Source organism: Streptomyces sp. NPDC059787 (assembly GCF_042732315.1).
Taxonomy (GTDB): Bacteria; Actinomycetota; Actinomycetes; order Streptomycetales; family Streptomycetaceae; genus Streptomyces; species Streptomyces atrovirens.
This window is the reverse complement of record NZ_JBHWHX010000006.1, coordinates 113,625-171,295: the sequence shown is the minus strand read 5'-3', so window position 1 is coordinate 171,295 and position 57,671 is coordinate 113,625. Positions and strand designations below refer to the sequence as shown.

At 73.1% G+C, this 57,671-nt stretch carries 47 protein-coding genes, 1 pseudogene and 1 riboswitch (2 of these 49 cut by a window edge); of the genes and pseudogenes, 30 read left to right on the top strand and 18 right to left on the bottom strand.

Annotated features, from left to right (window positions below; all coding sequences use genetic code 11):
• Together ACFV5H_RS08180 and ACFV5H_RS08175 are read left to right on the top strand one after the other, a co-directional pair.
• Window positions 1–178, top strand: partial view of a carbohydrate ABC transporter permease gene (locus ACFV5H_RS08180; RefSeq protein WP_385193486.1) — the end only. It extends 653 nt beyond the left edge of the window; only the last 178 of its 831 coding nucleotides appear in the window; its start codon lies off the left edge, out of view; its stop codon occupies window positions 176–178.
• A gap of 9 nt (window positions 179–187) precedes the next feature.
• Window positions 188–1,678: a glycoside hydrolase family 3 protein gene (locus ACFV5H_RS08175; RefSeq protein WP_385193483.1), complete on the top strand. Its 1,491-nt coding sequence runs from the start codon at window positions 188–190 to the stop codon at window positions 1,676–1,678.
• A gap of 31 nt (window positions 1,679–1,709) precedes the next feature.
• On the opposite strand, the gene ACFV5H_RS08170 is transcribed toward ACFV5H_RS08175, so the two are convergent.
• Entirely contained in the window at window positions 1,710–2,300 is a 591-nt protein-coding gene (locus tag ACFV5H_RS08170) for a YdeI family protein (protein ID WP_385193480.1), read from the bottom strand.
• Between the two features lie 97 nt (window positions 2,301–2,397).
• Window positions 2,398–2,708 (bottom strand): annotated as a pseudogene (locus ACFV5H_RS08165) (FAD-binding oxidoreductase); the annotation flags it as partial.
• A gap of 335 nt (window positions 2,709–3,043) precedes the next feature.
• On the opposite strand from ACFV5H_RS08165, the gene ACFV5H_RS08160 reads away from it, so the two are divergent.
• From ACFV5H_RS08160 to argF, 14 genes are all read left to right on the top strand, one after another.
• Window positions 3,044–3,439: a cell division protein SepF gene (locus tag ACFV5H_RS08160; protein WP_385056097.1), complete on the top strand. Its 396-nt coding sequence runs from the start codon at window positions 3,044–3,046 to the stop codon at window positions 3,437–3,439.
• A 274-nt stretch (window positions 3,440–3,713) separates the two neighbouring features.
• Window positions 3,714–4,985, top strand: a complete 1,272-nt coding sequence (locus tag ACFV5H_RS08155) for an ATP-binding protein (protein ID WP_385056100.1) — start codon at window positions 3,714–3,716, stop codon at window positions 4,983–4,985.
• Window positions 4,978–5,325, top strand: a complete 348-nt coding sequence (locus ACFV5H_RS08150; RefSeq protein ID WP_385193477.1) for a nucleotide pyrophosphohydrolase — start codon at window positions 4,978–4,980, stop codon at window positions 5,323–5,325. Before ACFV5H_RS08155 ends, ACFV5H_RS08150 begins: the two co-directional genes overlap by 8 nt.
• 149 nt (window positions 5,326–5,474) lie before the next feature.
• Window positions 5,475–5,945, top strand: a complete 471-nt coding sequence (locus ACFV5H_RS08145) for a DUF6099 family protein (protein ID WP_385056105.1) — start codon at window positions 5,475–5,477, stop codon at window positions 5,943–5,945.
• A 375-nt stretch (window positions 5,946–6,320) separates the two neighbouring features.
• Window positions 6,321–7,244, top strand: coding sequence for an LLM class F420-dependent oxidoreductase (locus ACFV5H_RS08140; protein ID WP_385193474.1), 924 nt, complete (start codon window positions 6,321–6,323; stop codon window positions 7,242–7,244).
• 165 nt (window positions 7,245–7,409) lie between these two features.
• On the top strand, window positions 7,410–8,873 hold the full coding sequence (locus tag ACFV5H_RS08135) for a 3' terminal RNA ribose 2'-O-methyltransferase Hen1 (RefSeq protein WP_385193471.1): 1,464 nt from the start codon (window positions 7,410–7,412) through the stop codon (window positions 8,871–8,873).
• Window positions 8,870–11,428 (top strand): polynucleotide kinase-phosphatase, encoded by a 2,559-nt coding sequence (locus ACFV5H_RS08130; RefSeq protein WP_385056112.1) that lies wholly within the window; start codon window positions 8,870–8,872, stop codon window positions 11,426–11,428. The genes ACFV5H_RS08135 and ACFV5H_RS08130 overlap by 4 nt, the downstream gene beginning before the upstream one ends.
• A gap of 204 nt (window positions 11,429–11,632) precedes the next feature.
• Window positions 11,633–13,117, top strand: a complete 1,485-nt coding sequence (locus tag ACFV5H_RS08125; protein WP_385056113.1) for a hypothetical protein — start codon at window positions 11,633–11,635, stop codon at window positions 13,115–13,117.
• Entirely contained in the window at window positions 13,117–14,151 is a 1,035-nt protein-coding gene (locus ACFV5H_RS08120; protein ID WP_385056116.1) for an AAA family ATPase, read from the top strand. The genes ACFV5H_RS08125 and ACFV5H_RS08120 overlap by 1 nt, the downstream gene beginning before the upstream one ends.
• A complete protein-coding gene (gene fxsT, locus ACFV5H_RS08115) occupies window positions 14,151–18,422 on the top strand; it encodes an FxSxx-COOH system tetratricopeptide repeat protein (RefSeq protein ID WP_385056118.1) in 4,272 nt (1,423 codons plus the stop codon). Before ACFV5H_RS08120 ends, fxsT begins: the two co-directional genes overlap by 1 nt.
• A 175-nt stretch (window positions 18,423–18,597) precedes the next feature.
• A complete protein-coding gene (locus tag ACFV5H_RS08110; protein ID WP_385056121.1) occupies window positions 18,598–18,822 on the top strand; it encodes a hypothetical protein in 225 nt (74 codons plus the stop codon).
• Between the two features lie 61 nt (window positions 18,823–18,883).
• Window positions 18,884–20,551, top strand: coding sequence for an HEXXH motif domain-containing protein (locus ACFV5H_RS08105; RefSeq protein ID WP_385193468.1), 1,668 nt, complete (start codon window positions 18,884–18,886; stop codon window positions 20,549–20,551).
• A gap of 30 nt (window positions 20,552–20,581) precedes the next feature.
• Window positions 20,582–21,817, top strand: a complete 1,236-nt coding sequence (locus tag ACFV5H_RS08100; RefSeq protein ID WP_385056126.1) for an arginine deiminase — start codon at window positions 20,582–20,584, stop codon at window positions 21,815–21,817.
• A gap of 59 nt (window positions 21,818–21,876) precedes the next feature.
• Window positions 21,877–22,884 carry an ornithine carbamoyltransferase gene (gene argF / locus ACFV5H_RS08095; protein ID WP_385056128.1) on the top strand — a complete coding sequence of 336 codons (1,008 nt, stop codon included), beginning with the start codon at window positions 21,877–21,879 and terminating at the stop codon, window positions 22,882–22,884.
• 15 nt (window positions 22,885–22,899) lie between these two features.
• Here argF and ACFV5H_RS08090 read toward each other — a convergent pair whose 3' ends face one another.
• Window positions 22,900–23,346: an ATP-binding protein gene (locus ACFV5H_RS08090; RefSeq protein ID WP_385193465.1), complete on the bottom strand. Its 447-nt coding sequence runs from the start codon at window positions 23,344–23,346 to the stop codon at window positions 22,900–22,902.
• A 197-nt stretch (window positions 23,347–23,543) separates the two neighbouring features.
• Here ACFV5H_RS08090 and ACFV5H_RS08085 point away from each other — a divergent pair, with 197 nt between their 5' ends.
• Both ACFV5H_RS08085 and ACFV5H_RS08080 read left to right on the top strand, forming a co-directional pair.
• Window positions 23,544–24,371: an enoyl-CoA hydratase family protein gene (locus ACFV5H_RS08085; protein WP_385193462.1), complete on the top strand. Its 828-nt coding sequence runs from the start codon at window positions 23,544–23,546 to the stop codon at window positions 24,369–24,371.
• A 4-nt stretch (window positions 24,372–24,375) separates the two neighbouring features.
• Entirely contained in the window at window positions 24,376–26,757 is a 2,382-nt protein-coding gene (locus ACFV5H_RS08080) for a bifunctional salicylyl-CoA 5-hydroxylase/oxidoreductase (RefSeq protein WP_385193459.1), read from the top strand.
• Here the strand turns inward: ACFV5H_RS08080 and cysC are convergent.
• From cysC to ACFV5H_RS08065, 3 genes are all read right to left on the bottom strand, one after another.
• Window positions 26,726–27,319 (bottom strand): adenylyl-sulfate kinase, encoded by a 594-nt coding sequence (gene cysC, locus ACFV5H_RS08075; protein WP_385193456.1) that lies wholly within the window; start codon window positions 27,317–27,319, stop codon window positions 26,726–26,728. The genes ACFV5H_RS08080 and cysC overlap by 32 nt on opposite strands.
• A gap of 111 nt (window positions 27,320–27,430) precedes the next feature.
• Window positions 27,431–28,252 (bottom strand): PaaX family transcriptional regulator C-terminal domain-containing protein, encoded by an 822-nt coding sequence (locus ACFV5H_RS08070; RefSeq protein ID WP_385056143.1) that lies wholly within the window; start codon window positions 28,250–28,252, stop codon window positions 27,431–27,433.
• A gap of 35 nt (window positions 28,253–28,287) precedes the next feature.
• The gene (locus tag ACFV5H_RS08065; protein ID WP_385193453.1) at window positions 28,288–29,898 is read right to left on the bottom strand and encodes an AMP-binding protein; all 1,611 of its coding nucleotides are present in this window, start codon (window positions 29,896–29,898) and stop codon (window positions 28,288–28,290) included.
• Between the two features lie 117 nt (window positions 29,899–30,015).
• Between ACFV5H_RS08065 and ACFV5H_RS08060 the strand changes: the two genes are divergently transcribed.
• On the top strand, window positions 30,016–31,323 hold the full coding sequence (locus ACFV5H_RS08060) for an acyl-CoA dehydrogenase family protein (RefSeq protein ID WP_385193450.1): 1,308 nt from the start codon (window positions 30,016–30,018) through the stop codon (window positions 31,321–31,323).
• Window positions 31,320–31,718 (top strand): RidA family protein, encoded by a 399-nt coding sequence (locus tag ACFV5H_RS08055; RefSeq protein ID WP_385193447.1) that lies wholly within the window; start codon window positions 31,320–31,322, stop codon window positions 31,716–31,718. Before ACFV5H_RS08060 ends, ACFV5H_RS08055 begins: the two co-directional genes overlap by 4 nt.
• A gap of 37 nt (window positions 31,719–31,755) precedes the next feature.
• Here the strand turns inward: ACFV5H_RS08055 and ACFV5H_RS08050 are convergent, their stop codons facing one another.
• Window positions 31,756–31,950, bottom strand: coding sequence for a DUF5999 family protein (locus ACFV5H_RS08050; protein ID WP_385193444.1), 195 nt, complete (start codon window positions 31,948–31,950; stop codon window positions 31,756–31,758).
• Between the two features lie 234 nt (window positions 31,951–32,184).
• Here ACFV5H_RS08050 and ACFV5H_RS08045 point away from each other — a divergent pair, with 234 nt between their 5' ends.
• On the top strand, window positions 32,185–32,628 hold the full coding sequence (locus ACFV5H_RS08045) for a DUF6299 family protein (protein ID WP_385056155.1): 444 nt from the start codon (window positions 32,185–32,187) through the stop codon (window positions 32,626–32,628).
• A 15-nt stretch (window positions 32,629–32,643) separates the two neighbouring features.
• Here the strand turns inward: ACFV5H_RS08045 and ACFV5H_RS08040 are convergent, their stop codons facing one another.
• Complete coding sequence (locus tag ACFV5H_RS08040) at window positions 32,644–33,702, bottom strand: PucR family transcriptional regulator (protein WP_385056158.1); 1,059 nt, start codon at window positions 33,700–33,702, stop codon at window positions 32,644–32,646.
• 375 nt (window positions 33,703–34,077) lie between these two features.
• On the opposite strand from ACFV5H_RS08040, the gene ACFV5H_RS08035 reads away from it, so the two are divergent.
• From ACFV5H_RS08035 to ACFV5H_RS08025, 3 genes are all read left to right on the top strand, one after another.
• The gene (locus ACFV5H_RS08035; protein WP_385056161.1) at window positions 34,078–36,123 is read left to right on the top strand and encodes an SPFH domain-containing protein; all 2,046 of its coding nucleotides are present in this window, start codon (window positions 34,078–34,080) and stop codon (window positions 36,121–36,123) included.
• 240 nt (window positions 36,124–36,363) lie between these two features.
• Window positions 36,364–41,652, top strand: coding sequence for a DNA repair ATPase (locus tag ACFV5H_RS08030; protein WP_385193441.1), 5,289 nt, complete (start codon window positions 36,364–36,366; stop codon window positions 41,650–41,652).
• 120 nt (window positions 41,653–41,772) lie between these two features.
• Window positions 41,773–42,003 carry an e9imm peptide gene (locus tag ACFV5H_RS08025; RefSeq protein ID WP_385052993.1) on the top strand — a complete coding sequence of 77 codons (231 nt, stop codon included), beginning with the start codon at window positions 41,773–41,775 and terminating at the stop codon, window positions 42,001–42,003.
• A 290-nt stretch (window positions 42,004–42,293) separates the two neighbouring features.
• Here ACFV5H_RS08025 and ACFV5H_RS08020 read toward each other — a convergent pair whose 3' ends face one another.
• The 6 genes from ACFV5H_RS08020 to ACFV5H_RS07995 all read right to left on the bottom strand — a co-directional run bounded on the left by ACFV5H_RS08020 (window position 42,294) and on the right by ACFV5H_RS07995 (window position 46,413).
• Entirely contained in the window at window positions 42,294–42,863 is a 570-nt protein-coding gene (locus tag ACFV5H_RS08020) for a Fic/DOC family protein (protein ID WP_385193438.1), read from the bottom strand.
• Window positions 42,860–43,210: a type II toxin-antitoxin system Phd/YefM family antitoxin gene (locus ACFV5H_RS08015; protein WP_385052987.1), complete on the bottom strand. Its 351-nt coding sequence runs from the start codon at window positions 43,208–43,210 to the stop codon at window positions 42,860–42,862. The genes ACFV5H_RS08020 and ACFV5H_RS08015 overlap by 4 nt, the downstream gene beginning before the upstream one ends.
• A gap of 490 nt (window positions 43,211–43,700) precedes the next feature.
• Complete coding sequence (locus ACFV5H_RS08010; protein ID WP_385052984.1) at window positions 43,701–44,564, bottom strand: energy-coupling factor ABC transporter ATP-binding protein; 864 nt, start codon at window positions 44,562–44,564, stop codon at window positions 43,701–43,703.
• On the bottom strand, window positions 44,561–45,310 hold the full coding sequence (gene cbiQ, locus ACFV5H_RS08005; RefSeq protein WP_385052981.1) for a cobalt ECF transporter T component CbiQ: 750 nt from the start codon (window positions 45,308–45,310) through the stop codon (window positions 44,561–44,563). The genes ACFV5H_RS08010 and cbiQ overlap by 4 nt, the downstream gene beginning before the upstream one ends.
• A 6-nt stretch (window positions 45,311–45,316) precedes the next feature.
• On the bottom strand, window positions 45,317–45,697 hold the full coding sequence (locus ACFV5H_RS08000; RefSeq protein WP_385193435.1) for an energy-coupling factor ABC transporter substrate-binding protein: 381 nt from the start codon (window positions 45,695–45,697) through the stop codon (window positions 45,317–45,319).
• Window positions 45,694–46,413, bottom strand: a complete 720-nt coding sequence (locus ACFV5H_RS07995) for an energy-coupling factor ABC transporter permease (protein ID WP_385052975.1) — start codon at window positions 46,411–46,413, stop codon at window positions 45,694–45,696. The genes ACFV5H_RS08000 and ACFV5H_RS07995 overlap by 4 nt, the downstream gene beginning before the upstream one ends.
• A 29-nt stretch (window positions 46,414–46,442) precedes the next feature.
• A riboswitch (cobalamin riboswitch) is annotated at window positions 46,443–46,626 on the bottom strand.
• Window positions 46,627–46,828: 202 nt separating this feature from the next.
• Between ACFV5H_RS07995 and ACFV5H_RS07990 the strand changes: the two genes are divergently transcribed.
• From ACFV5H_RS07990 to ACFV5H_RS07965, 6 genes are read left to right on the top strand one after another with little or no spacing between them, the layout of a single operon-like run.
• The gene (locus ACFV5H_RS07990; RefSeq protein WP_385193432.1) at window positions 46,829–48,418 is read left to right on the top strand and encodes an ABC transporter substrate-binding protein; all 1,590 of its coding nucleotides are present in this window, start codon (window positions 46,829–46,831) and stop codon (window positions 48,416–48,418) included.
• A 20-nt stretch (window positions 48,419–48,438) separates the two neighbouring features.
• Window positions 48,439–49,407 (top strand): ABC transporter permease, encoded by a 969-nt coding sequence (locus ACFV5H_RS07985; RefSeq protein WP_385053002.1) that lies wholly within the window; start codon window positions 48,439–48,441, stop codon window positions 49,405–49,407.
• A 50-nt stretch (window positions 49,408–49,457) separates the two neighbouring features.
• The gene (locus ACFV5H_RS07980; protein WP_385052969.1) at window positions 49,458–50,345 is read left to right on the top strand and encodes an ABC transporter permease; all 888 of its coding nucleotides are present in this window, start codon (window positions 49,458–49,460) and stop codon (window positions 50,343–50,345) included.
• Window positions 50,346–50,383: 38 nt separating this feature from the next.
• The gene (locus ACFV5H_RS07975) at window positions 50,384–51,415 is read left to right on the top strand and encodes an ABC transporter ATP-binding protein (protein WP_385053000.1); all 1,032 of its coding nucleotides are present in this window, start codon (window positions 50,384–50,386) and stop codon (window positions 51,413–51,415) included.
• Window positions 51,408–52,115, top strand: coding sequence for an ABC transporter ATP-binding protein (locus ACFV5H_RS07970; protein WP_385193430.1), 708 nt, complete (start codon window positions 51,408–51,410; stop codon window positions 52,113–52,115). The genes ACFV5H_RS07975 and ACFV5H_RS07970 overlap by 8 nt, the downstream gene beginning before the upstream one ends.
• A 10-nt stretch (window positions 52,116–52,125) precedes the next feature.
• Entirely contained in the window at window positions 52,126–52,452 is a 327-nt protein-coding gene (locus ACFV5H_RS07965) for a hypothetical protein (protein ID WP_385052963.1), read from the top strand.
• Between the two features lie 75 nt (window positions 52,453–52,527).
• On the opposite strand, the gene ACFV5H_RS07960 is transcribed toward ACFV5H_RS07965, so the two are convergent.
• From ACFV5H_RS07960 to ACFV5H_RS07945, 4 genes are all read right to left on the bottom strand, one after another.
• On the bottom strand, window positions 52,528–53,208 hold the full coding sequence (locus ACFV5H_RS07960; RefSeq protein ID WP_385052960.1) for a response regulator: 681 nt from the start codon (window positions 53,206–53,208) through the stop codon (window positions 52,528–52,530).
• Window positions 53,205–54,392 (bottom strand): sensor histidine kinase, encoded by a 1,188-nt coding sequence (locus ACFV5H_RS07955; RefSeq protein WP_385193427.1) that lies wholly within the window; start codon window positions 54,390–54,392, stop codon window positions 53,205–53,207. The genes ACFV5H_RS07960 and ACFV5H_RS07955 overlap by 4 nt, the downstream gene beginning before the upstream one ends.
• 99 nt (window positions 54,393–54,491) lie before the next feature.
• On the bottom strand, window positions 54,492–56,708 hold the full coding sequence (locus ACFV5H_RS07950) for an MMPL family transporter (RefSeq protein ID WP_385193424.1): 2,217 nt from the start codon (window positions 56,706–56,708) through the stop codon (window positions 54,492–54,494).
• A gap of 163 nt (window positions 56,709–56,871) precedes the next feature.
• Window positions 56,872–57,671: the 3' portion of a hypothetical protein gene (locus ACFV5H_RS07945; RefSeq protein WP_385193602.1), read on the bottom strand. 199 nt of this gene lie beyond the right edge of the window; 800 of the gene's 999 nt are visible here — the last part of the coding sequence; its start codon lies beyond the right edge, outside the window; the stop codon is at window positions 56,872–56,874.

Genomic DNA, 57,671 nt, shown 5'->3' with positions numbered 1-57,671 from the left:
GGAGGCCGAGGCGCAGACCCTGCCCCTGTGGCTGTCCAGCTTCCAGACCGTCTTCGGCGACGACTGGGGCGCGACCATGGCCGCCTCCTCCCTGTTCGCCATCCCGATCCTGATCCTCTTCGTCTACCTGCAGCGCAGGGCCGTCAGCGGCCTCACCGCGGGCGCCGTGAAGGGATAACGCCACCCGATGACGACATTCACCACCGGCACCGACACCCTCACCCGGGACGCGCTGGCCGTACTGCAGCCGGGCTTCGCCGGCACCACCGCGCCCGACTGGGTGCGCCGGCGACTGGCCGAGGGCCTCGCCTCCGTCGCCCTCTTCGGCCGCAACGTCACCACCGCCGAGCAGGTCACCGCCCTCACCGCGCAGCTGCGCGCCGAACGGGACGACCTGCTGGTCGCCATCGACGAGGAGAGCGGCGACGTCACCCGCCTGGAGGTCCGCACCGGCTCCTCCTTCCCCGGCAACCACGCACTCGGCGCCGTCGACGACACCGGTCTGACCCGGGGCGTCGCCCGCGAACTGGGCCGCCGGCTCGCCGAGTGCGGGGTCAACTTCAACTGGGCGCCGTCCGCCGACGTCAACGCCAACCCCGACAACCCGGTGATCGGCGTGCGTTCCTTCGGCGGCGACACCGCCCTGGTCGCCCGGCACACCGCCGCCTACGTCGAGGGCCTGCAGTCCACCGGCGTCGCCGCCTGCACCAAGCACTTCCCCGGCCACGGCGACACCAGCGTCGACTCCCACCACGCGATCCCGCACATCGACCTCGACGCCACCACGCTCCACGAACGGGAACTCCAGCCGTTCCGGGCGGCCATCGCGGCCGGCACCCGCGCCGTCATGAGCGCCCACATCCGCGTCCCGGTCCTCGACCCGGACCGCCCGGCCACGCTCTCCCGCCGCATCCTCACCGACCTGCTGCGCGGCGAACTCGGCTACGACGGCCTGATCGTCACCGACGGCATGGAGATGCGCGCCATCTCCGGCACCTACGGCCTGGAGCACGGGGTCGTCCTCGCCATCGCCGCCGGCGCCGACGCGATCTGCGTGGGCGGCGGGCTGTGCGACGAGGGCACCGTGCAGAGCCTCCAGGACGCGCTGATCGCCGCCGTACGCTCCGGCGAACTCCCCGAGGAGCGGCTCGCCGACGCCGCCGCCCGGGTGCGCGCCCTGGCCGACTGGACCGCGGGCGTACGACGCTCCCCGGCCGCGGCCGTCGCACCCGAGCCGGAGATCGGCCTCACGGCGGCCCGCCGCGCGGTCACCGTCACCCGCGCCGGCGGCCCCGCCCCGGTCACCGGACCGGTGTACGTGGCCACCTTCAACCCGGCCCCGAACATCGCCGTGGGCGACGAGACGCCGTGGGGCGTCGGCGCGGAGCTGGAACGGCTGCTGCCGGGCACCACCACCGGCGGCTTCACCGGCCCCGACGCCGGCGAGCAGGCGCTGAAGGCGGCGGCCGGCCGGCGCGTCGTCGCCGTGGTCCGCGACGAGCACCGGCACCCGTGGATGCGCACGGCCCTGGACACCCTGCTCGCCGCCGACCCGTCCACCGTGGTCGTGGAGATGGGCGTACCGCAGTCGCCGCCGCGCGGCGCGGCGCACATCGCCACCCACGGCGCGGCCCGCGTCTGCGGTGTGGCGGCGGCGGAGGCGGTGACGGCGGGCTGACCCGTCGGCACGGGTACGTCCACGGGTGTGTCTACGGGTGGATCTTCCGCCCCTCGGCGAGCATGGCGACGAACTTCTCGATCCGGGCCGCCCGGGTCCGGGGCCGCTTGGCCTCCTCGATGCGGTGGAGGATCGTGTACCGGTTGCGGCTGTCGAGGGTGCCGAAGAAGTCACCGGCTCCGGGTGCCGCGTCCAGCGCGGCCCGCAGGTCGTCGGGGACGGTCGCCGTGCTCTGGCTCGCGTACGCGGCCTCCCAGCGGCCGTCCGCCCGCGCCCGCTCCACCTCGCGCAGCCCGGACGGCCGCATACGCCCCTGCTCGATGAGATCGAGGGCCTTCTGCCGGTTGACCGCCGACCAGCGGCTGCGCGCCCGCCGCGGGGTGAACCGCTGGAGCCAGTGGGTGTCGTCCAGCCCCTTCTTGTGCCCGTCGATCCAGCCGTAGCACAGCGCCGACTCCAGGGCGGTCGCGTAGTCGACCCCGGTGATCCCGGACCCCTTCTTCGGAATCCTCAGCCACACACCGTCGACGTCCCCCTGATGCTCCTCAAGCCACGCCTCCCAGTCCTCCTGCGTCTCGAAGCCACGCACCTGTCCCACGCCACCGTCCCCATCACCAGCCATACGCCCATGCAACCGGCCCGGGCGGCGCGGGTCAACGAGAGCCCGCCCCCACCGCCCCTTCCCGTTCCCGTCCCCGGGGGCGCTGCCCCCGGAACCCCCGCTCCCCGAACATCCGGGGCAGCAGCTCGCCCCGGCTCTGCCCGTCCCCGTGCTCCCGGAGAACGAACCGCCGAACTCCGCGATCAGATCGGCCGCCCGCTCCATGAACCTCCGGTACGTCGCCACCCCTTCCGCGCTGTACGGGTCGAACGGGATCCGCGTGTGCACACAGCCGTGCCCGAAGTGCCCGTACAGGCTGGGCCCGGTGTCACCGAGGTAGCCGAAGTCGCCGTACGTGTCCCGCAGCACCCGCAGTCGCCGGTACACCGCCGCCCCGCGACAGCACGGGCGCACCGTGCTCCCGGGCCACCGCCACCGCCTCCACGGCCGCGTCGACACTGCGCGGGACGACCACGCCGATCGGCGTCTGCCGGAAGTCGGACGCGTCCGTCGAGTACGCCGTCCGGCTCCCCGCGTCGAACCGGACCTCCCCGTCGACCCGCTCCGTGAGCGCCGCGGCGAGCGCCTCTACGTCGACTTCCCCCTCATCGCCCTCGGCGGCGCGCCGAGTACCCGTGGGCGCCCGGGGCAAGCGTCACTGTGCGCACGCCCCGCGATGGCGGAGCGTGTCGTTATTGGGCCGAACGGGTGACCATGAGTAAGAATTGCCCGATGCAGACAGTCAGCGCGACAGGGGACGGAGCATGCCGGTGAACAGCCACGATGTCACCGACGAACAGTGGGAGGGGCTCGCCCAGGTCGTTCCGCTGCGGGGCCGCGACGCGTGGCCGTCCGCGGTGGGCCACCGCGCGCTGCCCGAGGCCCCGACGGAGGCGCGCCGCCGCTTCGTCGTCCTGCGCGTGAACGTGTTCGCGGACGCCCGCGATGTGGCCGAGACACTGATGTCCGGGATACCGGTCCTGCTCGACCTGACCGGCGCGGAGACCGAGACCGCCAAACGGGTCCTGGACTTCAGCACGGGCGTCGTCTTCGGCCTGGCCAGCGGCATGCACCGGGTCGACCGCAACGTCTTCCTCCTGACCCCGTCCGGCACGGAGGTCACGGGACTGATGGAGGGCGTGGGGGTTCCGGGGGCGTGAGCCCCCGCTCCCGCGGGCAGCCGTGCCGCCACCCCGCCGTTTCCGCGGGCAGTCGTGCCGCCATCCCGCTGTTTCCGCGGCAGTTGCGTCGCCATCCCGCCGTTTCCGCGGGCAGTCGTGCCGCTGGGGCGGCACGGGTGGGCGCGACGGCACCCCGTAAGCGCCGGGCCGCGCGACCAACCCCCGGCCGGCACCGGGACGCGCGTCGCCCGATCGTGGGAAGGCCCACCGAGCGGAACGGTTCGCCACGCACCGGCCCCCATAGCGTCCGCACATGACCCCACCTTCCCTGCCCCGCCCGGACATGAGCTCGTCGCCCGCCCCTTCGGGCCCGGCCGCACCGGATCTGCCGGCCGCGCGGCCCGCCGGAGCCGACGATCGCCCGCGGTCCCTGGCGGACGGACGGGCCGGCGGCACCGTGGGCCACCCCGACCGGCCGCGCGTCACCGAGCTGCTGCTGTCCGCCTTCGCCGGACACCGCGGCGTGGCGCTCCCGCTGGGGGCGCTCACCCTGCTCGCCGGGCCCAGCGGAAGCGGCAAGACCAGCGCGCTGCGGGCGTACGAGGCGCTCGCCCGGCTCGGCGGCGGGGCCGAGCTGGGGGAGACGTTCCCGGAACCCGGCGCCTGCGTGCCGGAGCGGGCCCGCGCCGACGCCCAGCGCCGCCGCGGCTTCCGCATCGGCTGCACGGCCGACGGCCCCGAGGGACCGGTCCGGCTGGAGGTCGCCGTACAGGCCGAACCCGGGTTGCGGATCGTGGGGGAGCGGCTGACGGCGAACGGGGTGGTCCTCCTGGAGACCGCCCTGCGCGACCCCGGCCGGCGCACCGTACAGGCCGCCTGGCACACGGCCGGGGCGGCCCCGGTGACCCGCGCCCCGCTGCCGGACGACCGGCTCGGCACCGCACTGCTGCCGCTGCGCGTCTCCGGCAAGACCTTCGGACAGCGCAGGGTGCTCGCCGCCGCCGAGCAGATGGTGGTCGCCCTGCGGTCCGTCTTCCCCTGCGATCCCCGCCCCGAACGGATGCGGGACCCCGTCCCGACCGGCACCGGGCGGCTGCTCGGCGGCTGCGACAACCTCGCCGACGTCCTGTGGCGCACCCGCGCCGAGTGCGGACGCCGGCACGCCCTCCTCGTGGAGGCGGTGCGCGCCGGATGCGCCGGGCCGGTCACCGACCTGCTCGCCGAGCCGTACGACACCGGCCGCCTGGTCCGCGCCCTCCTCGACCGGGGCGACGGCACCCGTACGGATCTGCGCCGCCTCGGCGACGGCGAGCTGCGGTACGCCGCCCTCGCCCTGGTGCTGCTCACCGGCCCCGGTGTGCTGGAGGTCGACGCGCCCGGCGAGGTCCCGGCCGCGCTCCAGACCCTCACGGTCCTCGCCGACGGGCTGGACCGGGCGCTCGATCCGGGGCAGCGGGGCGAGCTGCTGCGCCTGGCGGCGCGGATGTGCGAGCGCGGGCACATCCGGCTGGCCGGCGCGGTGAGCGACGCCTCCTGGGTGGCGGGGGTGAGCGGGGTGACGGTGGTACACCTGGACCGTGACTGATCCGTACGACCTCGCGGGGCTCCGGCACCGGCTCGCCGAGTTCGCCGCCGCCCGGAACTGGCAGCCGTACCACACCCCGAAGAACCTCGCCGCCGCGCTCAGCGTGGAGGCGTCCGAACTCCTGGAGATCTTCCAGTGGTTGACGCCCGAGGAGTCCGCCCGCGTCATGGACGACCCGGACACCGCGCACCGGGTGAACGACGAGGTCGCCGATGTCCTCGCGTACCTGCTCCAGTTCTGCGAGGTGCTGGGTGTCGATCCGCTGGCCGCGCTGGCGGCGAAGATCGACCGCAACGAGCGCAGGTTCCCGAAAGGAGAGCCGTCCGGTCACTCTCCGTAAGTAAAAAGTGAGCCCTGTTCGATTCGTTGTCCGCAGATTTCGGTCTTCCTCTGGCTTTTTGTCTCACGTGCCCTCACTCTGGGTAGTGAACAAGGGAGTTCAACGGATGCGGACGCGTGGGCAGCGCGTCGGACAGACGGGGGCAGCGCATGGACGCTGTGCGGCTCATCGTGACAAGCAGGCGCGCCCTGGCCGCGGGCGGCGGCGTACGGGAGTTGCTGACCGAGGTGTGGCAGGCGCAGGCCCTGGCGCAGGCGGCGGGGAGCCGCCTCGCCGTCGTCGGCCCGCCCGAACTGCGGGGCGAAGCGCTGGGGTTGGTCGAACTGGCGGGCCGCGGCTGCGGAGTGCTGGGCACGCCGGAACTCGGCCCGGGCGAACTGCGCGCGGCCCAGCTCACCGAGCTGGGCGAGCCCCGCCCGGTCCTGATGCACCTCGGCGGCCTGCTCGGCGAGGTCGGCATCGCCCTGGTGGGCCTCGCCTGCTCCGCGGACGACGAGGCGACGTACTGGCAGTGCATGGAGGCCATCGACGCGGCGGACGAGTCCCGCGACCGCGTCCAGGAAATGCTCCGCAAACTGACATCCCGCGACGAGGCCCTACCGGAACGGGAGGCCGGCTGACACACGCCCCCGCTCCCGCGGGCGGTCGTGCGGCTGGGCGGCTCGGGAGGCCGGCTGGCACACGCCCCCGCTCCCGCGGGCGGTCGTGCCGCAGGGGCGGCTCGGGAGGCCGGCTGACACACGCCCCCGCTCCCGCGGGCGGTCGTGCCGCAGGGGCGGCTCGGGAGGCCGGCTGACACACGCCCCCGCTCCCGCGGGCGGTCGTGCGGCTGGGCGGCTCGGGAGGCCGGCTGACACACGCCCCCGCTCCCGCGGGCGGTCGTGCCGCTGGGGCGGCACGGGTGGGCGCGACGGCGCCCCGCAAACGCCGGGCTGCGAGAACACCCCCCGGCCCGCACCGCCGCAGGGCACCTCGCAAGCGTGCAGGATGGAGCCATGGATCTTCGCATCTTCACCGAGCCCCAGCAGGGCGCCACCTACGACACCCTCCTCACCGTGGCCAAGGCCACGGAAGCCCTCGGCTTCGACGCCTTCTTCCGCTCGGACCACTACCTCAGCATGGGCTCCGCCGACGGCCTGCCCGGCCCCACCGACGCCTGGATCACCCTCGCCGGCCTCGCCCGCGAGACCAGCCGCATCCGGCTCGGCACCCTGATGACCGCCGGCACCTTCCGCCTCCCCGGCGTGCTCGCCATCCAGGTCGCCCAGGTCGACCAGATGTCCGGCGGCCGTGTCGAACTCGGCCTGGGCGCGGGCTGGTTCGAGGAGGAGCACAAGGCGTACGGCATCCCCTTCCCGAAGGAGAAGTTCGCCCGCCTCGAAGAGCAGCTGGAGATCGTCACCGGCCTGTGGGCCACCGAGACCGGCCGGACCTTCGACCACCACGGCACCTACTACGACCTCACCAAGTCCCCCGCGCTCCCCAAGCCGGCCCAGCCCAGGGTGCCGGTCCTCATCGGCGGCCACGGCGCGACCCGCACCCCGCGCCTGGCGGCCCGGTTCGCGGATGAGTTCAACATGCCCTTCGCCGGCATCGAGGACACCGTGCGCCAGTTCGACCGGGTCCGCGACGCCGCCCGGGAGGCCGGCCGCGACCCGGGCGACCTCGTCTACTCCAACGCCCTCGTCGTCTGCGTCGGCAAGGACGACCAGGAGGTCGCCCGCCGCGCCGCCGCGATCGGCCGCGAGGTCGACGAACTCAGGACCAACGGCCTGGCGGGCTCCCCGGCCGAGGTCGTCGACAAGATCGGCCGCTACGCCGAGACCGGCTCCAGCCGCATCTACCTCCAGGTCCTCGACCTGCACGACCTCGACCACCTGGAACTGATCTCCGCCCAGGTCCAGTCCCAGCTGTCGTAGACACGAGCTCCACGAGAACCGGGGCCGTCCGTACGGAACGGGCGGCCCCGCCGCATCCGCCCGTAAATTCCCGGAGCATCCCCGACTGTTCCCGGTACGTTGGCACCGTACGCCCGAACCCGGCGTGTATCCCCAGCTCAGAAGGTTTCCCGAGGTGTAACCACCGTGTTCCTGACGATCAGTACCACCGGCTCCGCCGAGCGCCCGGCGACCGACCTCGGTTTCCTGCTGCACAAGCATCCCGAGAAGGCGCAGGCGTTCTCCACGTCCTACGGCACGGCCCACGTCCTCTACCCCGAGGCGGACGCCGAGCGCTGCACGGCGGCGCTGCTGCTGGAGGTGGACGCGGTGGCACTGGTCCGGCGCGGCAAGGGCAAGGGCCGTGGCGGCGCTCCCGACGCGGCACTCGCGCAGTACGTCAACGACCGCCCGTACGCGGCGTCCTCCCTGCTCGCCGTCGCGCTGAGCGGTGTCTTCTCCAGCGCCATGCGCGGTGTGTGCGCCGCCCGCCCGGAGCTGCCCGCGCAGCCGCGCCCCCTGCGCGTCGAGGTGCCCGCGCTGCCCGCCCGCGGCGGCCCCGGACTCGTCCGCCGGCTCTTCGAGCCGCTCGGCTGGACGGTCACCGCCGAGCCCGTGGCCCTGGACGCCGAGTTCCCCGAGTGGGGCGACTCGCGGTACGTGCGCCTGGTCCTGGAGGCGGACACGCTGACCCTCGCCGAGGCCCTGCGCCACCTCTACGTCCTGCTCCCCGTCCTCGACGACGCCAAGCACTACTGGGTCGCCTCCGACGAGGTCGACAAGCTGCTGCGGGCCGGTGAGGGCTGGCTGCCCGCGCACCCGGAGCAGAAGCTGATCACCAGCCGCTACCTCTCCCGCCGCTGGTCGCTGACCCGGCAGGCGATGGAGCGCCTCGAGCTGGTCCGGCTGGCCGAGGCGGACGACAGCGACGTCGAGGAGATCGACAACGCCGTGGCGGCGGAGACCGAGTCCGAGGAGAAGCCGACCCCGCTCGCCGTGCAGCGGCGGGAGGCGATCCTCGCCGCGCTCCGCGCCTGTGGCGCCGCCCGGGTGCTCGACCTCGGCTGCGGCCAGGGCCAGCTCGTACAGGCACTGCTCAAGGACCCGTCCTTCACCGAGATCGTCGGCGTCGACGTGTCGATGCGGGCGCTCACCATCGCCTCCCGACGGCTCAAACTGGACCGCATGGGGGAGCGGCAGGCGGCGCGCGTCCAGCTCTTCCAGGGGTCGCTGGCCTACACCGACAAGCGGCTGGGGGGCTACGACGCCGCCGTGCTCAGCGAGGTGATCGAGCACCTCGACCTGCCCCGGCTGCCCGCCCTGGAGTACGCGGTGTTCGGTGCCGCCCGCCCCCGTACGGTCCTCGTGACCACCCCCAACGTCGAGTACAACGTGCGCTGGGAGACCCTCCCGGCCGGCCATGTCCGGCACGGCGACCACCGCTTCGAGTGGACCCGTGAGGAGTTCCGCGCCTGGGCGCGGACAGTCGCCGAACGGCACGGCTACGGCGTCGAGTTCGTGCCCGTGGGCCCGGACGACCCCGAGGTCGGACCGCCCACCCAGATGGCCGTGTTCACGGCCGGCACTGTGAAGGAGGCGAAGGCCGCATGACCACCACCACCGGGACCCCGCAGCCGCGAGGCCGCACCCTGCCCGTCACCGACCTCTCCCTCGTGGTGCTCGTCGGCGCCTCCGGTTCGGGCAAGTCGACCTTCGCGCGCCGCCACTTCAAGCCGACCGAGGTCATCTCCTCCGACTTCTGCCGTGGTCTGGTCGCCGACGACGAGAACGACCAGAGCGCGTCGCGCGACGCCTTCGACGTGCTGCACTACATCGCCGGCAAGCGGCTGGCCGCCGGCCGCCGCACCGTCGTCGACGCGACCAATGTGCAGCAGGACGGCCGGCGGCAGTTGATCGAGCTGGCCAAGCGGTACGACGTCCTGCCGATCGCCATCGTGCTCGACGTGCCCGAGCAGGTGTGCGCCGAGCGCAACGCGGCCCGCACCGACCGCGCCGACATGCCCCGCCGGGTCATCCAGCGCCACACCCGCGAACTCCGACGGTCCCTGCGGCACCTGGAGCGCGAGGGGTTCCGCAAGGTACATGTGCTGCGCGGTGCGGAGGAGGTCGAGCACGCCGCCGTCGTCACCGAGAAGCGGTTCAACGACCTCACCCACCTCACCGGCCCCTTCGACATCGTCGGCGACATCCACGGCTGCTCCACCGAACTGGAGGCGCTGCTGGGCAAGCTGGGTTACGCCGACGGCGTGCACCCCGAGGGCCGTACCGCCGTCTTCGTCGGCGACCTCGTCGACCGCGGCCCGGACAGCCCCGCCGTACTGCGCCGCGTGATGGCCATGGTGAAGGCGGGCAGCGCGCTGTGCGTGCCCGGCAACCACGAGAACAAGTTCGGCCGGTACCTCAAGGGCCGCAAGGTCCAGCACACCCACGGACTCGCCGAGACCATCGAACAGATGGACGAGCAGAGCGAGGAGTTCCGCGCCGAGGTGCGGGAGTTCATCGACGGACTGGTCAGCCACTACGTCCTCGACGGCGGCCGGCTGGTGGTCTGCCACGCCGGTCTGCCGGAGAAGTACCACGGCCGCACCTCCGGCCGGGTCCGCAGCCACGCCCTCTACGGCGACACCACCGGCGAGACCGACGAGTTCGGCCTGCCCGTGCGCTACCCGTGGGCGGAGGACTACCGCGGCCGGGCCGCCGTCGTCTACGGCCACACCCCCGTCCCGGAGGCGACCTGGCTCAACAACACCATCTGCCTGGACACCGGCGCCGTCTTCGGCGGCAAGCTCACCGCGCTGCGCTGGCCGGAGCGGGAACTGGTCGACGTACCGGCCGAGCGGGTCTGGTACGAGCCGGCCCGCCCGCTGCACACCGAGGCCCCCGGCGGTCACGAGGGCCGCCCGCTGGACCTGGCGGACGTGCACGGCCGCCGCTTCGTCGAGACCCGGCACCACGGCCGGATATCGATCCGCGAGGAGAACGCCGCCGCGGCCCTGGAGGTCATGAGCCGCTTCGCGATCGACCCGCGCCTGCTGCCGTACCTCCCGCCGACCATGGCCCCCACCGCCACCTCGCACCTCGACGGCTACCTGGAGCACCCGGTCGAGGCGTTCGCCCAGTACGAGCGGGACGGTGTCGCCCGGGTCGTGTGCGAGGAGAAGCACATGGGCTCCCGCGCGGTCGCCCTGGTCTGCCGCGACGCCGACGTGGCCGCCAAGCGCTTCGGCGTCACGGGAGGCCCGACCGGCTCGCTCTACACTCGCACCGGCCGCCCCTTCTTCGACGGCCGGGCCGTCACGGAGGAGATCCTCGGCCGGCTGCGCACGGCGGTCACCGAGGCCGGACTCTGGGACGAACTGGACACCAACTGGCTGCTGTTGGACGCCGAGCTCATGCCGTGGTCGCTGAAGGCGTCCGGGCTGCTGCGTTCCCAGTACGCGGCGGTCGGCGCCGCCTCCGGCGCGGTCCTCCCGGGCGCCCTGGCGGCCCTGGAGGGCGCCGCGGCCCGCGGCGTGGACGTCAGGGACCTGCTGAACCGCCAGCGCGAACGCGCCGACTCCGCCTCGGCTTTCACCGACGCGTACCGCCGCTACTGCTGGACCACCGACGGCCTGGACGGCGTCCGCCTGGCCCCGTTCCAGATCCTCGCCGTGCAGGGCCGCAGCCTCGCCGCCCTGCCCCACGACGAGCAGCTCTCCCTCATCGACCGCCTGGTCGAGCACGACACCACCGGCCTGCTGCAGACCACCCGCCGCCTCTACGTCGACACGGCCGACCCCGAGTCCGTACGCGCCGGAGTCGACTGGTGGCTGGAGATGACCGGACGCGGCGGCGAGGGCATGGTCGTCAAACCGGTCGGCGCCCTGGTGCACGACGGGAAGGGCCGCCCGGTGCAGCCCGGCATCAAGTGCCGGGGCCGCGAGTACCTGCGGATCATCTACGGCCCCGAGTACACCCGCCCGGAGAACCTGGCCCGCCTGCGCAACCGCTTCCTCAACCACAAGCGCTCCCTCGCCCTGCGCGAGTACGCCCTCGGCCTGGAGGCCCTGGACCGCCTCGCCGAGGGCGAGCCGCTGTGGCGCGTCCACGAGCCGGTCTTCGCCGTACTGGCCCTGGAGTCGGAGCCGGTGGACCCGCGGCTGTAGCCGTCGGACGCACGCCGTCGACCGGTCCGGACAGTTTCTGCCAGGACCTGTCCGGACCGGGCCGGTGTCAGCGGGCGTCCCTTGGATCGCGGCAGTTCGCGTGCTAGCTTCGCTGGTCCGTCAGGTGAACCGGCTCGCGGGGGGAGGTCGGTGGAGACAGCGTCGGGATGGAACGGGGTGGGGCGCGCGCCGGGCAGGGATCTGTTGTTCCGTCTGACCGAGGCGCTGTGCGGGCTGAGCTGCCTCGAGGACCAGGCGGGGCGCTCGTACTTCGCCGGCATGCTGTCCGAGGAGCTCAACCAGCACGTCGACCTGCGCGGCACCAAACTGCGCGAGGACGTCGTCGCGCTGGTGCGCGCGGCGTTGAGCGTCCACGAGGGGGAGCGGGTCCTCGTCGACGTCGTGCGGGTCTTCGAAGGGGCCGCGGCCGCCGCCGTGTTCGAGGAGCTGCTGGGCCCCTGCGAGCCGGACATCGATCCCCTGCCCGGCCCCGTCGATCAACAGGACGTGGACACCGCCTGTGCGCTTCTGCGCACCGTACAGGGCGTTCTTCCCGCCGGCGCGCTGCGCAACGTACTGGCGAGCGACCTGCACCTCGACCTGCCGCCCGGCCTCTCACCGGTCCAGCTCTTCACGTACGCCGCGGAGTTGAACGTACAGCCGGACGGCCTGCCGCCGACGGTCCTCCTGATCGAGCACGCCGCGGAGCTGACGCCCTCGCCGGACCGGCGCCTCGCCCTGTCCGAGTGGGCGAGCGGCTGGGCCCGGCGGGCGGGCCTGCTCACCGCCCTGGAACGCCGGCGGGCCGAGCGGGCCGAGACCACCGTGGACCCGACGATCCCGCGCTGCCTGGTCGTGGCCGTGGAGCCGGCCCGTGACGGCTCCGACGACGTCGTGGTGCGCCCGTGGCTGAACACCGTCCCGGGCCGCTGGCAGCCCCGGGCCGCGGAACCCGAGACGACGAGCCTGGACGGTCTCGGCCGGGCCGTCGAACGCGTGCTGCGACAGGTCGTACGTCTTACGCCCGCGCCGAACGCCCAGCCCTCCGTCCTGTCGGGACAGACGCCGCCCTACGTCGAGTTCGTCCTCCCCTACGACCTGCTCAACCACGACATGGCCGGGCTGACCGTCAGATCGGTGGACGGCAGGTCCGAGCCCCTCGGCCTGAAGTACGGCGTCCACCTGCGCAGCCTGGAACGGATGCGCACCGACGACCTGCTGGTCCGGGCGCAGTGGCTGGAGCGCTGGGAGACCCTGCGCAGCCGGGGGATCGGAGTCCACGGCTGGCGGACGTCGGACCGTACCGGACCGGACGTCTGGCAGGCCGCGCTGGCCTCCGAACCCAGCCGTACGGCCGCGGTGCTCGACGCCCCGGACGGCGGCGCGGCCACCGAAGCGGTGAAGGCGGCCATCGCCGAAGGCCTCGGCCTCGCCGTCTGGGACCGCCGCGGCGAGTTCAGCGAGGAGCGCCGCGAAGTGGTGACCGCCGTGTTCTCCTCCGTCCCCACCCCGACCCAGATCCCGCTCGCCATCCACCGGCTGCGGCGCACGGCCGGACTCGACGTGGCGGGACCCCTGCTCCTGGGGCGGCACATCGCCTTCCTCTGGGACGACCCCCACCGGCTGGTCGACATCCAGACCGCCGCCGACTACGGCTTCGACGACCACGACAGCGAGGAGGACGGATGATGAGCGGGCCGGACGCCCCTGACAGCACCGACTGGCGTGTGTTCCGAGCGACGGGCCGCGCCCCGGGCGAGCCGTCCCGGCTGCCCGAACCCCCGCCGTGGCGCCGCTTCGGCGGCGGTCCGCCCGTGTTCCCGCCGCCCGACGACCCCGAGGCCGCACTGCGCCGGCTGGGCCCCGGCGACCATGTTCCGCAGCTCGGCCCGGAACAGATCGACACGGTCAACGCCGCCCTGCTGTTACGCCGTCCGCTGCTCATCACCGGACCGCCCGGCATCGGCAAGTCCACGCTCGCGTACCTCCTCTCCCGGGAACTCCGCCTGGGCAGGGTCCTGCAGTGGAACATAGTCAGCCGTACGACCCTGCGCGACGGCCTGTACGCCTACGACGCCATCGGGCGCGCCCAGGCCATCGCCGCCTGGCAGGGGGCCGAACAGCGGACGCCGGCCGACGGCGGGCAGCCCCCGGCCCTCGGCGACTTCATCACCCTGGGACCCCTGGGCACGGCACTGCTGCCCTACGAACGCCCCCGCGTCCTCCTGGTCGACGAGTTGGACAAGAGCGACATCGACCTGCCCAACGATCTCCTGCACGTGCTGGAGAACGGCAGTTACGACATCCCCGAACTGGTCCGTGACACAGCCGACTCGGCCCGGGTGCACACCGACGACCCCAGGCAGTTCGCGCCGGTTTCCGGGGGGCGGGTGGAGTGCCGCGAGTTCCCCGTCGTGCTGATCACCAGCAATGGCGAACGCGAGTTCCCGGCCGCCTTCCGCAGGCGCTGTCTGCCCCTGGAGATGCAGGCCCCCACACGGGAACAGCTCCTGGCCATCGTGTCGGGACATCTGGGAAGCATGCCGCCGGACGCGGAGGCCATGGTCGACATGTTCCTCCAGCGGGTCAGGGCGGGCGGCACGCACTCGCTCGACCAGCTGCTGAACGCCGCCCGGCTGACCACCGTCGACGGCTTCCGCACCGACGGCAACGGCCAAAGACTCATCGAGACACTGCTGCGAGACCTGGCCAAGGGGCGCTGATGAACGGGTCGCCCAGGGAGCGTGCGCCCGGCACGGGTGCCGAGGGCGGAGCCCCCGCCGGCCCGGACGTGACCGTGGTACCGCACTGGCAGGAGCTGGCCGACGTCGTGTGGCTGGCCGCGTACCGGGAGCGGGCGGGTGAGGGCACGACCGCGGCCGGCGCCGAGCCGGACGGGGAGCGGGAGCCGGGGCGGGACACGCCGCCGTCCGGTCCCTCCGAGACCGCCACCGAGCGGTCCGCCCCGCCGGACGACGAGCATGGCGCCGCCCCGACGCCACTGCCCGTACCCGACCCCGAGGGGACCGGCCGGATACGGCTCGGCCCGCCCGTGCTGCCCGAGTCCACCCGACGCTCACCGGGCTCCGGCCGGCGCTCGGCCCGACTGGCGGTCGCCCTGCACCGGCTGGCGCGCCGCGTCCCCTCGCACACCGCCGTGGAGCTGGACGAAGAGGTCACGGCCGAGCGCGGGATCACCGACGGCCTGTGGCTGCCCTGGTTCCGCCCCGCGAGCACCCGCGCGTTCGACCTGGTCCTCCTCGTCGACGACGCCCCCACCATGGCCGTCTGGCGCGAGGAGACGGCGGGCCTGGCCGCGGCCGCCGAACACAGCGGCGCCTTCAGGGGCGTACGGACCCTGTCCCTGACCCTGCCCCCGACCGGACCCGCCTCGCTGCGCTGGAGCGGGGCGCGGACCCCGGCCCGCATCGGTGAACTCCTCGAGGGGAGGCGGGACCGCCTCTTCATGGTCGTCACGGACGGCCTCGCCCACGGCTGGGCCGGCTCCGCGGCGGACACGCTGCTCGACCGGCTGGGGCGGGCCGGCCCCACGGCCGTGACGCATCTGCTGCCGCCCCATATGCGCCACCGTTCCTCGCTCTACCCCTACCCGGCGGTCCTGGAGGCCGGCGGCCTCGGCGCGGCCAACGACCGTGTCGTCCTGCGCCCACCGCCCGAGGGCCTCGACCCCCTCAGGCCCCTGCCGTCCACGGGCGAGGGCGTGCTGCCCGTCCCGGTGCTGTCCCTGAAGCCCGGGTCGCTCGCCGCGTGGGCCGACCTGGTCACGGGCGAGAAGGGGGAGTGCCGCACCCTGCCGACAGTCCTGCCGGGAGCGCTCGTGCCGAGTGTCACGCCGTGGGGGCTGCGCGCCCCGCGGTCCCCGCGCGCCGCCGCGAGGGCGGTCAGACGCTTCTTCACCGTGGCCACACCGGTCGCCCGGCGCCTCGCCACCCGGCTGGCCGCCGTCCCGTTCGAGTTCGACCTCGTCGAGCAGGTACGCCGGCGGACCGTGCCGGAAGCCGGTCCGGAGCACCTGGCCGAGATCCTGATGGGCGGCCTGATCGACTGGGGCGCCGACGGCAGGGGACGGCCCGAGTTCGCCGAGGGCGTCCGCGAGGCCCTCCTCGCGACCACCACCCGCAGTCAGCTGGCCAGAACCGTATCGATCCTCGGAGAGCTGCCGGCCGCGGGAGCGCACGGCGTGGCACTGCGCGCGGCACTGCGGGACCCGGCGGGAGCGGGTCTGCCCGAGGCGTCCGCCAGGGCCTGGCGGGAGTCCGAACTCGCGGTGATGCGGGCGTTGTCGGGGCCGTACGCCGAACGCGCCCGGAGGATCGAGGCGGACCTCGGGCCCACGGCCGTCGTCCCCGGCGGTTCCCGGCAACCGGTCGAGGCGTCACGTGATCCGGCGCCGGACCGGGCATCATCCGCGTATACGGACGCGGCGACCTCACGACCGTCCGGTGACCCCACGGAGACAAGGCCTGGCATGCAGACGACCTCGACCCCCGCCCTTCTGGTGAACGTTCCGCTGCGCAACACGTCGTTCGTAGGCCGCAGGACGTTGTTGCAGGCGGTCGAGGAACAACTCGACGCGCAGGACACGGCGGCCGTGCTCCCGCACGCGCTCCACGGACTGGGCGGCGTCGGCAAGAGCCAGCTCGTCCTCGAGTACATCTACCGCAACCAGCACCGCTACAAGGTGATCTGCTGGATTCCCGCGGAGCGGGAGAGTCTCATCCTGGCCGCGCTCGCCGGTCTCGCCGCCCGGCTCGGGGTCGTCCAGCCGGGGCAGGAGGGCCCCGCCAGTTCGGCGGTGCGGGCCGTCCTGGAAGCGCTGCGCACCGGAGTGCCGTACGACGACTGGCTCCTCGTGTTCGACAACGCCGAGGACATCGACGTGGTGCGCCAGTACTTCCCCACGAACGGGCCGGGGAAGGTGATCGTCACCTCCCGCAACCGCGGCTGGGAGCGGGTCGCCACCCCGCTGCCGGTGAACGTCTTCGAGCGCGAGGAGTCCGTGGAGCTGTTGCAGAAGCGCTCCTCGGATCTGTCCGCGGAGGACGCCGACCGGCTGGCGCACGCCCTCGGTGACCTGCCGCTCGCGGTGGAACAGGCGGGCGCCTGGCACGCGGTCACCGGCATGCTCGTCGACGAGTACCTCGACCTTCTCGCCCGGCGGAGCCCGGACATCCTCGAACTCGACCCGGCCCCCGACTATCCGGTCTCCGTGGCCGCGGCCTGGGACATCTCGCTGGAGCGGATCAGGGAGAACAACCCCGGTGCCCGCCAACTCCTCGACATCTGCGCCAGCATGGCCCCCGAACCCATTCCGCGCTCCATCCTGCGCGGCGGCCGGGGCGTCAACATCACGCCCGAAGTCGACCCCCTGCTGAGGGAATCCGTCAAGCTCAGCCGGGCCGTGCGCGACCTCAGCCAGTTCTCCCTGGTCAAGACGGACCCTCGGACGGACACCCTGCAGATGCACCGTCTGCTGCAGACGGTGCTCCTGGCCAAACTCAGTCCCGAACAGCGTCAGGCCATGAGGGAGGCCGCCCACCAGCTGCTGTCCGCCGCCAAGCTGGGCCATCACGCCTCGGCGCAGGAATGGCCCGCCTACCAGGCCCTGCTGCCGCACATCCTCGCCTCCCAGGCGGCCGGCAGTTCCGACACCTATGTGCGGGAACTCGTCATCGACACCGTCTTCTTCCTCTACTACTGGGGCAACCACGAGGGGGCCGCGGACCTCGCCCGGCAGGCATGGAGTGCTTGGCTCGCCGACTCCGGCGAGGAGGACGGCCATGTCATCCGCATCGCGAAGAGCCTCTCGTTCACCTTGCTCCAGCGCGGCCAGATCGACGAGGCCATTCCCCTCGCCGAGAGGGCCCTGGAGGTCTCCCGGCACATCGAGGTCGATCCCGAGGAGCTGGTCGACTCGCTCTGCGCGCTGGCCGACGCCCGACGTCACCAGGGGCGGTTCACTGAGGCCCGGGACCTCAGCGAGGAGGCCACGACGCTGGCGCGCACCCAGTTCGGGGCCGACGACGAGATCACCCTGCGGGCCACCCACAGTTGGGGCGTCGACCTGCGGCTGTGCGGACAGTTCGACGAGGCGCTGGCCCTGGACCAGGAGAACGCCCGGCAACGCGAGTCCCTGTTCGGCCCCACCAGCTTCCTCACCCTGAACACCCTGAACGCCCTCTCCATCGACATGCGGGAGAGCGGGGACTACCCGGGCGCCCGTGACTTCCAGGAGGACGTGCATCTCCGGGCCCGCGTCGCGCTCGGCGAGGACAACACGCTCACCCTGCGCGCCGCACGCAATCTGGCGGTCTGCCGACGACGGGACGGAGCCCTCGACGAGGCGCGGGAGCTCACCGAGGACACCTTGCGCCGCTTCGTGGCCCGGTACGGCCGCCGGCATTCCGACTCGCTGTCCACGGCGGTCAACCTCTCGGTCGACCAGCGTCTCGCCGGAGACCTCGAACTCTCCCGGGAAGTGGGCGAGGAGACCGTACGGCGCTATGCGGCACTCCTCGGGGAGGACCACGCGTACACACTGCTGACCGGGGCGAACCTGATCGCCACCCTGCGCGCCCTGGGAGATCTCGACGCGGCGCGGGAACGGGAGGACGACGTGGCGCGCAGGATGACCGCCGTACTCGGGCCCCGGCACATGATGACGCTGGCGGCGGGGATCGGGCAGGCCAGCACCGCCTACGCGCGGCTGGACTTCGAGCGGGCGTACGAGATCGACGAGGCCAGTCTGGCGGAGCTCACGGTCGTCGCCGGTGCGGACCATCCGCTGACCCTGTCCTGCGCCGCGAACCTCGCCCTCGACCTGCGTGGCCTGGGCCGCGGACCGGAGGCCGGCGAACAGCAGAGCAGGGCGGTGGCGGGATTCTCCCGGGTGGTCCGCGCGGACCACCCCTGGCTCTTCGCGGCACGCACACACCGCCGCATCGAGTGTGATCTGGCGCCCATGCCGCTGTAGACCCGCTGCCGGAACTCTGCGGACATCAAACCGAATTCATGGCCTCGTACGATGACCGAACCGTTGGTCGTGATGGGGTAGCGTGTTCGGGCGATTCGACGCCGGTGGGTGCGTTCGTGATGGAATGGGGGGCACGGTGGCATCGGGTGCCGCCGTGTGAGAAGGGGGACGCACCTTGCATCAGCCGCCCGCTCAGCGCGACGCCGCAGCGGCCGTCCAGGACCCGGCCGTCACGGCGGGCGCGCCTGTCCGGGAGTCGGACCTGGCGGATCTCGCGGCACTGCCCCTGACCGCGGTGGAGGGCCTGGCGCCGCTCCACTCCGACACCCGCCTGCTGACCGAGGTGCTCCGCTCCCGCGACAGCATGCGGGGCGGGGGCGAGCCCGCTCGGGCCGAGTGACGGCCCGCCGTGCCGGGCGCCCTCGGGCTCCCGGACGCCCTCCCACCGACCGGAGGTCCCGGTGACGATCAGCGAGCCCCCCGCCCCCTTCCGTATGCCCGCCACCCTCTTCGACGAGTTCGCCGCAGGCGGGCACTCCGCCGAGGGGGTCGCCTTCCTCGAGCAGGGCGAGCGGGCCCGCCGGTTGTTGCTGCTGAGCACCCTGCTCAAGCGGCTCTGGAACCTTCCCACCCCGCTCAGTCAAGTCGCTGACGCGTGGCGGGTGTTCAAGGAGGCGTCCGGGCGGGCGCCGGAGCCGGTCGAGCGGCTGCTGCTCGCGCCGACGACCGGCGCCTGGATCGCGCACATGCTGCGCCGGGCGCACGGCACCGCGAACGGCCCCCGGCTGTGGGTGGAGGCGGCCAGGATGAACACCCTCGCGGTGGTCGCCGCGCTGCACACCGGCACGGAGGCGTCGCTGAGCGTCCCGCTGGAGGACGGCGCGCTGCACCTGCCGGGACTGGGACTGGTCCGGCTCCCGGACGGCGCGGCCGGTCTGTCGGCGGGCAGGGCGAGCACCCGCGCCGGAGAGCTGACCCTGACCGGTCCGGGACGCGACGGCCGGCGGTCGAGCCTGACCTGCCGCCCCGTGCCCGTGCCGGTGACCGAGGCACCGCCCGCCGACGACACCCGCTGGCTCCCCCTCCGTACCCTCACGGTCGGCCCCGTCGCCGTACCCCTGGAGGACCTGGACCCCTACCGCGACCTCGACGACCCCGTCCCGCCCGCCCGGCTGGACGCCGACGAGGCGCTGGCCTGGCAAGGGCTGTTCGACGAGGCCGTGGCGATCCTCGCGAACGGGAAGGGCGCGGGGCCCGGGCGGCTCGATCCCGCCGTGATCCGGGCCGTCGTACCGTGGGCGCGGACGAGCCTGCTGCCCCCGCCGCCGCCCGACGTACGGGTCTCCGCGTCCAGCGGCGACTCCTACGGCGCGATGGTCATCGCCCGCCCCTCCTCGCCGCTCGCCCTGGCCGAGGCGCTGGTCCACGAGTTCCAGCACAGCAAGCTCGCCGCGCTGATCCACCTCTTCCCGCTGCTGGACGACGACCGCGAGGAACGCTACTACGCCCCCTGGCGCCCCGACCCGCGCCACCTCACCGGCCTGCTGCACGGCGCCTACGCCTTCACCGGCGTCGCCGGGTTCTGGCGGGACCGGCTGTCCGACCCGGAGCACGCCGATACGGCCGCCTACCACTTCGCGCTGCGCCGGACGCAGAGCAGGCTCGCCGTACGCACCCTCCTCACCAGCGGACGCCTCACCGAGACCGGCCACGCCCTGGTCACCGGTCTCGCCCGGACCCTGGACGGCTGGCTGCGCGAACCCGTACCCGAGGCCGCCCTGACCCGCGCCCGCACCGCAGCGGTCCTGCACCGCACCGAATGGCGGCTGCGGAACGTGGACCCGGCGACGACGGCCGAACTCCGCTTCCGCCCCGACCGCGCCCCCTGGCCCGACGTCCGCACCCACGCCTTCGCCCTCCCGCCCACCGGCCCCCGCACCCCCGACGAACACCTCGCCGCCGGGAACGCCGCCGCCGCGCTCGCCGGGTACGACGACGGTCTGGCCCGTGATCCCGGTGACCCGCACCTCCTCGCCGGGTGGATCGTCGCCCGGGCCGGGCTGGAGCGCGGGCCCGGAGCGCGGCGGCTGCTGGCCCGGCCCGAGTCGATGACCCGGGGACAGGGGTGAACACGCGCCCGGACGGTCAGGATGAAAGGCATGACCTACCACGTCGACTCCGAGGCCGGGCGGCTGCGCCGCGTCATCCTGCACCGGCCCGATCTCGAGCTCAAAAGGCTCACCCCCAGCAACAAGGACGCCCTGCTCTTCGACGACGTGCTCTGGGTGCGCCGGGCGCGCGCCGAGCACGACGGGTTCGCCGACGTCCTGCGCGACCGGGGCGTCACCGTCCACCTCTTCGGTGACCTGCTCGCCGAGACACTGGACCTCCCGGCGGCCCGCGCGCTCGTCCTGGACCGCGTCTTCGACGAGAAGGAGTACGGCCCGCTGGCCACCGACCACCTGCGGGCCGCGTTCGAGACGCTCCCGGCGCCCGAGCTCGCCGAGGTGCTGATCGGCGGGATGACCAAGCGGGAGTTCCTGGACGCCCACCCGGAGCCCACCTCCGTGCGCTTCCACGCCATGGAGCTCGACGACTTCCTGCTCGGCCCGCTGCCCAACCACCTCTTCACCCGCGACACCTCCGCCTGGATCTACGACGGTGTCGCCATCAACGCGATGCGGTGGCCGGCCCGGCAGCGCGAGACCGTGCACTTCGAGGCGATCTACCGGCACCACCCGCTGTTCCGCGCGGAGCCCTTCCACGTCTGGTCCGAGGGACAGGCCGACTACCCGTCCACCATCGAGGGCGGGGACGTGCTGGTCATCGGCAACGGCGCGGTGCTGATCGGGATGAGCGAGCGGACCACCCCGCAGGCGGTGGAGATGCTCGCGCACAAGCTGTTCGCGGCCGGCTCCGCCGAGACCATCGTCGCGCTCGACATGCCGAAGCGACGCGCCTTCATGCACCTCGACACCGTGATGACGATGGTCGACGGCGACACCTTCACCCAGTACGCGGGCCTCGGCATGCTCCGCTCGTACACCATCGAGCCGGGCGCGGGGGACAAGGAGCTGAAGGTCACCGACCATCCGCCGGAGCACATGCACCGCGCGATCGCCGCCGCCCTCGGGCTCAGCGAGATCCGGGTGCTGACCGCCACCCAGGACGTGCACGCGGCCGAGCGCGAGCAGTGGGACGACGGCTGCAACGTCCTGGCCGTCGAACCGGGCGTCGTCGTCGCCTACGAGCGGAACGCCACCACCAACACGCACCTGCGCAAGCAGGGCATCGAGGTGATAGAGATCCCCGGCAGCGAGCTGGGCCGGGGGAGGGGCGGGCCGCGCTGCATGAGCTGTCCCGTCCAGCGAGACGCGGTGGACAGTACCGTATAGAAATACAAAACTTCGTATACACTTCCAAGGGTTCGTGTCCCCCATCCCTGGAGCGCCCCATGGCGACTGTCCCGACCGCCCTCGCCGGCCGCCACTTCCTCAAGGAGCTGGACCTCACCGCGCCGGAGTTCCTCGGCCTGCTGGAGCTGGCCGCCGAACTGAAGGCCGCCAAGCGGGCCGGGACCGAGCACCGGTACCTGCGGGGCAGGAACATCGCGCTGATCTTCGAGAAGACCTCGACGCGTACGCGCTGCGCGTTCGAGGTCGCGGCCGCCGACCAGGGCGCCTCGACGACGTACCTCGACCCGTCCGGCTCGCAGATCGGCCACAAGGAGTCCGTGAGGGACACCGCGCGGGTGCTGGGCCGGATGTTCGACGGGATCGAGTACCGGGGGGACAGCCAGGCCAAGGTGGAGGAGCTCGCGGCGTACGCGGGGGTGCCCGTCTACAACGGGCTCACCGACGACTGGCACCCCACCCAGATGCTCGCCGACGTGCTCACGATGACCGAGCACAGCGACAGGCCGCTCACGGACATCGCCTTCGCCTACCTCGGCGACGCCCGCTTCAACATGGGCAACTCCTACCTCGTGACCGCCGCCCTGCTGGGCATGGACGTACGGATCGTCGCCCCGAAGGCCTACTGGCCCGCCCAGGAGATCGTCGACCGGGCGCGGGAGCTGGCCGTGTCGAGCGGGGCGCGTGTCACGCTCACCGAGGACGTCGCCGAGGGCGTCGCGGGCGCCGATTTCGTCGCCACGGACGTCTGGGTCTCCATGGGGGAGCCCAAGGACGTCTGGGGCGAGCGGATCAAGGCCCTCGCCCCGTACGCGGTGACCATGGACGTCCTGCGCGCCACCGGCAACCCGGACGTCAGGTTCCTGCACTGCCTGCCGGCCTTCCACGACCTCGGCACCAAGGTCGGCCAGGAGATCTTCGAGGCCCACGGGCTCACCTCCCTGGAGGTGACCGACGAGGTGTTCGAGTCGGCGCACTCGGTCGTCTTCGACGAGGCGGAGAACCGTATGCACACGATCAAGGCCGTCCTGGTCGCGACCCTCGCCTGAGCCCCCGCGTCCCGCTCAGACCGGGCGCCGCTGGCCCGGCAGCCGGAACCACACCGCCTTGCCGGACTCGGTGGGGCGGTGCCCGCAGGACGAGCTGAGGGTGCGGATCAGCAGCAGCCCCCGCCCGTGCTCCTGCCAGGGGTCGGGCATGCCGAGGGGCGTCGGACGGGTGAGATCGCCGGGCGGCTCCGGGTCGGCGTCGTGCACCTCGACCTGGCAGCCGGCCGGCAGCAGCCGCACCACCAGCTCTATCGGCGTGCTCCCCGAGGTGTGCTCCACGGCGTTCGCCACCAGCTCCGCCGTCAGCAGCTCCGCGGTGTCGCAGTCGGCGGAGTGCTCCCGCTCGGCCAGCGCCGTACGGACCAGCGCACGAGCCACGGGCACCGCCGCGGTGGTGTGCGGCAGCGCGACGCGCCAGGAGGTGGAGGCGGTGGGAGGTTCGTGCACAGTGAGTCCGTTCATGGAGCGGGTGCTCCTGCTTTCAGCCGTCCATGGTACGGCGCACCCGCCACGGCCCTTCGAGGGGGCGGGCCCCGCCGCGCACAGGACGGCGCCCGAACAGCGTATCGCGTGCACGTGACGACGGTCACCGACGGGTGATAACTTCATGGGGCAGAGCTCACTGAGCAGCGCAGTGCCCGCCCTAGGAGGCCGCCCTCATGAGTCCCTTCACCGGCTCCGCCGCCCGCACCGCCCGCTGGGAGCATCTGCGCGTCGACGTCGCCGACGGTGTCGCCACCGTCACCCTCGCCCGCCCCGACAAGCTCAACGCGCTCACCTTCGGCGCCTACGCCGACCTGCGCGACCTGCTCGCCGAACTGTCCCGGGAGCGGGCCGTACGCGCCCTGGTGCTGGCCGGCGAGGGGCGCGGCTTCTGCTCCGGCGGCGACGTCGACGAGATCATCGGCGCGACCCTCTCGATGGACACCGCCCAGCTCCTCGACTTCAACCGGATGACCGGCCAGGTGGTGCGGGCGGTACGGGAGTGCCCGTTCCCGGTGATCGCCGCCGTGCACGGAGTGGCGGCGGGCGCCGGCGCGGTCCTCGCCCTGGCCGCCGACTTCAGGGTCGCCGACCCCGGAGCCCGCTTCGCCTTCCTCTTCACCCGGGTCGGCCTGTCGGGCGGCGACATGGGCGCGGCGTACCTCCTGCCGAGGGTCGTCGGCCTGGGCCACGCCACCCGGCTGCTGATGCTGGGCGAACCGGTACGCGCACCGGAGGCCGAACGCATCGGCCTGATCAGCGCGCTGACGGACGAGGGCCACGCCGACGAGGCCGCCCAGTCCCTGGCCCGCCGCCTGGCCGACGGCCCCGCCCTGGCCCACGCCCGGACGAAGGCCCTCCTGACAGCCGAACTGGACATGCCCCTGTCGGCGGCGATCGAACTGGACGCCTCGACCCAGGCCCTCCTGATGACCGGCGAGGACTACGCGGAATTCCACGCGGCCTTCACGGAGAAGCGCCCTCCGAAGTGGCAAGGGAGGTAAGCGGATGTTCTCAGCACAGGGGACTGCAACACCGCCAGGGGCGCGGGGAACTGCGCGATCAGCCACAACGGCGCCGCACCCGCCCGACAGGAAAAACCACCCCCTTCGGGTGGCGATCATCGGCGGAGGCCCCGGCGGCCTCTACACCGCCGCACTGCTCAAACGCCTCGCCCCCGACCGCCAGGTCACCCTCTGGGAACGCAACGCACCCGAAGACACCTTCGGCTTCGGCGTCGTCCTCTCCGACGAGACCCTCGGCGGCATCGAACACGCCGACCCCGAGGTCTACGGAACCCTCCAGCAGGCCTTCGTCCACTGGGACACCATCGACATCGTCCACCGGAACACCCTCCAGACCTCCGGAGGACACCGCTTCGCCGCCCTGGGAAGGCGCCGCCTCCTGCAGATCCTGCACCACCGCTGCCACTCCCTCGGAGTCGATCTGCGCTTCCGTACCGAGGCCCCCGCCCCCGCCCGGCTGGCGGAGACGTACGACCTGGTCGTGGCCGCCGACGGAGTCCACAGCGCCACCCGCGAGGCCTTCGCGGACGTGTTCCGGCCCCGCATCACCGAGCACCGCTGCCGCTACATCTGGCTGGCCGCCGACTTCCCCTTCGACGCCTTCCGCTTCGAGATCGCCGAGACCGAGCACGGCGTGATGCAGCTGCACGGCTACCCCTACTCCACCGACGCCTCCACCGTGATCGTCGAGATGCGCGACGAGGTCTGGCGTGCCGCCGGATTCGACGAGACGGACGAGACGGAGTCCGTCGGACGCTGCGCCAAGATCTTCTCCGACGCGCTCGGCGGACGCCCGCTGAAGTCCAACAACTCGACGTGGACCACCTTCCGCACGGTCGTCAACGACCGCTGGTCGCACGGCAACATCGTGCTCCTCGGCGACGCCGCCCACACCGCGCACTTCTCCATCGGCTCCGGCACCAAGCTCGCCGTCGAGGACGCGCTGGCACTCGCCGCGTGTCTGGACGAACAGCCCTCCCTGGAAACCGCGTTGACCGCGTACGAGACGGAACGCCGACCGGTCGTGGCCTCCACCCAGCGTGCCGCCCGCGCCAGCCTGGAGTGGTTCGAGAACCTGCCCCTCCACCTCGCCCAGCCGCCCCGCCGGTTCGCCTTCAACCTGCTCACCCGCAGCCGCCGCGTCACCCACGACAACCTGCGGCTGCGCGACGCCCGCTTCACCGCGTCCGTGGAGCGCGAGTTCGGCTGCCCGCCCGGTACGCCCCCGATGTTCACCCCGTTCCGGATGCGCGGACTGACCCTGCGCAACCGGGTCGTCGTCTCGCCCATGGACATGTACTCGGCGGTCGACGGCGTCCCCGGCGACTTCCACCTCGTGCACCTCGGCGCCCGCGCGCTGGGCGGGGCCGGGCTGGTGATGACGGAGATGGTGTGCGTCAGTCCCGAGGGGCGCATCACGCCCGGCTGCGCGGGCCTCTACACCGGCAGACAGGCCGAGGCGTGGCGGCGGATCACCGACTTCGTGCACACGCGGGCGCCCGGCACCGCGATCGGCGTGCAGCTCGGCCACAGTGGCCGCAAGGGCTCGACCAAGCTGATGTGGGAGGGCATGGACGAGCCGCTCGACGACGGCAACTGGCCCCTCGTCGCCGCCTCGCCCCTGCCGTACAAGCCCGGTGGACAGATCCCCCGCGAACTGTCCCGGGCCCAGCTCACCGACATGCGGGAACAGTTCACGGCCGCCGCCGTACGGGCCGCGCGGGCCGGTTTCGACCTGCTGGAACTGCACTGCGCCCACGGCTACCTGCTCTCCGGCTTCCTCTCCCCGCTCACCAACCACCGCACCGACGCCTACGGAGGCTCGCCGGAGAAGCGGCTCCGCTTCCCGCTGGAGGTGTTCGACGCGGTGCGCGCGGTGTGGCCCGGCGACCGGCCGATGACCGTCCGGATCTCCGCCACCGACTGGGCGGAGGGCGGCACCACGGCCGACGACGCGGTCGCGATCGCCCGCGCCTTCGCCGCGCACGGAGCCGACGCGATCGACGTGTCGACCGGGCAGGTCGTGGCCGACGAGACACCGGAGTTCGGGCGCTCGTACCAGACCCCGTTCGCCGACCGGGTACGGCACGAGGCGGGCGTCCCGGTGATCGCGGTCGGCGCGATCTCCTCCTGGGACGACGTCAACTCCCTTATTTTGGCCGGGCGTACGGACCTGTGCGCACTGGCCCGCCCCCACCTCTACGACCCCCACTGGACGCTCCACGCGGCGGCCGAGCAGGGCTACGAGGGTCCGGGCGCGGTCTGGCCGGCACCGTACCGTGCGGGCAGCAGGCGGCCCCGGACCGGCCGCACGGACGCACCCAAACCCCGTCTCAGTCTCGGGAGTCGACCCCGGACGTCATGAGTTCCGCCCGCCGGGTCAGTCCGTGCTCCGCCAGCATCGCGTGGACCGCGTCGGCCGACTCCCACGGGGTCTGCGACTCCGTGCGCAGGACCAGCGCCGGGTCGGTGGGCGGCTCGTACGGATCGTCGACGCCGGTGAGCCCGGTCAGCATGCCGGCGGCCTGACGGGCGTACAGGCCCTTGACGTCCCGTGCGGCGCAGACCTCCACCGGGGCGGCGACGTGCACCTCGAAGTACGGTGTCGCGCTCGCCGCGTGCCGGGCGCGCACCGCGTCGCGGCTCTCGGCGTACGGGGCGATGACGGGGACGACACAGACCACGCCGTTGCGGGCCAGTACCTCGGCGACCAGGCCGACGCGCCGCACGTTCGCGCACCGGTCGGCCCGGGAGAAGCCGAGGCCCGTGGTGAGGAAGCGGCGTATCTCGTCGCCGTCGAGGACCTCCACCCTGCGCCCGTCCGCCCGCAGCCGGTCACGGAGCAGCCCGGCGACGGTGGTCTTGCCCGCGCTCGGCAGCCCGGTGAGCCAGACGGTGGCCCCCTGGGGCCTCGCCGTGGTGGTCATGCGCAACCGTCCTCTCTTCCCCCGTTCGCCCTACGACCCGATGGAGGCTAGGCGAGGAATGTGAGAGGACGGGATGAACGAGCTGAGGGTCGGCTGAGTGGGGCCGGGCCGCTACACGCCCACGAACACCGCCCCGGCGTCCCGCAGCCGCTCGTGCAGGGAGCGGAAGACGGCCGCCGAGCGGATGCCCGGCCAGTCGGCGGGGAGCAGGGCGGCGGGCAGGCCGGGGTCGGTGTAGGGGAGGTGGCGCCAGGAGTCCAGGGCGAGGAGGTAGTCGCGGTAGGCGTCCTCGGGCGGGGTGTCGGTGCGCCGCTCCCAGGCATGCAGCACGCGCGCGTGCCGGTCCAGGAACGCCTCGTGCTGCTCGGCGATCCCGGACAGGTCCCACCAGCGGGCCACCGCCTCCGCGGTGGGCGCGAAGCCCAGGTGCTCGCCGCGGAAGAAGTCGACGTAGTCGTCGAGGCGCAGGCGCTCCAGGGTGTGCCTGGTCTCCTCGTACAGCCGCGCGGGGGCGATCCACACGCCGGGGGCCGCCGTGCCGAAGCCGAGGCCGGACAGCCGGGAGCGCAGGACGTGCCGCTTCTGCCGTTCGGACTCCGGTACGGAGAACACGGCGAGCACCCAGCCCTCGTCCTCCGGCGGATCGGTGGCGTACACGCGGCGGTCGCCGTCGTCGAGCAACTGGCGTGCTTCGGAGGAGAGTTCGTATCCGGCCGCGCCCTGTGCGGTGCGCGCCGGGAGGAGCAGGCCGCGCCGTTTGAGCCGGGACACCGAGGAGCGGACGGACGGGGCGTCCACGCCGACCGCGGCCAGCAGCCGGATCAGCTCGGCGACGGGCACCGGGCCCGGCACGGAGCGGCCGTACGCGCCGTAGAGCGTGACGATGAGGGATCTCGGAGCGTGGGGGGCTTGCTGGTCGGACACGTTGATCATCTTAGGTCGTATGCGGATGGCGGGGTTCCCCGGCATCACGCACGGTCGTCCCCCGTCCCGGTGCGAGTGCGCAGCCGGAACCGCTGGAGCTTGCCGGTGGCCGTGCGGGGCAGGGCGTCCATGAACACGATCTCCCGCGGGCACTTGTACGGCGCGAGCTCGGACTTCACGAAGGCGCGCAGCGCCTCGGCGTCGCGTTCCGCGGCCTCCTTCAGGACCGTGTACGCCACCACGACCTGACCGCGTGCCTCGTCCGGCCGCCCGACCACCGCCGCCTCCACGACGTCCGGGTGGCGCAGCAGGGCGTCCTCGACCTCGGGGCCCGCGATGTTGTACCCGGCCGAGATGATCATGTCGTCGGCGCGGGCGACGTACCGGAAGTAGCCGTCGGAATCGCGGACATAGGTGTCGCCGGTGATGTTCCAGCCGCCGCGCACGTACTCCCGCTGGCGCGGATCGGCGAGGTAGCGGCAGCCGACGGGGCCGCGCACCGCGAGCAGTCCCGGCTCCCCGTCGGGCACGGGCGTGCCGTCGGCGTGCTGCACGCGCGCCTGCCAGCCGGGGACCGGAACTCCCGTCGTTCCGGGGCGGATCCGCTCGTCGGCGGCGGAGACGAAGATGTGCAGCAGTTCGGTGGCGCCGATGCCGTTGATGATCCGCAGCCCGGTGCGCTCGTGCCAGGCCCGCCAGGTGGCGGCGGGCAGGTTCTCGCCCGCAGAGACGCAGCGGCGCAGCGACGAGACGTCGTGGCCGTCGAGTCCGGCGAGCATCGCGCGGTAGGCGGTGGGCGCGGTGAACAGCACCGACACCCTGTGCTCGGCGACCGCGGGCAACAGCTGGTCCGGGTGCGCCTGTTCGAGGAGCAGCGCGCTCGCCCCGGCCCGCAGCGGGAACACCACCAGGCCGCCGAGGCCGAAGGTGAAGCCCAGCGGGGGACTGCCGGCGAACACGTCGCCCGCGACCGGCTTCAGCACGTGCCGGGAGAAGGTGTCCGCGACCGCCAGCACGTCCCGGTGGAGGTGCATGCAGCCCTTGGGACGTCCGGTGGTGCCGGAGGTGAAGGCGATCAGCGCCACGTCGTCGGCCGCGGTCGGCACCGGCTCGTACGGTGTGGTGGGCGCCGGGCGGTTCAGCAGGTCGCCGGGGGAGTCGCCGCCGTAGGTGGTGAGGGAGAGGTCCGGGATCTCGGCCTTGGCGAGGTCGTCGACGGCCCTGATGTCGCACAGGGCGTGGCGGACCCGGGCGATCTCGCAGATGGTGCTCAGCTCGTGCGGGCGCTGCTGGGCCAGCACGGTGACGGCGATCGCGCCCGCCTTCAGCACCGCCAGCCAGCAGGCGGCCAGCCACGGTGTGGTGGGGCCGCGCAGCAGCACCCGGTTGCCGGGGACGATCCCGAGGTCGCCGGTGAGGAGGTGCGCGAGCCGGTCCACGCGGGCGCGCAGCTCGCCGTACGTCCAGGTCGTGCCGTCGGGGACGCGGAACGCCGGGCGGCCGTCGGGCGGGCCGTGCAGCAGTTCGGCGGCGCAGTTCAGCCGCTCGGGGTAGTGCAGCTCCGGCAGGTCGAAGCGGAGCTCGGGCCACTGGTCGGGTGGCGGGAGGTGGTCGCGGGCGAAGGTGTCGACGTGCGCGGTGGCCCGTGGATTCATGACGGTTCGCCCCCTTGGCGTGGTGGGCTCGCATCAGGAGCGTATCGTGTCGGTGACGGCAGTCAACGGTCCGCGATAACCTCGGGAGTGGCCCAGCGGCGAGGGAAGGGACCGGCGATGACCGCATTCTCGCTCGAACCGGAACGACTCGCCTGGTGCGCGGAGCTGCGCGCCCTGGCCGAGGAACGCCTGCGGCCACTAGCCGGGAAGGGTGAACCCGGCCGGGTCAACCGCCCCCTCCTCGCCGAACTCGGCACCCTCGGCCTGCTGTCCCGCCTGTTCACCTCGGGCGCCCTCGATCTGTGCCTGATGCGGGAGTCCCTGGCCCACGCCTGCACCGAGGCGGAGACGGCCCTGGCCCTCCAGGGCCTCGGCGCCCACCCCGTCCACACCCACGGCACCCCCGCCCAGCGCGCCCGCTGGCTCCCCCGGGTGGCCGACGGCACCGCGGTGGCGGCCTTCGCCCTGAGCGAGCCGGACGCGGGCTCGGACGCGGCGTCCCTGTCCCTCACGGCGGAACCGTCCGTCGGGGCCGCCCCGACGGTGACACCCCGGCGGGCCGCACCGCCGGCCGCACCGCCGCCGGCCGCATCGCGGCGCGGCGAGCGCGGCGGGGCTCCGGATGCCCGGTCCGAGGCCCGGTCCGGACCGGCGGGGGAGACTGCCGCATCCGATCCGCCGCCGTCCCTCGCCACCGAGCCCGACGGGCCGGACGGCTGGCGGCTCACCGGCGAGAAGTGCTGGATCTCCAACGCCCCCGAGGCCGACTTCTACACCGTCTTCGCCCGTACCACCCCCGGCGCCGGCGCACGCGGTGTGACCGCCTTCCTGGTCCCCGCCGACCGGCCCGGACTCACCGGGGCCGCCCTCGACATGCTCTCCCCGCACCCCATCGGCGCCCTCCGCTTCGACGCCGTACCGGTGACCGCCGACGACGTGCTCGGCGAGGTCGACCGGGGGTTCCGGGTCGCCATGGACACCCTCAACCTGTTCCGCCCCAGCGTCGGCGCCTTCGCGGTCGGCATGGCCCGGGCCGCCCTGGACGCGACCCTCGCCCACACCGCCCGGCGGGACGCGTTCGGCGGCAAGCTGAAGGACCTCCAGTCCGTCGCCCACCAGGTCGCCGAGATGGCGCTGCGCACGGAGTCCGCCCGGCTCATGGTGTACGCGGCGGCGACGGCGTACGACGAGGGCGCCGACGGCGTCCCCGGGCGCGCCGCGATGGCGAAGCTGCTGGCCACCGAGACCGCGCAGTACGTCGTCGACCGGGCCGTCCAGCTGCACGGGGCCCGCGCCCTGCAACGCGGGCACCTCCTCGAACACCTCTACCGCGAGGTCCGCGCACCCCGCGTCTACGAGGGGGCGAGCGAAGTGCAACGGGGCATCATCGCGAAGGAGTTGTACAGGAACCTGGAGGACCGGTGACCGCCGAGCGCGTCAACCCGCCCGAGCTCTCCCCACCGGCCGGCTTCTCGCACGCCGTCGTCGCCACCGGCTCCCGGCTGGTGTTCCTGGCCGGCCAGACCGCCCTCGACGCCGACGGCGAGGTGGCCGGCGACACCCTGCCCGAACAGTTCACGCGGGCCCTCACCAACCTCCTCACCGCCCTGCGCGCGGCCGGCGGCACCCCCGCCGACCTGGCCCGCGTCACCGTCTACGCCACCGACGTGGCCGCGTACCGCACCCACGCCCGCGAACTCGGCCGTGTCTGGCGGGAGCTGGCCGGCCGGGACTACCCGGCGATGGCGGTCGTGGAAGTGGTCCGCCTGTGGGACGAACGGGCCCTGGTGGAACTCGACGGCTTCGCCCTGCTGCCCTGAGAGGACCGGACCGCTGCCCTGAGAGGGCCGGACCGGCTCAGGCGGCGACCACGAGCCGGTCGGCGGGGGCCCGGTGCGGGGCGACCACCCGGCCGTCGGGGAGCAGCTCGCCGGTGTCGTCGAAGACGATCGCACCGTCGCACAGCAGGCTCCAGCCCTGCTCGGGGTGGGCGGCCACCACGTGTACGGCGGTGTCATGGGGCTGAGGGCAGGAAGGCCGGTGGGCACACATGGCGCACCTCCACATTGGTGGAACGATCCGTATGGGTCGTATGCACAGACCATGCCCGGGCCGCGCATGCAGCGGAACCGCCCGCCGGGAAACGTGACAGCTCCCGGACCATCCCGGGACGGCTCCCCGACGGCCGGGGTCGACTCGCCACCGAAGGGGTGACGATGACCGGCCCCGGACCCCGCGCCGGGTACTGGTGGAATCCCTCATCACGCTCGTTCCGGGAGGTTCCCCATGCTCGTACGTCCCGCCCTCGGCGCCGCGGCCGGTTCCGCGCTGCTGCTGCTCGGCTTCGCCGCGGCGGCCCCCTCGCCCGCGTCGGCCGCCCCCTCCGCCCCCTCGGAGTCCGTGACGGTGGACAAGGAGGGCCGGATGGCCGACGGATCCGTCACCCTCTCCGGTACCTACCGCTGCCTCGGCGGCGACGGACCGGTCTTCGTCAGCTCCTCGGTCAACCGGCCCTCGTCCCACACCCACTACTCCGTCGGCGGCACCCGCGCGGTCTGCGACGGCGAGGAGCACCGCTGGGAGAACACCGGAACCGTGCCCGCAGGCGCCCTCGAGGCGGGCCGGGCCCACGTCGAGGCCACCCTCATGGAGCTGCGCCCCAGCGGCATCCTCCTGCTGCCCGTCGTCCACGCGGTCGGGCACCAGGACATCACCCTGGTCAAGGGCTGATCCGGGCCCGGCCCCTCACAGCTCGCCGGCCGGCCAGTCCAGCAGACGCGCTCCGATCACCGCCGTCTGGAGCATGTAGCGGTGGGACGCGTCCGACGGATTGGCGCCGGTGAGCTTGTGGATGCGCTCCAGGCGGTACGTCAGCGCGCGCACACTCAGCGAGAGCCGCCGGGCCGCCTCCGCGGCGACACAGCCGGAGTCGAAGTACGCGGTGAGCGTGTCCAGGAGGGGCACGGCACCGCCGCGGGCCGTCGTCAGCGGCCCCAGGGTGTTGTGCACCAGGTCGGCCATGGCCTGGCGGTCGCGGGCCAGTACGGGATAGACGAGCAGGTCGGCGGCGCGCAGCACCGGGTCGTCGAGCCCCAGCCGCTCGGCTATCTCCAGTGAGCTCAGGGCCTCCTCGTAGGACTGGACGACACCGCCCGGCCCGGACTGCGGGCGTCCGACGGCGACCTGGCCGCCGTCGGTGGCGGCGTGCGCCTGCTTGGCGAAGTACGTGAGCACCTCGCCCTGGTGTCCGGGCGCGATGCACAGCAGCCGCCCGTCCTTGGTGGTGAGCAGGATGCTGCGGTCACCGAACCGGGAGATCAGGGCGCGCTCCACCTGCCGCGGCACCGGATCGCCCTCGTCGTAGGCGACCGCACCCCGGGCGACCGCGACCGCGTGTTCGTGGGACAGCCGCAGCCCGAAGCGCTCGGCGCGCTCCGCCAGCCGCCCCAGGTCGCTGCGGCCGTAGAGCAGGTCGTCGATGAACTCCCGCCGCGCGGCCTCCTCCTGACGCACCGCCAGCCGCTGCGCCCGCTCGTACCCCTCGGCGAACGCGTCCACGACCTGCTGTACGGCCGTGAGCGCGTCGTCGGCCGAGTCCGCCCCGCGCGGCCACGCGCCGCGGGCGCCGGACAGATGCGCGCTGACGAGGGAACGCAGACCGAAACCCGCCTCCGCGGCCCGTTCCCCCAGGGCCCGCCGGGAGGCGATCTCGTCCCGGGTGAGGCGTCTGCCCGTGGCCGCGACCTCGGCCAGAATGCGGGCATAGCCCTCCAGATACTCCTCCGGGATCTCCCGTTCCGTCACGCGTTCCCCCCGACTCTTGACGCTTCCCTAACGCGCCGAGTGTGTCACACCGGCATCAAGTCCCTGATGAATGTTGCCGGGTTCCGGCAGTGCGCGAGCATGCCCCGAGCAGGCAGCATGGTCCGCGGGGAGCACCGCGGATGGTTCCGGTGCCGGGCACCGGCAGGTGCCCGGCACCGGAACCCGGAGGGGAGCGGTGTGCGCCCTCGAACGTGAACGGTGAGCGGGAGGGTGCGCAGGATGCGGACGGCATCCGTCCGCACCCGGCGCAGAACCGCGGCGCCGACTGAGTCGTCTCCTCCTCCGCCGGACCTTCACCCGCCTCACCAACGAGGCACCGCTCGACCTACTTCCTAGCCCGGGAGGACGTGTCCCATGGATGCCGCCACCGTGGGCATCGCCGTACTCGTCGGCGTCGCCCTGCTGCTCATGCTCATCGGCCTGCTCGTCGTCTCCAAACTGTTCCGCAAGGTGGAGCAGGGCAAGGCACTGATCGTCTCCAAGGTCCGCAAGGTCGACGTGACCTTCACCGGGTCGGTCGTGCTGCCGGTGCTGCACAAGGCCGAGGTGATGGACATCTCGGTGAAGACCATCGAGATCACCCGGGCCGGCAAGGAAGGCCTGATCTGCCGGGACAACATCCGCGCGGACATCCGCATCACGTTCTTCGTCAAGGTCAACAAGGCCGTCGACGACGTCATCAAGGTCGCCCAGGCCGTCGGCACCGCGCGGGCCAGTGACCGGAACACGCTCCAGGAGCTGTTCCACGCCAAGTTCTCCGAGGCGCTGAAGACCGTCGGCAAGCAGATGGACTTCACCGACCTCTACACCAAGCGCGAGGAACTGCGGTACCGGATCATCGAGGTCATCGGCGTCGACCTCAGCGGCTACCACCTCGAGGACGCGGCGATCGACTACCTGGAGCAGACACCGCTGACCCAGCTCGACCCGGGCAACGTCCTCGACGCGCAGGGCATCCGCAAGATCACCGAGCTGACGGCCGTGGAGCACGTCCGCACCAACGAGGCCCAGCGCAACGAGCAGAAGGAGATCACCCGGCAGGACGTCGACGCCCGCGAGGCGATCCTGGAACTGGAGCGCCGGCAGGCCGACGCCGAGATCAAGCAGCGCCGGGAGATCGAGACCGTACGGGCCCGCGAGGAGGCCGAGACCGCCCGGGTGGTGGAGGAGGAGCGGCTGCGGGCGCAGAGCGCCTTCCTGCGCACCGAGGAGCAGCTCGGCGTGCAGCGCGAGAACCAGGCCCGTGAGGTCGCCGTCGCCGCCAAGAACCGCGAGCGGGTCATCGCCGTCGAGAGCGAGCGCATCGAGAAGGACCGGCTCCTCGAGGTCATCGCCCGGGAGCGGGAGACCCAGCTGACCCGGATCGCCGCCGACAAGGAGGTCGAGGCGGAGAAGCGGGAGATCGCCGAGGTCATCCGTGAGCGGGTGGCGGTGGACCGCACGGTCGCCGAGCAGGAGGAGTCCATCAAGAAGCTGCGGGCGGTCGAGGAGGCCGAGCGGCAGCGGCAGGCCGTGATCATCGCCGCGGAGGCCGAGGCGCAGGAGAAGCTGGTCAAGGACATCAAGGCCGCCGAGGCCGCCGAGCAGGCCGCCACGCACCGCGCCGCCGAGGAACTCACCCTCGCCGAGGCCCGGTTGAAGACCGCCGACCTCGACGCACGGGCCAAGCTGCGGCTGGCCGAGGGCGTCCAGGCGGAGTCCGCGGCCGAGGGGCTGGCCGTCGTCCAGGTCCGCGACAAGGAGGCCGACGTCATAGAGAAGGCGGGCCGCGCCGAGGCCGAGGCGACCCAGGCACGGCTGCGCGCGGAGGCCGAGGGGGCGCGGGCCAAGGCCCTCGCCGACGCGGAGGCCATCAGCGGCAGGCTCCGCGCGGAGGCGGCCGGCCTCACCGAGAAGGCGGCGGCGATGGCCGCCCTCGACGAGGCGTCCCGCGGTCACGAGGAGTACCGGCTGCGGCTGGAGGCCGAGAAGGACATCCGGCTCGCCGGACTGGACGTGCAGCGGCAGGTCGCCGAGGCGCAGGCGACGGTCCTCGCCACCGGACTGGAGAACGCGGACATCAACATCGTCGGCGGCGAGTCGGTGTTCTTCGACCGGCTGGTGTCCTCGATCGCGCTCGGCAAGGGCGTGGACGGCTTCGTCCGGCACTCCGAGACCGCGCAGGCCCTCGCCGGGCCCTGGCTGGACGGCTCGGCGAGCTTCACCGACGACCTGAGCCGGATCCTGGGCGCCGTCTCCACCGCCGACGTGCAGAACCTCACGGTGTCCGCGCTGCTGATGCGGCTGATGCAGCAGGGCGGTGAGAACACCGGCCGGTTCAAGGAACTGATCGAGAAAGCCGGTGAGCTGGGCCTCTCGGACACACCGCTGGCCGCGCTGAACGGCCACGCCAGGGCCTGACCACCCTCCGGTCGGGGGGGGCCCCCCCCGGGGCCGCGGCGGCCCCGCCCCCCCCCCCCGGCGCCGCCCCCCCACAACACCCCCCCCCCCCCCCCCCCCAAACACCCCCCCCCCGGCCCCCCCCCCGGGCCGGCCCCCCCCCCCCACCCCCCCAAAAAAATTTCCCGCCCCCCCGGGGGGGGGCCCCCCCGCCCCGGGGGCGGGCGCCCCCCGGCCGCACCTTCCGAGAGGCAGCCAGCCATGACCACCGGCACCCACGAGCCCACGAACACGGCCCCGCGCGGAACGCCGGGCCCGGGCACCCCAGGAACCGGCACCGCTCCCGCTGCCGCGACCGGTGCCCTCCACGGCACTCCCGGAGCGAGTGGCTCCGAGGGGGCGCCCGACGGGGGCCGGTCCCGGACGGCCTCCGGCCCGGGCGGGCGCGGCGGGGACCCCGGGCAGGGCGGAGCCCCCGGGAGGTCCGAGCCGGGCGGATCCCGCGGGGCGTCCGGACAGGCCGGATCCCGCGGGGCGTCCGGCGCGGACACCGCTCGTGAGTGGGCCGGCGCCGGCGGGCACCACGAGCCGTCCCGTACGCCCGCGCCGGGCGGGACCGACGCGGCGGTCGACGGCGGCGCCTACCAGGTGCTGCGCGACCGCCTCGCCGACCGGGCCACCGAACTCGCCCGCCGCGCGGAGGCGTTGAACCACCGCCGCGCCGAGGAGTTCGGCGCTCCCGAACTGCGCCTCACCGGCACCGAGCGGCTGCGCACCGACCGCACCGCCGTGCCCCGCGACATCGTCGCCGTCGGCGACGTACTCCTCTTCGGATACGAAGCCCGTCCCCGGCCCGAACGGGACACCACGGTCGCCGACGTCCTCGCCCCGCACGACCGCGACCTGAACCGCCTCCCCGACGACGCCGTCCCCGGCCTCCTCGACGACCCCGGCTTCGTCCGCGAGTTCGCCGCCCTGCACCGCTACTACCGCCAGGCACGCCTGCTGCGGCTGCGCCGGGTCGACGGCAAGCTGCTCGCCGTCTTCCAGACCGGTGAGAAGGCCGGCGACATCCGCGTGCTGCGCTGGACGATCCCGGAGGACGGCCGGTCGGCGGTCTTCCTGGACGCGCGCGGCGACCGCGACCACGCCCGTACCCCGCCCGCCGACATCGACTGGACGCCCACCACCCGCGAGGACCACGTCCTCGGCCGCCACTCGCACGTCTCCGTCCAGGGCGAGGTCTTCGTCGACACCCTCGGCGGCACCCTCACCGTCAAGACCGAGAACGACACCGCCACCCCCGACGGCATCCACAGCGAACCGGTCGACGAGCCCCTGCAGTCCCTCGCCGACGCCGAGATCGCCCACGCCCGCGTCGGCCCCCTGATCCTGCTGCGGATCCTCCCCTACAAGGAGACCGCGCCCCGCCACCTCGTCTTCAACACCCTCACCCGGTCCGTCGTCCGCCTCGACGGCATCGGACAGGGCCCCCGCCGGCTCCCCGACGACCAGGGCATCGTCTTCCCCGGCGGCTACTGCCTCGCCGCCGGCCCCCACAAGACGTACGAACTCGACACCACCGGGATGGAGTTCGCACACGAGGTGCGCTCGCCGCACGGCGAGGACGTGCTGTACGTCTTCCACGCGCCCGGACACGGACGCGCGCTGCTGCTGTCGTACAACCTCATCCGCGAGGCGGTCGCCACCCCGATGGCCTGCCACGGCTGGGCGCTGTTCGACGACGGACTCCTCGCCCTGCTGCGCCCCGACGGCGACGACCCCGCCCGCGTCCACCCCGTACAACTGTGGCACTCGCCCTACGTCTCCGACACCCACGCCGCCGCACAGCCCGTCGGCGAGGGCCCGCTGGCCCGGGTCGGCAACGCCGACCTCGTACGCGGCGTCTCCGACTGTCTGTCCCTGGCCCGCTCCGTCGCCGAGACCACCCCCACCGCCGAGGTGTACACGGCCCTGGTGGCCGCCTGCGTCCGAGCCCTGGACACCCACCACTGGCTGGGCGACAGCGAACTCGGGGATCTGCGCGCCCCGTTGGCGGAGATGCGTGCCACCGCCGACCAGGTACTGGCCGAGTTCGAGACCGTACGCGACCTCACCCGCCGGGCGGCCGAAGCGCTCGACGAGGCGGCGGACCGGATCGCCTCCGTGGTGCGCCGGCTGCGCGGCGAGCAGCCCCGCGAGGCCGCCGCCTGGGTCACCGGACTGACCGAACTCCGGCACGCCCAGGGCCATCTGCTGACCCTGAAGGACATGCGGTACGCGGACCACGCCCGCATCGACGCCCTCGCCGACGGCGCCGAGGGCGACCTCGCCTCCTTCGGGCAGCGCGCGATCGCCTTCCTGGCCCGCGAGGACGCCTTCGCCGCCCATCACGCGGACGTCGAACGGCTGGTCGCCGACGCCGAGTCGGTCACCACCACCGCCGAGGCCGCCCCGGCCGCCGCCCGCCTGGACGAACTGGCCGACGGGCTGCGCACGGTGACCGAGGTGGTCGCCGGGCTCGACATCGCCGACGCCACCGTCCGCACGGCCGTCCTGGAGCGGGTCGCCGAGGCGATGGGCGGCGTCAACCGTGCCCGCGCCACCCTCGACGCCCGCCGCCGGTCCCTCCTCGACAGGGAGGCGCGCGCCGGCTTCGCCGCCGAACTCGCCCTGCTCGGCCAGACGGTCACCGGTGCCCTCGCGGCAGCGGACACCCCGGAGGCCTGCGACGAGCAACTGACACGGGTACTGGCCCAGCTGGAGGCACTGGAGTCCCGTTTCGCCGAGTTCGACGACGTCCTCGGCGAGCTCGCCGACCGGCGCACCGAACTCTACGAGGCGTTCTCCGCCCGCAAACAGAGCCTCTCCGACGCCCGCGCCCGCCGAGCCGAACAGCTCGCCTCCGCCGCCGCCCGCGTACTGGAGACGATCACCCGGCGCTGTGCCACGCTCCCCGACACCGACGCGGTGAGCACCTACTTCGCGTCCGACCCGCTCGTCACCAAGGTCCGCCGCACCGCCGACGAACTGCGCGGACTCGGCGACCGCGTCCGCGCCGAGGAACTCGACGGACGGCTGCGCTCCGCCCGCCAGGAGGCCGCCCGCGCCCTGCGCGACCGCACCGACCTCTACGCGGACGGCGGACGCGCCATCCGCCTGGGCGACCACCGGTTCGCCGTCTCCACCCAGCCCCTCGACCTCACCGTCGTCCCGCACGGCGACGGTCTCGCGCTAGCCCTCACCGGCACCGACTACCGCGCCCCCGTCACCGACCCCGCCCTCCTCGCCGACCGCCCCCTGTGGAACCGGCACCTGCCGTCCGAGTCACCCGGGGTCTACCGCGCCGAGCACCTCGCCGCCCGCCTGCTGCGCGAGCCCGGCCCCGACGCCCTGACCGGCGCCGACGACCTCGCCGCCCTGGTTCGCCGGGCCGCCGAGGAGGCGTACGACGAGGGGTACGAGCGGGGCGTCCACGACCACGACGCCACCGCGATCCTCACCGCCGTGCTGCCCCTGTACGCCCGCGCGGGCCTGCTGCGCCACGAGCCCGCCGCCCGCGCCCACGCCCTGCTGTACTGGGCGCACGGCACCACGGCCCAGGAGCGCGCCGACCTCACCCGCCGCGCCCGCTCCCTGGCCCGCGTCCGCGACGCCTTCGGGCCGCCGCCCGCCCTCGACGTGCTACGGGAGGAACTCGCCCGGGCCATGGGCGTCCGGGGCGAGGACGCCCCCGCCCGTCCGGAGGCCTGCGCCGCGTACCTCCTCGACGAACTGACCACCGGCCCCGAGGGTTTCGTCATCAGCGCCCGCACCCGCACGCTCCTCGACACGTTCCGCCGCGAGGTCACCGCCGGGGCCTACGACGACGACCTCCCCGCCCTCGCCGACCTCACCGCCCGCCGCCAACTGGTCGAGGCCTGGCTGACCGCGTACGCCGCGACCGCCGGAGAGGAACCGACCGCCGGCGACCTCGCCGAGGCCGTGGCCGCCGAACTCTGCCCGGACACGCCCCGCCACACATCGGACGCGCCCCTGACCGTCACCGTGGACGGCCTGCTCGGCACCCACCCCCGGATCACCGACCGCCGCCTCGCCCTCCGCCTGGACGAGTTCCTCGCCCGCACCGAGGAGTTCAGGGAACATGACGTACCCGCCTTCCGCGCCTTCCAGCGCCGCCGCACCGCCCTGGTGACCGCCGAGCGCGCCCGGCTGCGCCTGGACGACCACCGGCCGCGCGTGATGTCGTCGTTCGTCCGCAACCGCCTGGTCGACGAGGTCTACCTCCCGCTGGTCGGCGACAGCCTCGCCAAACAGCTCGGCACCACGGGCGAGTCCGGCCGCACCGGCACCGGCGGTCTGCTGCTGCTCGTCTCCCCGCCCGGCTACGGCAAGACGACCCTCATGGAGTACGTCGCCGACCGCCTCGGCCTGGTGCTGGTGAAGATCAGCGGCCCCGCACTCGGCCACGCGGTCACCTCGCTCGACCCGGCCGAGGCACCGAACGCCACCGCCCGCCAGGAGATCGAGAAGATCAACTTCGCGCTCGCCGCCGGCAACAACACCCTCCTGTACCTGGACGACATCCAGCACACCTCGCCCGAACTGCTCCAGAAGTTCATCCCGTTGTGCGACGCCACGCGCCGGATGGAGGGCGTGTGGGAGGGCGAGCCGCGCACCTACGACCTGCGCGGGAAGCGGTTCGCCGTCTGCATGGCCGGCAACCCCTACACCGAGTCCGGCGAGGCCTTCCGGGTCCCGGACATGCTGGCCAACCGCGCCGACGTGTGGAACCTCGGTGACGTCCTCACCGGCAAGGAGGACGTCTTCGCGCTCAGTTTCGTGGAGAACGCCCTCACCGCCAACCCGGTGCTCGCCCCGCTCGCCGGCCGCGACCGCGCCGACCTCGACCTGCTGATCCGCCTCGCCGAGAACGACCCCACGGCCCGTGCCGACCGCCTCACCCACCCCTACGCCCCCACCGAACTGGACCGCGTCCTGGCGGTGCTGCGCCACCTCCTCACCGCCCGCCGGACCGTCCTCACCGTCAACGCGGCCTACATCGCCTCCGCCGCCCGGTCCGACGACGCCCGCACCGAGCCGCCGTTCCGCCTCCAGGGCTCCTACCGCAACATGAACAAGATCGCCCAGCGGATCCAGCCCGTCATGAACGCCGCCGAACTGACCGCCGTCATCGACGACCACTACACGGCCGAGGCCCAGACCCTCACGACGGGCGCCGAGTCGAACCTCCTGAAACTCGCCGAACTACGCGGCACGCTCACCGCCGAACAGGCGGCCCGCTGGACCGAGGTGAAGGCCGCCCACACCCGTACCCTCACCCTGGGCGGGCCGGACGAGGACACTCTGACCCGCGCGATCGCCGCCCTCGCCCTCCTCGGCGACCGCATCGCCGCCGTCGAATCGGCCATCACCCGGGCGGCGGACCCGCGCCGGCTGCCGGTTCACCCAGTGGCCCGCGACGTGCCTTCCCGGGGCCTGCGACCGATGGAGGGGCTGGAGAGCGGCGAAGGCTCGGAGGGGGTGTGAGGTTCCGCGGGGAGAGGCGAGGACGGCTGGGACGGACAGAGGTCGACGGAGCGCATGGGAACGGCAGGACGCGCCCGGCTGATCACGCTTCCCGCTAGGGTGATTCGGCGGAGGGGCTTGATGAGTGCCACGGAGACGAGTCGCGCGGATGCCGTCGCGCTCGTGCAGCGGATCATGCGAGCGGACTACGCCTCGGACGACGAGGCGGCCGACTGGCTGGACACACTTGACAGCGCCCTGGCATGCCCGTCCGGTCATGTCAGCGACTTGATCTTCTGGCCGCTGGAGGGGGAGCTCTCGGCTGATGAGGTAGTCGATCAAGCCCTGGCGTATCGGCCAGTCGCTTTGTAAGGACGGGACTCGGGGCGCTGGAGCAGCTTCCGGAAATGCTCCCGTGTGAGGTACATACCGGGTACGAGAGCGGCCGAGTTCATCTGGATGAGGTAGCCGGCAATCGGTCGAGTGAATGGCAAGGATTCGACGGGGGCGGCGTCGTCGAAATCAGAACATCGGCCGCCTGGGCCGCGGTGACATGGGCGAGGTGTGGTCGGCCCGGGACCGGTTCTGAGCAGTGCCTTCCCGGGCCTGCTCGGACTGCCGCCCGGCGCAACCATCCGACCAGGGCCAGTCGCGCAAGGGCGTCAGTTGGTGGTCACGAGCTCGTCGAGCAGCTGCTCCAACAGGTTGTTGTCACCGAGGAAGCTCTTCACCGAGGCGTCCTCGTTGCGCTGGGGGTCCATGCCCGACCAGTTCAGGTCGTATCCCGCGGTGGTGCTGAGCTGGGCCAGGAACGCCCGCTGGGCGCGGCCGTTGCCCTCGCGGAACGGGTGGAGGACGTTCAGGTCGCCGTACAGCTCGGCTAACTGGATGACGAACTCCTGCCGGGGAAGATTCCGCAGATGGCCGGATGAGACCAAACGACCGAAGACCTCTCCGGCGTACGGCACGAGATTCCTTGCCGGGCAGAACGGTGTGCGCTTGGCGATGTTCACGGTGCGTAACTCGCCTGCCCACGAATAGATGTCGCCGAAGATCGCCGCATGGAACGCCTGAAGACGGCCGAGGTCGTACGCGCCGGGCAAGGGGCGTTCGGCGAGCATGATGAGGCGCGCCCGGGTGATGTCCGCCTCCGCTGCCGCGAGCAGTCGGGGGTCGGTGATGCCGAGCTTGTTGCGCAGCACGCCGTTGGGCATGGCGTACGGATCGTTCACCCGGCCCGTCGTTGCGAAGTCTGTCGGTGGCGGGCGATCGCGCGGGCGACAAGGGTGTCCGCGTCGACGTCGCCCTTCACATACGCCTCGGTGTCGCGGTCGGAGGCCTCGGAGGTGTGGAGTCCCTCGGCCTCGATGGAGCCGGTGGCCGAGGCGACGGCCGCACGGCGTGCGGCTCGGCCGTTCAGCGCCTCGAAGGCCTCGACGGACAGGAGAACGCCCTGGGGCTTGCGGTGGGCGCCGATCAGGACCGGGTCGGCATCCACGCCGGACTCCGACAGGTCGGTCAGGATCCGCGAGAGTCTCGCGCGCGCGTCGCTGACGGTCACTACCTCGGGGATCTCCATGCTGTCACCGTACCCATATAGAGGCCTGATTCTGTACACATTCTAGTACGAATTCCGTTGGGGTGAGGGATGAGGATGCGATGAGGGAGTGGTCGGTCCACCTCGGGATGTGGCATGCACCAGGACGATCGGCGTCACGCCGAAGCCGCTCCCACTGTCGGCCCCCGCCTGCCGCTTCCGGTCTGCTGCCGCATCCGTTGGAGGAGGTGCCGCAGGCCTTCCACCCCGGGGACTCGTACGACGTACGCGACGGGTTGGTGACGTACATCCGGCGGGACCTCCCCGGCCCCTGGGACGGGGAGGCGGAGGAACTGCCGTACCGGTCCGCGGGGCCGCATGACCGGTACCTCGTGGGCAGGCCGGGCCCCGCCGTCTGTCGGCTCGGCCGGTCATGGAGAACGGCTGACGACGCCCCGCCCGTACGGGAGAGGGGCGTGGTACTGCCGACGGCGGCCGGATTCCTCACGCGACATGATGGACCGGCCCGCCCTCACGGGAGCCGCGCGTCACCACCGGTGGTGGACGCGGCCACCAGGGCCGCCAGTTCCTCCGGGGAGCGGGGACCGGCGGCCGAGCCGGTCACCAGCCCTTGCGCCCGGAGCAGTCGCCCGACCGCCACTCCCCACGGCAGTCGCAGCCCCGCCCCCGCGAGCAGGTCCGTGCGGGCCAGCATCTCGGCCGCCGGGCCCGTGTGCGCCCCGGACGGGGTGAGCAGGGCCGCGTCGTCGGCCCAGCGCAGGGCGAGGTCCACGTCGTGGGTGGCCATGACGACCGTCGTGCCGTTCTCGCGCAGGCCGTCGAGGGTCGCGAGAAGGCGTTCCTGGCCGTCGGGGTCCAGGCCCGCCGTCGGTTCGTCGAGGATCAGGACGCGGGGCCGCATGGCGACCGCGCCCGCGATGGCCGTCCGCTTGCGCTGCCCGTAGGACAGCAGGTGCGTGGGACGGTCGGCGAGGGCGGTGATGTCCAGCGCGGCGAGCGACTCCGCCACCCGGGCGCGTACCTCCGTGTCGGACAGGCCGAGGTTGAGCGGCCCGAACGACACGTCCTGGCCGACGGACGCCGCGAACAACTGGTCGTCGGGGTCCTGCACCACCAGTTGCACGGTGGTGCGCAGCGCCGTCAGCCCTTTGCGGTCGTAGCGCACCGGCCGCCCCTCGACGGTCAACTCACCGCCCTCCGGCCGCAGTCCACCGCTCAGCAGCCGCATCAGCGTCGTCTTCCCACTGCCGTTGCGCCCCAGCAGCGCCAACGCGCGCCCCTCGCGCACCTCGAAGTCCAGACCGCTGAGCACGGGCGGGCCGTCCTCGTACGCGAACGACGCGCCCCGCAGGGCGACCAGCACGGACTCGCTCACGGCAGTGGCCTTTCCAGTACGAAGGTGAGGGCGGCCAGTGCCGCGAGGAGCGCCACGCTCAGCGCCGTGAACCGGACGGAGACACGGGCCTCGGGCACCAGCACGCGCAGGGTGCCGTCGTAACCGCGTCCGGCCAGCCCGGTCTGCAGTCGCGCCGCCCGGTCGAAGGACCGGACGAACGCGGTCGCGCCCAGCCCGCCGAGCGAACGCCACGTCGCCGCCCGGGTGGTGTGCCCGAGCCGGGCCGCCTGCGCCTCCCGGACGCGGCGCACCGAGTCCAGCAGCAGGAAGCTCATCCGGTACGTCACCAGCGCCACGTCCACGAGCGGCGCCGGCACCCCGGCCCGCACCAGACGCGGCAGCAGATCCGACATGGGCGTGGTGAAGGCGAACAGCAGCACGCCCAGCGAGGCCGCCGACGTGCGCAGCATCAACTCCCCGGCGCGCAGCGGCCCGTCCTCGGCCCAGGACACGAACCCGTCCGGCCCGCCCACCTGGACCAGCAGCGTCAGCGCCCCGGTGACGCAGAAGCCCAGCGGCACCCGGTACGCCCGCCACAGCCGCCGCCCCGGCACCCCCGCCGGGCCGAGCAGCACCACGAGCGCCGTCACCAGCGTCAGGGCCGCGCCCGGCCACGGCGGCAGCGAGACGGCGAGCAGGGTGAGACCCAGCCCCAGTACGGCCTTGTCCACGGGATGACGGCGGCGCCAGCGACTGCTGTGCGCCGCCGCGTCGATCGGCAGCACGCGCCGTCAGACCCGTCGTCGTTCGGAAACGGCCTCGTCACCGGTGTCCGCGTCCGCACCCACCTCGGTCCGCGGCCGTGCCAACGCCCGCGCCTCCCCCTGCCGCCGCCCGCGCCGCAGCCCGAAGTAGTACGCGAGGACGCCCGCGCCGATCGCCGCCTGGAGGGCGAACAGCGCCGACTCGATCTCCCCGGACGGCGGTTCGTACAGCGGGGAGAACCACGGCTCGTAGTCCGGGTCGATCTCGGTGATCGCCGTCTCCGCCTCGGCGTCCGCGCCGGCGAACGGCTCCTCCTTGTGGTCGCCGAGCCCGAACACCAGCGGGATCACGGCGAGCGCGGCCACCAGCACCAGCAGCAGCGTGTTGATCTTCGCGTTGCGGCTCATCGGGCCACCGCCTCCGCCGAGTCGGACGGCTTCGCCGTCCTCCGCCCGGTCACCGACGTCACCAGCACGCCGAGCCGGGTCAGCTCCCCCTTGCTCGACTGCACCAGCATGCGCATCACCAGCACGGTCAGCAGCCCCTCGCTCACCGCGAGCGGGATCTGCGTCACGGCGAAGATGGAACCGAACTTGCCCAGCGCGCCCCAGAATCCGCTCCCCGGGTCGGGGAAGGCGAGCGCCAGCTGCACGCTCGTCACGCAGTACGTCGACAGGTCGGCGACGAACGCGCCGAAGAACACCGCCACCATCAGCGGCACGTCGTACCGGCGCAGCAACCGGTAGACGCCGTATCCGGCCCAGGGGCCGACGATCGCCATCGAGAAGACGTTGGCGCCCAGCGTGGTCAGCCCGCCGTGGGCGAGCAGCAGCGCCTGGAACAGCAGGGTGATGGTGCCCAGCACCGCCATGACCGGCGGCCGGAACAGGATCGCGCCCAGGCCCGTGCCGGTGGGGTGGGAGCAACTTCCCGTGACCGACGGCAGTTTCAGCGCGGACAGGACGAACGTGAACGCTCCCGACGCGCCGAGCAGCAGGGTGCTCTCGGGATGTTCCCTGACTTCACGGATGAGCGACCGGGCTCCGTGGACGACGAACGGCGCCGACGCGACGCCCCAGGCGACCGCGTGCGCCGGTGGCAGAAAACCCTCGGCTATGTGCATGGCTCAGCAGACCCTCTCCAGCACCTCGTGGATGGTTGACGTGCCTTGGCCGGTCTCCTGGCTGACGGGTACCACCGCCCGTGCTCCGCCTTCCCGGGTTCCGAAGAACCCAGTGGCTGCCCGTGAGGGCCGGAGCCGGACTTCCCGATCACAGTGGCGAGGGCCGCACCGGTATCGCACCGATTTCCCGTCACCAAGGCGTGGTGACAGTAGTGCCCGTTCCGGTCCGGTGACAAGCGGCCACAGGGGGCGCGCGGACGGCGCCCGACGGCTCGCACCCCGGCGCACACCTGCGCACTTGACACGAGCGGCACCGTCCGTCGGGGCGGAGGAGTGGGAGGCCGCCGTCCTGGGCAGTACCTTGCTGCAATTAATATGCAACAACGATTTTCGGGCAACAGGAGCGTGAGGTTCGATGACGACCCGACGAATACGGGGTACCGCCGCCGTGGTCGCGATGGCCGGTGCGGTCGCCGCCTGCTCGGCGCCGGGCGACGGCGGCGCGGACGGCGGAACGTCCGCCGGATCCGTGGTGATCGGGGTCCCGTCCGAACCGGACACGCTCAGCCCTCTGCTCGGCTACGGCAAGGACGGCAACTCCAAGATCTTCGACGGGCTCCTCGCCCGCGACGCCGACATGAAGCTGAAGCCCGCCCTGGCGAAGGCGCTCCCCGAGGTCACCGACGACGGCCGCACCTACACGTACACCCTGCGCGACGGCGTGAAGTTCAGCGACGGCGAGCCGCTGACCGCCGACGACGTGGTCTTCACGTACGACACCGTGCTGGACGAGAAGACCAACAACACCGCCAGGAGCGAACTGGACGCCATCAAGGAGGTCCGGGCCGACGGCGACGACAAGGTCGTCTTCACCCTCGACTACCCCTACGCCGCCTTCGCCGCCCGCACGGTGCTGCCCGTCGTCCCCGAGCACGTCGCGGGCGGACAGGACCCCAACACCGGCTCCTTCAACACGAAGCCGATCGGCACCGGACCGTACGTCCTCACCGGCTGGAGCAAGGGCGAAAAGCTCACCTTCAAGGCCAATCCGGACTACTGGGGCGGCGCCCCGAAGGTGAAAAAGCTCACCATGGCGATCATCGCCGACGACGACGTCCGCGCCACCCGGCTGCGCTCCGGCGACCTCGACGGCGCGACCCTCCCGCCCAACCTCGCCGCCACCTTCAAGGACGACGACGGCAGGAAGACGTACCGGGCGACGTCGTACGACTTCCGTGCCGTCACCCTCCCCACCGGCAACCCCGTCGCCGGCGACACCGCGATCCGCCGCGCCCTGGACCTCGCCGTGGACCGCGAGACCATGGTCGACAAGATCCTCGACGGCGCCGGCCGCCCCGCCTACGGCCCGCTGCCCGTCGACGACCCCTGGTTCGCCGGGGACATCGAACGCTCCCAGGACCTCGACGAGGCCAAGAGCATCCTCGACGAGGCCGGCTGGAAGGCCGGCGAGGACGGCATCCGCGCCAAGGACGGCCGCGCCGCCCGCTTCACCCTCTACTACCCCTCCGGCGACAAGGTCCGCCAGGACCACGCCCTCGCCTACGCCTCCGACGCCAAGAAGGCCGGCATCGACGTCAAGGTGGAGAGCGCCACCTGGGAGGTCATCGAACCCCGGATGAAGCACGACGCCGTCCTCGCAGGCTTCGGCAGCACCGGCGACCCCGACTTCGGCCTCTACACGCTGCTGCACTCCTCCCTCGCCGGCGACGGCTTCAACAACATGGCCCTGTACGACAACCCGGCCGTCGACGAGGCCCTCGACACCGGCCGCCGCAGCCAGGAACCCGAGGACCGCAAGGCCGCCTACGACACCCTCCAGCGCGAACTGGTGAAGAACCCCGGCTACACCTTCCTCACCCACATCGACCACATGTACGTCCTCGCCGACCGCTGGAAGGACCTCACCACCCAGACCGAACCCCACGAGCACGGCTTCGCCAGCGGCCCCTGGTGGAACGTCGAGGACTGGCAGCCCACGGCATGACCACCCTCCCCTGGGGAGAGATGACCCGGCTCACGGCACGGCGGGCCCTGTTCGCCGTGCCCGTGCTGCTGGTCGTCACCTTCGGCGTGTTCGCCGTCGCCGCCGCCTCCCCCTTCGACCCCGTCAAGGCGTACGCCGGCACCGCCGCGCTCGGCGCCGACCAGGAGACCCTGGACCGGCTGCGGGAGAACCTCGGCGTGGACCGGCCGTTCACCGCCCGCTGGTGGGACTGGCTGACCTCCGCGTTCGGCGGCGACCTCGGCCGGTCCACCGTGATGCGCCAGCCCGTGGCCGAGGTGATCGGCGAACGCCTGGTCTGGTCGGCCCTGTTGTGCGCCGTCGCGTTCGCCGTCGCCGTCCTGCTCGGCACCGTGCTCGGCGTCCTCGCCGCCCGCCGCCCCGGCTCGCTCCTCGACCGTACGGTCACCTCCCTCGCGTACGCCCTGGAGGCCGCCCCGGTCTTCTGGATCGCCCTGCTCGCCGTCTGGCTGTTCGCCCTCGAGCTGGACGTTCTCCCGGCCGGCGGCCTCACCGACACCGACAGCGACCAGGTCACCTTCGGCCAGGTCATGAGCCACCTGATCCTGCCCGCAGGCGTCCTCGCCGTCTCCCAACTGCCCTGGTTCACGCTCTACGTCCGTCAGGGCGTCGGCGACGCCCTCGCGGAGGACCCCGTGCGCGGCGCCAGGGCCCGCGGCCTGAGCGAACGCACCGTCCTGCTCGGCCACGCGTTGCGTTCCGGACTGCTGCCCGTGCTCACCCTGATCGGCTCCCGCGTCCCCGAACTCATCACCGGCGCCCTGCTGGTGGAGACCGTGTTCAGCTGGCCGGGCATCGCCGCGGCCACCGTGGAGGCGGCCACCTCCGTCGACTTCCCGCTGCTGGCCGCGCTGACCACCCTCGCCACCGCCGCCGTCCTCGCCGGAAACCTCCTCGCCGACCTGCTCTACGGACTGATCGACCCGAGGGTGAAGCTGAATGAGATGTGACCCCCATGGACGTGACACCCACGGATGTGACCCCCACGGATGTGACCCCCATGGCTGCTGACACCACCGCCGTGACGAAGACGGTGTGGCGCGCGCACGGCACCGCCCGCCGCTCCACCCACACCCTGCGGCTGTACGTCTCCGCCGGACTCGTCGCCGTGACCGTCCTCGCGGTGCTGCTCGTCCCCCCGCTGGTCCGGCTCGACCAGCAGGCCGTCGACCTCGCCGCCAAACTCCTGCCGCCGTCCTGGTCCCATCCCTTCGGCACCGACGACGTGGGCCGCGACCTGCTGCTGCGCTGCGTCTACGGGCTCAGGGTGTCGTTGCTGGTGGGCGTGGTGGCCGCCCTCGCGGCCACCGTGATCGGCACCGCCGTCGGCGCCACCGCGGGCGCGCTCGGCGGCTGGGCCGACCGCGCGGTCATGCGCCTGGTCGACACCTTCTCCTCCGTACCGCACCTGCTGCTCGGCGTCTTCATCGTCGCCATGTTCCGGCCGGGCGTCTGGCCGGTGGTGATCTCCGTCGGCCTCACCCACTGGCTGTCCACCGCCCGGATCGTCCGCGCCGAGGTCCTCTCGCTGCGCTCCCGCCCCTACATCGACGCGGCCGTCTCCGGCGGCGCCTCCCGGTGGCGGGTCGTCGTACGGCACCTGCTGCCCGGTGTGCTGCCCCAGGCCGGCCTCGCCGCCGTCCTCATGGTGCCGCACGCCATGTGGCACGAGTCGGCCCTGTCCTTCCTCGGCCTCGGCCTGCCCGCCCACACCGCCAGCCTCGGCACCCTCATCCAGGGCGCCCGCGGCTCCCTGCTCGCCGGACAGTGGTGGCCGACCCTCTTCCCCGGCCTGTTCCTGATCATCCCCACGCTCGCCATCGCCGGCCTCGCCGGTGTCTGGCGGGAGCGGATCAACCCCCGGCGTCGATCGGAGCTCACGCTGTGACCGAGCAACCCGCCGTGCCGTCGGCGGCGGATGCGGCCATCCCGCATGCGGCGACGGCCGGGAGTCCCCCTCCGCCGTCCACCGGCGCCGTGACGGCCGGGCGACCTCCCGTGCTGTCGGTGCGCGGCCTGTCCGTGCGCTTCCTGCTGCCGGGCGGGCGCCGGATCGCCGCCGTCACCGACGCCCACTTCGACGTGGCACCCGGCGAATGCCTCGCCCTGATCGGCGAGAGCGGCTGCGGCAAGTCCGTCCTCGCCTCCGCCCTCCTCGGCCTGCTCCCCGCCAACGCCCAGACCGCGGGCCACGCCCACCTCGGCGACCTGGACCTGCTGACCGCCGACGAACGCACCCTCGCGCGCACCGTGCGGGGCCGCCGCATCGGCCTCATCCCGCAGAGCCCGGCCGCCCACCTCACCCCCGTACGCACCATCCGCTCCCAACTGGAGGAGACGGTCGCCCAGCTCACCGGCGTCCGGGGCCGCACGGCCCTGCGCACCGCGGCCGAACAGGCCGCCGAACGCGCCGAGTTCCCGCCGGGCCACCTCGACCGCCACCCCCACGAACTCTCCGGAGGCCTGGCCCAGCGTGCCGCCACCGCCCTCGCCCTGGTGGGCGGGGCACCCCTCCTGCTGGCCGACGAACCCACCACCGGCCTGGACCGCGACCTGGTGGACCGTACCGTCGACGAACTGCGCCGTCACGTCGACGCCGACGGCGACCGGGCGCTCCTGATGATCACCCACGACCTCGCGGCGGCGGAACGCATCGCCGACCGGGTGGCGGTCATGTACGCGGGCCGCATCGTCGAACTGACCGGAGCGAGCGCCTTCTTCGGCGCACCGGGGCCCCGCCACCCCTACAGCCGCGGCCTGCTGCAGGCTCTCCCGGACCGGTCCTTCACCCCCATTCCCGGACTGCCCCCCGAACTCGGCGCCCTCCCCGACGGCTGCGCCTTCGCCCCCCGCTGCGACCGCGCCACGGACACCTGCACGACCCTCCCGTCCTTCACCGGGCCGGTCGCCTGCCACCACCCGGCCCCGGCACCCACCCCCGAGGACATCCGTGCTTGAACTGCGCTCCGTCACCGCCGGATACGACCGACGGGCCCCCGCCGTACGGGACGCCACCCTCACCGTCACCCCCGGCGAGTCCGTCGGCCTGCTCGGCCCCAGCGGCTGCGGCAAGTCCACCCTGGCGAGGGTCGCCGCCCTCCTCCACCGCCCGGACGCCGGGGAAGTCGTCCTCGACGGCACCCCCGTACACCGCTGGCGCCACCGCGCCCCACGCGAACTGCGCACCGCCGTCGGCGTCGTCTTCCAGCAGCCCCGCCTCTCCGCCGACCCGCGTCTGCGCCTGGCCGACCTGATCGCGGAACCCCTGCGCGCCACGGGCCGCCGCTCGTCCGTCCCCGACCGGGTGGCCGAACTCGCCGGAACCGTCGGCCTGACCTCCGACCTGCTCACCCGCCGCCCCCACGAGGTCAGCGACGGCCAGCTCCAGCGCGCCTGCCTGGCCCGTGCGCTGGTGCTGCGCCCCCGCTGGCTGATCTGCGACGAGATGACGGCCATGCTGGACGCGTCGACCACGGCCGCGCTGGTCGGGGCCGTCGAGGCCTACCGCACCTCGACCGGCGCGGGCCTGCTGGCCGTGGGCCACGACCGGACCCTCCTGAACCGCTGGTGCGACCGCACGGCCGACTGGGAGACGGTCACCGGGCACTCGTGTGGGGGGCCCGGCGCCGGGTACCCGGCGGAAAAGGCCGAATCATGAGGTGAGAGCGATGCTCGTGCTGCTGCTCCTGCTGGTGCTGGCCACCGCCGCCTTCACGGCCGTCGTCGTCGTGGAGAACTTCTCCGGGGGACCCGAGTACACGGTGGAGGTGTTCGGCAACCAAATAGCGACGCTCGGCCCGCCGGGGCTCTTCCTCTCCGGTGTGGCCCTCGCCCTGATCTTCTGCCTGGGTCTCGCCGCGCTCGCCGGCGGGCTGAAGCGGCGGCACCACAAACGCCGGGCGCGGGTGTCCGAGCCCGTGGCGGCCACGAGGGAGGACCGGGAGACCCGGGGGACGCGGCCCGCCCACGGCCACCGGCGCATCTTCGGACACTGACGGACCGCGGAGCGCACGGCGGCCACGGCCCGCCGCGCGGGCCGGTCGGCCGTCCTGTGCTCGGCCGTCCTGTGTTCAGCCGTCCTGTGCGGGGGGCCGCACCAGGCCGCTCTGGTAGGCGATCACGACGAGCTGCGCCCGGTCGCGGGCGTGCAGTTTGGTCATCGCGCGCTGGACGTGGCTGCGCACCGTCAGCGGGCTGACGACGAGGTGGTCGGCGATCTCGGCGTTGGACTTGCCGTGCGCGGCCAGGGCCATGACCTCGCGTTCGCGTTCGGTGAGGGCGGTGAGGCGTTCGGGCGGGGCGAGCGGTGCGGCGTCGTCGGGGGTGGCCAGGAAGCGGGTGATGAGGGTGCGGGTCGCCGTGGGGGAGAGCAGGGAGTCACCCGCGGCCACGGTGCGGATGCCGGCCAGCAGGACGTCCGGGCCGACGTCCTTGCCGAGGAAGCCGCTGGCACCGGCCCGCAGGGCCTTGGCGACGTTCTGGTCGTTCTCGAAGGTGGTGAGGATCAGCACCCGGGTGGCGGCCAGTTCCGGCCGGGAGCAGATGTCGGCGGTGGCGGCGAGACCGTCGGTGCCCGGCATCCGGATGTCCATGAGGACGACGTCGGGCGTGTGGACGCGGGTGAGGTCGATCGCCTCCCGTCCGTCGGCGGCCTCCGCGACGACGGTCAGGCCGGGGTCGGAGTCGATGAGGATGCGGAAGGTGGCCCGCAGCAGGGCCTGGTCGTCGGCGAGCAGGACGCGGATGGTCATGGGGCGGTGCCTTCGTCGTGGCCGTGCAGGGGAAGGGTGCAGGCGACCTCGAAGCCGCCCTCCGGCCGGGGCCCCGCGCGGAAGGTGCCGCCGGCGGCGAGGGCCCGTTCACGCATGCCGAGAAGCCCGAAGCCGTGACCGGACCCGGTCGGGGACACGGGACCGGCGGTGTCGTTGGTGATCGTCAGGGTGAGGAAGTGGGGGGTGTGGGCGAGCCGCACCCGTGCGGTGCGGGTGCCCGCGTGCTTGGTGACGTTGGTGAGGGCCTCTTGGACGATCCGGTACGCCGTCAGGTCGAGCCCCGGTGCGAGCGGCCGTGGCCGCCCCTCCTCGGTGACGGTGACCTCCAGGCCCGCCGTCGCGCAGGCGGCCACCAGGTCGGGCAGCTGTGCCAGGCCGGGCGCGGGCGCCAGCCCGTCGTCGGTGTCGGTGTCCTGGCGCAGCAGTCCGACGGTGGCCTTGAGCTCGCGCAGGGCCGCCGCGGTGGTCCCCGAGAGCTTGTCCAGGATCTCGTACGCCTTCTCCGGATCGACCCGTGAGAGGTGGGCGGCGGTGCCCGCCTGGGCGTTGGCCAGGGCGAGGTGGTGGGCGACGACGTCGTGGAGTTCGCGGGCGATGCGCATGCGTTCCTGGACGACGCGGTGGCGGGCCTCCTCCTCGCGCTCGCGGGCCAGGTGCTCGGTCCTGGCGGCGGCGTACTCGCGGCGCACCCGCACATAGCCGCCGAACGCCGCGGACAGCGGCACCCAGGCCGCCGGATTCACCAGGCCGATGAGCCACTGGTCCCGCAGCTCGCCGTGGAACAGACCGGAGACGACCAGGGCCGCGGTGACCGCAAGCGCGCTGTACCAGCCCGTCCGGCGCTCGGTGCGCAGGCTGACCGAGTACTGCGCGACCATGAGCGGGCCCATGTTCATGGCCGTCACGAGGTGCCCCAGGGCGGCCAGGGCCACCATGCTCAGCGTGGTCACCGCCAGCACCGGAAGGGGGTGGCCGTGGCGTCGGGGCAGTACCGCGCAGGCGAGCGCGGACAGGACGATGGCGGGCCACAGCGGAGGCGGTCCCGGCATCACCGACGAGGACAGGAAACAGCCGGAGACGGCGACCGCGAACAGCGACACGAGGAGGACGGCCTCGGTGGTCCGGGGACGGCTCGTCGCCCGTTGTCGCCAGGGTGTGCTCATCGTGCGTTCTCCGGGTCGGGCCTTGAGGGGACATCGTGACAGACGCGGGCCGCGCAGCCCTGGGACACGGCCGCGCGGCCCGCGGGGAAGGGCCGCGGATCAGACGCGGACCGGTTCCTGGGCGTGGTGGTCCCCGCCCAGGGGCGTGGTCCGCCCGGTGAGCCCGGTGCCCTCGACGTCGACGCGGGGCAGCAGCCTCTCGAGCCGGCGGGGCAGCCACCACGCCTTGTCACCGAGCAGGGCCAGGACGGCGGGCACGAACGCCATGCGGACGACGAACGCGTCGAACAGCACGGCTACCGCGAGACCGAAACCGATGGTCTTGATCATGGACTCGCCGGATCCGACGAACCCGGAGAACACCGCGATCATGATCACCGCGGCGGCGGCGACCACCCGGGCGCTGTGCCGGAATCCGCTGACGACCGCCTGCGCCGGCCGCTCGCCGTGCACGTACGCCTCCCGCATACGGGAGACCAGGAAGACCTCGTAGTCCATGGCCAGGCCGAAGACGATGCCCACCAGGAAGATCGGCATCAGGCTCATGATCGGCCCGGTCTGCTCGACGCCCAGCACCCCGGCGCCCCAGCCCCACTGGAACACCGCCACGACCGCGCCCAGCGACGCCAGCACCGACAGCAGGAACCCGACGGCGGCCTTGACCGGCACCAGCACGGAACGGAAGACCAGCATCAGCAGCAGGAGGGAGAGGACCACGATGACGGAGAGGTACGGCACGAGGGCGTCCTGCAGCGCCTGGGCGACGTCGATGTTCATCGCCGTGCTGCCGGTGACCTCGAAGGTCGCGCCCGTGTCGCCCTCCAGACCGGGACGCTCCGCCCGGATGGTCTGCACGAGGTCCTTGGTGCGCTCGTCGTTCGGCGCGGTCGCCGGGACCGCCGAGAACAGGGCGGTGTCGCCCTCGGCGTTGAAGCGGGGCGGCGAGACGGACACGACACCGTCCGTGTCCCGGATCGCGTCGGCGACCGTGGCCGCGGCCTTCTCGGGGTCGGACGCTCCCCTGACGTCGGCGACGACGGTCAGCGGGCCGTTGAAGCCCGGGCCGAAGCCCTCGGCCAGTGCGTCGTAGGCGCGCCGCTCCGTCGTCGAGACCGGCTTCGCCTCGGCGCCCGGCATGCCCAGCTGCAGGTCGGTGACCGGCAGGGCGAGTACGCCGAGGCCGGCCACGCAGGCCAGCAGCACCGTCACCGGGCGGCGCAGCACGAACCGGGCCCAGCGGGAGCCGCCGTTGCCCGCACCGTCAACGCGCCGGGCAGCGGCGCCGCCCCGCTTGCGCGCCTTGCGGGACAGCACCGCGTTCGGCCACATCCCCAGCAGGGCGGGCACCAGGGTCAGCGCGACCAGCACGCCGACGACGACCGCGCCCGCGGCGCTCAGACCCATCTTCGTCAGCATCGGCACACCGACCACGGACAGTCCGGCCAGCGCGATGACGACCGTGAGGCCGGCGAACACCACCGCGCTGCCGGCCGTACCGACCGCGAGGCCCGCCGCCTCCCGCGGTTCGTGCCCGTTCTCCCGCTCCTCCCGGTAGCGGGAGACCACGAACAGGGCGTAGTCGATGCCGACCGCGAGGCCGAGCATCGAAGCGAGCGTTCCGGTGGTCATGGACAGCCCCAGGGCGCTGCCGAGGGCCAGGATCGCGCCCATGCTGATCCCCACCCCGACGACGGCGGTGAGCAGGGGCAGCCCGGCCGCCGCGAGGGAACCGAACGTGATCAGCAGGACGACGGCGGCGAGCCCGATGCCGATGGCCTCGGCCGCGCCCCCGGCGGCCGGCTGCGAGGAGAGCGCACTGCCGCCGGCCTCCACCGTGAGACCGGAGGCGCGGGCCTCGTCGACGGCCTCCTCCAGCGTGGTCCGTCCGGCGTCGGAGAGGTCGCCGGACGAGACCTCGTAGGTCACGGTGGCGTAGGCGGTGGAGGCGTCCTCGCTCACCGCGTTCGCCGTGAAGGGACTCACCGCGCTCGCGACCTGCGGCCCGTCGTCGGCCGCGGCCACGAACGCGTCGATGGCGGCGCGGTGGCCGGCGGCGGTCACCTTCTCCCCGTCGGGGGCGATGAACACGATCCGCGCGTCGGCGCCGTTGGCGTCCGAACCGGGAAAACGCTCCCCGATGAGGTCGAAGGCCCGCTGCGCCTCGATGCCGGGCATGAAGGACGTGCCGTCGTCACCGGCGGCGGGCGCCATGGCGGCGCCGGCCCCGGCGGTGCCGAGGATCACCGCCCACAGCAGTGCCACGAGCCATCGACGCCGGAAGGCGCCACGGCCGATGCGATACAGGAAGGTAGCCACAGGTCAGGGATCTCCGCGTTCGGTCTCGGTTTCGTACCAAGACTCGCGGGCGGAGCCCCGCACGGCGTCGTGCGGCTGCCGTCACTTTCCCCTGGTGCGCTCGCACGAGACGGGGCGCCGTCTCCTCCTCAGGGAGGACGGCGCCCCGTCACGGACCTGTGGATCAGCCTTCGGTGCCCTCCATGAAGTCCTCCTCGCCGAGCGCGCCCGCCGCGAAGCCGCCGAAGAAGCCCTCCATGATCTCGTCGATGTTCACCTCGGTGGCGTTCGCCGGGGCCGTGGCCTTCTCGCCCTTGCCCAGGCGCAGCACCAGCGCGAACTTCTTGACCTTCGCCTTCTCCGCCAGCTTGGCGAGGTCGATGGAGACCTCGGTCAGCTCGCCGTTCTTCAGCGTGAAGTCGGCCGTGACCTTCTCGTTCGGCGCGTCCTTGAGGTCCTTGGCCGTCGGCAGCTCGGCGCCCGGCGGCAGTTCCTTCGCCAACGGGCCGATTTCGTCGGTCAGTTCGGTCATCAGCGTGCGGAAGGGGGCCGTGGCCTTGATGTGCTCGGTGCCGTCCGACCCCTCGGAGGTCTTGAAGTCGACCTCCTTGGCGATGACCTGCCGCAGTGCCTTGGTGAGCTTCTTCTGCGTCTTGGCGTCGAGCGTGGGCTCCGCCGAGGGCTCCTCGACCTCGGCGCCCTCCGCCCCCGACATCTGCTCGCTGGTCTCCTCCAGGTCCTTCGTCGCGACCTTGAGCCACTCACCGGCGAGGAGCTTCTTGAACGCACCGGCGCTGTCGGGCAGTTCGTCGGCCGACGGCATGGGGCTGCCGCTCATCCGCCCGATCGCGTCCAGGTCGGCACGGAGGTAGGTGTAGTCGCCGACCATCCGGTATTCGAACAGGCCGCCGTCCGGGCCGCTGAACTTCAGCGCCATACCGTCGAAATCCTTCTCGCCGGACTCCTCGAGCGGCTTCTTGGACT

What these genes read in the sequence shown, in the direction of transcription:
- ACFV5H_RS08175 (WP_385193483.1), top strand. Translation starts at nt 188, where the DNA reads ATGACGACATTCACCACCGGCACCGACACCCTCACCCGGGACGCGCTG.
- ACFV5H_RS08170 (WP_385193480.1), bottom strand. Translation starts at nt 2,300, where the DNA reads ATGGCTGGTGATGGGGACGGTGGCGTGGGACAGGTGCGTGGCTTCGAG.
- ACFV5H_RS08160 (WP_385056097.1), top strand. Translation starts at nt 3,044, where the DNA reads ATGCCGGTGAACAGCCACGATGTCACCGACGAACAGTGGGAGGGGCTC.
- ACFV5H_RS08155 (WP_385056100.1), top strand. Translation starts at nt 3,714, where the DNA reads ATGACCCCACCTTCCCTGCCCCGCCCGGACATGAGCTCGTCGCCCGCC.
- ACFV5H_RS08145 (WP_385056105.1), top strand. Translation starts at nt 5,475, where the DNA reads ATGGACGCTGTGCGGCTCATCGTGACAAGCAGGCGCGCCCTGGCCGCG.
- ACFV5H_RS08140 (WP_385193474.1), top strand. Translation starts at nt 6,321, where the DNA reads ATGGATCTTCGCATCTTCACCGAGCCCCAGCAGGGCGCCACCTACGAC.
- ACFV5H_RS08130 (WP_385056112.1), top strand. Translation starts at nt 8,870, where the DNA reads ATGACCACCACCACCGGGACCCCGCAGCCGCGAGGCCGCACCCTGCCC.
- ACFV5H_RS08120 (WP_385056116.1), top strand. Translation starts at nt 13,117, where the DNA reads ATGAGCGGGCCGGACGCCCCTGACAGCACCGACTGGCGTGTGTTCCGA.
- fxsT (WP_385056118.1), top strand. Translation starts at nt 14,151, where the DNA reads ATGAACGGGTCGCCCAGGGAGCGTGCGCCCGGCACGGGTGCCGAGGGC.
- ACFV5H_RS08100 (WP_385056126.1), top strand. Translation starts at nt 20,582, where the DNA reads ATGACCTACCACGTCGACTCCGAGGCCGGGCGGCTGCGCCGCGTCATC.
- argF (WP_385056128.1), top strand. Translation starts at nt 21,877, where the DNA reads ATGGCGACTGTCCCGACCGCCCTCGCCGGCCGCCACTTCCTCAAGGAG.
- ACFV5H_RS08090 (WP_385193465.1), bottom strand. Translation starts at nt 23,346, where the DNA reads ATGAACGGACTCACTGTGCACGAACCTCCCACCGCCTCCACCTCCTGG.
- ACFV5H_RS08085 (WP_385193462.1), top strand. Translation starts at nt 23,544, where the DNA reads ATGAGTCCCTTCACCGGCTCCGCCGCCCGCACCGCCCGCTGGGAGCAT.
- ACFV5H_RS08080 (WP_385193459.1), top strand. Translation starts at nt 24,376, where the DNA reads ATGTTCTCAGCACAGGGGACTGCAACACCGCCAGGGGCGCGGGGAACT.
- cysC (WP_385193456.1), bottom strand. Translation starts at nt 27,319, where the DNA reads ATGACCACCACGGCGAGGCCCCAGGGGGCCACCGTCTGGCTCACCGGG.
- ACFV5H_RS08070 (WP_385056143.1), bottom strand. Translation starts at nt 28,252, where the DNA reads ATGATCAACGTGTCCGACCAGCAAGCCCCCCACGCTCCGAGATCCCTC.
- ACFV5H_RS08065 (WP_385193453.1), bottom strand. Translation starts at nt 29,898, where the DNA reads ATGAATCCACGGGCCACCGCGCACGTCGACACCTTCGCCCGCGACCAC.
- ACFV5H_RS08060 (WP_385193450.1), top strand. Translation starts at nt 30,016, where the DNA reads ATGACCGCATTCTCGCTCGAACCGGAACGACTCGCCTGGTGCGCGGAG.
- ACFV5H_RS08050 (WP_385193444.1), bottom strand. Translation starts at nt 31,950, where the DNA reads ATGTGTGCCCACCGGCCTTCCTGCCCTCAGCCCCATGACACCGCCGTA.
- ACFV5H_RS08045 (WP_385056155.1), top strand. Translation starts at nt 32,185, where the DNA reads ATGCTCGTACGTCCCGCCCTCGGCGCCGCGGCCGGTTCCGCGCTGCTG.
- ACFV5H_RS08035 (WP_385056161.1), top strand. Translation starts at nt 34,078, where the DNA reads ATGGATGCCGCCACCGTGGGCATCGCCGTACTCGTCGGCGTCGCCCTG.
- ACFV5H_RS08030 (WP_385193441.1), top strand. Translation starts at nt 36,364, where the DNA reads ATGACCACCGGCACCCACGAGCCCACGAACACGGCCCCGCGCGGAACG.
- ACFV5H_RS08025 (WP_385052993.1), top strand. Translation starts at nt 41,773, where the DNA reads ATGAGTGCCACGGAGACGAGTCGCGCGGATGCCGTCGCGCTCGTGCAG.
- ACFV5H_RS08015 (WP_385052987.1), bottom strand. Translation starts at nt 43,210, where the DNA reads ATGGAGATCCCCGAGGTAGTGACCGTCAGCGACGCGCGCGCGAGACTC.
- ACFV5H_RS08000 (WP_385193435.1), bottom strand. Translation starts at nt 45,697, where the DNA reads ATGAGCCGCAACGCGAAGATCAACACGCTGCTGCTGGTGCTGGTGGCC.
- ACFV5H_RS07995 (WP_385052975.1), bottom strand. Translation starts at nt 46,413, where the DNA reads ATGCACATAGCCGAGGGTTTTCTGCCACCGGCGCACGCGGTCGCCTGG.
- ACFV5H_RS07990 (WP_385193432.1), top strand. Translation starts at nt 46,829, where the DNA reads ATGACGACCCGACGAATACGGGGTACCGCCGCCGTGGTCGCGATGGCC.
- ACFV5H_RS07985 (WP_385053002.1), top strand. Translation starts at nt 48,439, where the DNA reads ATGACCCGGCTCACGGCACGGCGGGCCCTGTTCGCCGTGCCCGTGCTG.
- ACFV5H_RS07980 (WP_385052969.1), top strand. Translation starts at nt 49,458, where the DNA reads ATGGCTGCTGACACCACCGCCGTGACGAAGACGGTGTGGCGCGCGCAC.
- ACFV5H_RS07965 (WP_385052963.1), top strand. Translation starts at nt 52,126, where the DNA reads ATGCTCGTGCTGCTGCTCCTGCTGGTGCTGGCCACCGCCGCCTTCACG.
- ACFV5H_RS07960 (WP_385052960.1), bottom strand. Translation starts at nt 53,208, where the DNA reads ATGACCATCCGCGTCCTGCTCGCCGACGACCAGGCCCTGCTGCGGGCC.
- ACFV5H_RS07955 (WP_385193427.1), bottom strand. Translation starts at nt 54,392, where the DNA reads ATGAGCACACCCTGGCGACAACGGGCGACGAGCCGTCCCCGGACCACC.